Source organism: Vibrio sp. Vb339 (genome assembly GCF_902751245.1).
Lineage (GTDB): Bacteria > Pseudomonadota > Gammaproteobacteria > Enterobacterales > Vibrionaceae > Vibrio > Vibrio coralliirubri.
The window spans coordinates 1,899,083-1,956,753 of sequence record NZ_CADDIS010000001.1 but is presented as its reverse complement, the minus strand read 5'-3'; the positions used below and the strand labels follow the sequence as shown (position 1 = coordinate 1,956,753).

The 57,671-nt window shown below is 44.7% G+C and carries 49 protein-coding genes and 2 pseudogenes (2 of these 51 running past the window's edge); 22 read left to right on the top strand and 29 right to left on the bottom strand.

All coding sequences use genetic code 11. From position 1 onward, the window contains the following. Positions 1-350, top strand: the 3' portion of a protein-coding gene (locus HRQ85_RS08510) for a class II fructose-bisphosphate aldolase (RefSeq protein WP_048612821.1). 478 nt of this gene lie to the left of the window's left edge; 350 of the gene's 828 nt are visible here — the last part of the coding sequence; its start codon lies beyond the left edge, outside the window; it ends in the stop codon at positions 348-350. A 75-nt stretch (positions 351-425) separates the two neighbouring features. Beyond that, on the top strand, positions 426-1,271 hold the full coding sequence (locus tag HRQ85_RS08505) for a MurR/RpiR family transcriptional regulator (protein ID WP_017111576.1): 846 nt from the start codon (positions 426-428) through the stop codon (positions 1,269-1,271). A gap of 153 nt (positions 1,272-1,424) precedes the next feature. On the opposite strand, the gene HRQ85_RS08500 is transcribed toward HRQ85_RS08505, so the two are convergent. Then, positions 1,425-2,252 (bottom strand): sugar phosphate isomerase/epimerase family protein, encoded by an 828-nt coding sequence (locus tag HRQ85_RS08500; protein ID WP_048613000.1) that lies wholly within the window; start codon positions 2,250-2,252, stop codon positions 1,425-1,427. Between the two features lie 370 nt (positions 2,253-2,622). Here HRQ85_RS08500 and iolG point away from each other — a divergent pair, with 370 nt between their 5' ends. After that, on the top strand, positions 2,623-3,609 hold the full coding sequence (gene iolG, locus HRQ85_RS08495) for an inositol 2-dehydrogenase (RefSeq protein ID WP_048612822.1): 987 nt from the start codon (positions 2,623-2,625) through the stop codon (positions 3,607-3,609). A 65-nt stretch (positions 3,610-3,674) separates the two neighbouring features. Here iolG and HRQ85_RS08490 read toward each other — a convergent pair whose 3' ends face one another. The 4 genes from HRQ85_RS08490 to HRQ85_RS08475 all read right to left on the bottom strand — a co-directional run bounded on the left by HRQ85_RS08490 (position 3,675) and on the right by HRQ85_RS08475 (position 8,497). Then, the gene (locus HRQ85_RS08490) at positions 3,675-4,508 is read right to left on the bottom strand and encodes a MurR/RpiR family transcriptional regulator (RefSeq protein ID WP_050633227.1); all 834 of its coding nucleotides are present in this window, start codon (positions 4,506-4,508) and stop codon (positions 3,675-3,677) included. A gap of 345 nt (positions 4,509-4,853) precedes the next feature. After that, positions 4,854-5,870, bottom strand: coding sequence for an ABC transporter permease (locus HRQ85_RS08485; protein WP_048612824.1), 1,017 nt, complete (start codon positions 5,868-5,870; stop codon positions 4,854-4,856). Between the two features lie 38 nt (positions 5,871-5,908). Further along, positions 5,909-7,402 (bottom strand): sugar ABC transporter ATP-binding protein, encoded by a 1,494-nt coding sequence (locus HRQ85_RS08480; protein WP_172379294.1) that lies wholly within the window; start codon positions 7,400-7,402, stop codon positions 5,909-5,911. An 81-nt stretch (positions 7,403-7,483) separates the two neighbouring features. After that, complete coding sequence (locus tag HRQ85_RS08475) at positions 7,484-8,497, bottom strand: sugar ABC transporter substrate-binding protein (protein ID WP_048612826.1); 1,014 nt, start codon at positions 8,495-8,497, stop codon at positions 7,484-7,486. A 653-nt stretch (positions 8,498-9,150) separates the two neighbouring features. On the opposite strand from HRQ85_RS08475, the gene HRQ85_RS08470 reads away from it, so the two are divergent. After that, positions 9,151-11,130, top strand: coding sequence for a bifunctional 5-dehydro-2-deoxygluconokinase/5-dehydro-2-deoxyphosphogluconate aldolase (locus HRQ85_RS08470; RefSeq protein WP_172379293.1), 1,980 nt, complete (start codon positions 9,151-9,153; stop codon positions 11,128-11,130). Positions 11,131-11,141: 11 nt separating this feature from the next. Continuing rightward, positions 11,142-12,650, top strand: a complete 1,509-nt coding sequence (locus HRQ85_RS08465; RefSeq protein WP_172379292.1) for a CoA-acylating methylmalonate-semialdehyde dehydrogenase — start codon at positions 11,142-11,144, stop codon at positions 12,648-12,650. Positions 12,651-12,912: 262 nt separating this feature from the next. Here HRQ85_RS08465 and HRQ85_RS08460 read toward each other — a convergent pair whose 3' ends face one another. From HRQ85_RS08460 to HRQ85_RS08450, 3 genes are all read right to left on the bottom strand, one after another. Next, positions 12,913-13,644, bottom strand: a complete 732-nt coding sequence (locus HRQ85_RS08460) for a 3-oxoacid CoA-transferase subunit B (RefSeq protein ID WP_172379291.1) — start codon at positions 13,642-13,644, stop codon at positions 12,913-12,915. Continuing rightward, positions 13,644-14,300, bottom strand: a complete 657-nt coding sequence (locus HRQ85_RS08455) for a CoA transferase subunit A (protein ID WP_048612829.1) — start codon at positions 14,298-14,300, stop codon at positions 13,644-13,646. The genes HRQ85_RS08460 and HRQ85_RS08455 overlap by 1 nt, the downstream gene beginning before the upstream one ends. Positions 14,301-14,420: 120 nt before the next feature. Beyond that, positions 14,421-15,629, bottom strand: a complete 1,209-nt coding sequence (locus HRQ85_RS08450; RefSeq protein WP_050633221.1) for an acetyl-CoA C-acetyltransferase — start codon at positions 15,627-15,629, stop codon at positions 14,421-14,423. A 250-nt stretch (positions 15,630-15,879) separates the two neighbouring features. Here HRQ85_RS08450 and HRQ85_RS08445 point away from each other — a divergent pair, with 250 nt between their 5' ends. Beyond that, the gene (locus HRQ85_RS08445; RefSeq protein ID WP_172379290.1) at positions 15,880-16,770 is read left to right on the top strand and encodes a TIM barrel protein; all 891 of its coding nucleotides are present in this window, start codon (positions 15,880-15,882) and stop codon (positions 16,768-16,770) included. A gap of 52 nt (positions 16,771-16,822) precedes the next feature. Further along, positions 16,823-17,161 (top strand): annotated as a pseudogene (locus HRQ85_RS08440) (TSUP family transporter); the annotation flags it as partial. 29 nt (positions 17,162-17,190) lie between these two features. Here the strand turns inward: HRQ85_RS08440 and HRQ85_RS08435 are convergent. Continuing rightward, entirely contained in the window at positions 17,191-18,525 is a 1,335-nt protein-coding gene (locus HRQ85_RS08435) for an MATE family efflux transporter (protein ID WP_172379289.1), read from the bottom strand. Between the two features lie 322 nt (positions 18,526-18,847). Here HRQ85_RS08435 and HRQ85_RS08430 point away from each other — a divergent pair, with 322 nt between their 5' ends. After that, positions 18,848-19,963: a hypothetical protein gene (locus HRQ85_RS08430; RefSeq protein ID WP_048609044.1), complete on the top strand. Its 1,116-nt coding sequence runs from the start codon at positions 18,848-18,850 to the stop codon at positions 19,961-19,963. A 70-nt stretch (positions 19,964-20,033) separates the two neighbouring features. Here HRQ85_RS08430 and HRQ85_RS08425 read toward each other — a convergent pair whose 3' ends face one another. Beyond that, positions 20,034-21,011, bottom strand: coding sequence for a helix-turn-helix domain-containing protein (locus HRQ85_RS08425; RefSeq protein WP_061038533.1), 978 nt, complete (start codon positions 21,009-21,011; stop codon positions 20,034-20,036). Between the two features lie 92 nt (positions 21,012-21,103). On the opposite strand from HRQ85_RS08425, the gene HRQ85_RS08420 reads away from it, so the two are divergent. Further along, positions 21,104-22,459, top strand: a complete 1,356-nt coding sequence (locus tag HRQ85_RS08420; protein ID WP_172379288.1) for a serine hydrolase domain-containing protein — start codon at positions 21,104-21,106, stop codon at positions 22,457-22,459. A gap of 116 nt (positions 22,460-22,575) precedes the next feature. Here the strand turns inward: HRQ85_RS08420 and ppsA are convergent, their stop codons facing one another. Beyond that, a complete protein-coding gene (gene ppsA, locus HRQ85_RS08415; RefSeq protein WP_050645846.1) occupies positions 22,576-24,948 on the bottom strand; it encodes a phosphoenolpyruvate synthase in 2,373 nt (790 codons plus the stop codon). A 178-nt stretch (positions 24,949-25,126) separates the two neighbouring features. On the opposite strand from ppsA, the gene ppsR reads away from it, so the two are divergent. Both ppsR and HRQ85_RS08405 read left to right on the top strand, forming a co-directional pair. After that, positions 25,127-25,960 carry a posphoenolpyruvate synthetase regulatory kinase/phosphorylase PpsR gene (gene ppsR, locus HRQ85_RS08410; RefSeq protein ID WP_048612835.1) on the top strand — a complete coding sequence of 278 codons (834 nt, stop codon included), beginning with the start codon at positions 25,127-25,129 and terminating at the stop codon, positions 25,958-25,960. 267 nt (positions 25,961-26,227) lie between these two features. Further along, the gene (locus HRQ85_RS08405; protein ID WP_172379287.1) at positions 26,228-28,192 is read left to right on the top strand and encodes a CHASE3 domain-containing protein; all 1,965 of its coding nucleotides are present in this window, start codon (positions 26,228-26,230) and stop codon (positions 28,190-28,192) included. A gap of 280 nt (positions 28,193-28,472) precedes the next feature. Here the strand turns inward: HRQ85_RS08405 and grxB are convergent, their stop codons facing one another. From grxB to HRQ85_RS08390, 3 genes are all read right to left on the bottom strand, one after another. Next, positions 28,473-29,105: a glutaredoxin 2 gene (gene grxB, locus HRQ85_RS08400; protein ID WP_172379286.1), complete on the bottom strand. Its 633-nt coding sequence runs from the start codon at positions 29,103-29,105 to the stop codon at positions 28,473-28,475. Positions 29,106-29,452: 347 nt separating this feature from the next. Next, positions 29,453-29,611: a hypothetical protein gene (locus tag HRQ85_RS08395; protein WP_004733064.1), complete on the bottom strand. Its 159-nt coding sequence runs from the start codon at positions 29,609-29,611 to the stop codon at positions 29,453-29,455. Positions 29,612-29,775: 164 nt separating this feature from the next. Beyond that, positions 29,776-30,756, bottom strand: a complete 981-nt coding sequence (locus HRQ85_RS08390) for a Gfo/Idh/MocA family protein (RefSeq protein WP_172379285.1) — start codon at positions 30,754-30,756, stop codon at positions 29,776-29,778. Positions 30,757-30,975: 219 nt separating this feature from the next. On the opposite strand from HRQ85_RS08390, the gene HRQ85_RS08385 reads away from it, so the two are divergent. Together HRQ85_RS08385 and HRQ85_RS08380 are read left to right on the top strand one after the other, a co-directional pair. After that, positions 30,976-31,458 carry a GNAT family N-acetyltransferase gene (locus HRQ85_RS08385; RefSeq protein ID WP_172379284.1) on the top strand — a complete coding sequence of 161 codons (483 nt, stop codon included), beginning with the start codon at positions 30,976-30,978 and terminating at the stop codon, positions 31,456-31,458. Positions 31,459-31,460: 2 nt separating this feature from the next. Continuing rightward, the gene (locus HRQ85_RS08380) at positions 31,461-32,234 is read left to right on the top strand and encodes a L,D-transpeptidase family protein (protein ID WP_048609032.1); all 774 of its coding nucleotides are present in this window, start codon (positions 31,461-31,463) and stop codon (positions 32,232-32,234) included. 105 nt (positions 32,235-32,339) lie between these two features. On the opposite strand, the gene HRQ85_RS08375 is transcribed toward HRQ85_RS08380, so the two are convergent. The 7 genes from HRQ85_RS08375 to HRQ85_RS08345 form a co-directional block, all read right to left on the bottom strand. Continuing rightward, positions 32,340-33,077 carry a sulfite exporter TauE/SafE family protein gene (locus HRQ85_RS08375; protein ID WP_172379283.1) on the bottom strand — a complete coding sequence of 246 codons (738 nt, stop codon included), beginning with the start codon at positions 33,075-33,077 and terminating at the stop codon, positions 32,340-32,342. A gap of 160 nt (positions 33,078-33,237) precedes the next feature. Further along, complete coding sequence (locus tag HRQ85_RS08370; RefSeq protein WP_172379282.1) at positions 33,238-33,957, bottom strand: glycerophosphodiester phosphodiesterase family protein; 720 nt, start codon at positions 33,955-33,957, stop codon at positions 33,238-33,240. 56 nt (positions 33,958-34,013) lie between these two features. After that, entirely contained in the window at positions 34,014-35,324 is a 1,311-nt protein-coding gene (ugpC, locus tag HRQ85_RS08365) for a sn-glycerol-3-phosphate ABC transporter ATP-binding protein UgpC (RefSeq protein WP_172379281.1), read from the bottom strand. Continuing rightward, a complete protein-coding gene (gene ugpE / locus HRQ85_RS08360; RefSeq protein WP_048612843.1) occupies positions 35,314-36,156 on the bottom strand; it encodes a sn-glycerol-3-phosphate ABC transporter permease UgpE in 843 nt (280 codons plus the stop codon). The genes ugpC and ugpE overlap by 11 nt, the downstream gene beginning before the upstream one ends. Positions 36,157-36,194: 38 nt before the next feature. Beyond that, positions 36,195-37,076 carry an ABC transporter permease subunit gene (locus HRQ85_RS08355; protein WP_172379280.1) on the bottom strand — a complete coding sequence of 294 codons (882 nt, stop codon included), beginning with the start codon at positions 37,074-37,076 and terminating at the stop codon, positions 36,195-36,197. Between the two features lie 243 nt (positions 37,077-37,319). Beyond that, positions 37,320-38,612, bottom strand: coding sequence for an extracellular solute-binding protein (locus tag HRQ85_RS08350; RefSeq protein ID WP_048612845.1), 1,293 nt, complete (start codon positions 38,610-38,612; stop codon positions 37,320-37,322). A gap of 305 nt (positions 38,613-38,917) precedes the next feature. Further along, complete coding sequence (locus tag HRQ85_RS08345) at positions 38,918-39,520, bottom strand: 2OG-Fe(II) oxygenase (protein ID WP_017071587.1); 603 nt, start codon at positions 39,518-39,520, stop codon at positions 38,918-38,920. A gap of 387 nt (positions 39,521-39,907) precedes the next feature. Here HRQ85_RS08345 and HRQ85_RS08340 point away from each other — a divergent pair, with 387 nt between their 5' ends. Beyond that, on the top strand, positions 39,908-40,696 hold the full coding sequence (locus HRQ85_RS08340) for an MBL fold metallo-hydrolase (protein WP_172379279.1): 789 nt from the start codon (positions 39,908-39,910) through the stop codon (positions 40,694-40,696). Between the two features lie 130 nt (positions 40,697-40,826). Here HRQ85_RS08340 and HRQ85_RS08335 read toward each other — a convergent pair whose 3' ends face one another. Next, complete coding sequence (locus HRQ85_RS08335) at positions 40,827-41,255, bottom strand: ATP-dependent zinc protease family protein (RefSeq protein WP_019824668.1); 429 nt, start codon at positions 41,253-41,255, stop codon at positions 40,827-40,829. Positions 41,256-41,287: 32 nt separating this feature from the next. Then, complete coding sequence (gene rimK / locus HRQ85_RS08330) at positions 41,288-42,193, bottom strand: 30S ribosomal protein S6--L-glutamate ligase (RefSeq protein ID WP_019824669.1); 906 nt, start codon at positions 42,191-42,193, stop codon at positions 41,288-41,290. 602 nt (positions 42,194-42,795) lie between these two features. Here rimK and HRQ85_RS08325 point away from each other — a divergent pair. After that, positions 42,796-44,580, top strand: a complete 1,785-nt coding sequence (locus tag HRQ85_RS08325) for an SgrR family transcriptional regulator (RefSeq protein ID WP_172379278.1) — start codon at positions 42,796-42,798, stop codon at positions 44,578-44,580. Between the two features lie 42 nt (positions 44,581-44,622). On the opposite strand, the gene HRQ85_RS08320 is transcribed toward HRQ85_RS08325, so the two are convergent. Further along, positions 44,623-46,521: a methyl-accepting chemotaxis protein gene (locus HRQ85_RS08320; RefSeq protein WP_228013216.1), complete on the bottom strand. Its 1,899-nt coding sequence runs from the start codon at positions 46,519-46,521 to the stop codon at positions 44,623-44,625. 281 nt (positions 46,522-46,802) lie between these two features. Between HRQ85_RS08320 and HRQ85_RS08315 the strand changes: the two genes are divergently transcribed. After that, positions 46,803-47,864 (top strand): MBL fold metallo-hydrolase, encoded by a 1,062-nt coding sequence (locus HRQ85_RS08315; RefSeq protein ID WP_052879961.1) that lies wholly within the window; start codon positions 46,803-46,805, stop codon positions 47,862-47,864. Positions 47,865-47,975: 111 nt separating this feature from the next. Here the strand turns inward: HRQ85_RS08315 and HRQ85_RS08310 are convergent, their stop codons facing one another. Beyond that, complete coding sequence (locus HRQ85_RS08310; protein ID WP_017060573.1) at positions 47,976-48,401, bottom strand: MarR family winged helix-turn-helix transcriptional regulator; 426 nt, start codon at positions 48,399-48,401, stop codon at positions 47,976-47,978. A gap of 97 nt (positions 48,402-48,498) precedes the next feature. Here HRQ85_RS08310 and HRQ85_RS08305 point away from each other — a divergent pair, with 97 nt between their 5' ends. The 4 genes and pseudogenes from HRQ85_RS08305 to HRQ85_RS08290 all read left to right on the top strand — a co-directional run bounded on the left by HRQ85_RS08305 (position 48,499) and on the right by HRQ85_RS08290 (position 51,846). Then, positions 48,499-48,990, top strand: coding sequence for a DUF2798 domain-containing protein (locus tag HRQ85_RS08305; protein ID WP_108110928.1), 492 nt, complete (start codon positions 48,499-48,501; stop codon positions 48,988-48,990). Between the two features lie 33 nt (positions 48,991-49,023). Further along, positions 49,024-49,329, top strand: a complete 306-nt coding sequence (locus HRQ85_RS08300) for a DUF3861 domain-containing protein (RefSeq protein WP_050645833.1) — start codon at positions 49,024-49,026, stop codon at positions 49,327-49,329. Positions 49,330-49,535: 206 nt separating this feature from the next. After that, a pseudogene (locus HRQ85_RS26215) lies at positions 49,536-50,298 on the top strand (hydratase). A 189-nt stretch (positions 50,299-50,487) separates the two neighbouring features. After that, positions 50,488-51,846, top strand: coding sequence for a Na+/H+ antiporter NhaC family protein (locus HRQ85_RS08290; protein ID WP_048617068.1), 1,359 nt, complete (start codon positions 50,488-50,490; stop codon positions 51,844-51,846). A 143-nt stretch (positions 51,847-51,989) separates the two neighbouring features. Here the strand turns inward: HRQ85_RS08290 and HRQ85_RS08285 are convergent, their stop codons facing one another. Continuing rightward, a complete protein-coding gene (locus HRQ85_RS08285) occupies positions 51,990-52,550 on the bottom strand; it encodes a cysteine hydrolase family protein (RefSeq protein ID WP_172379277.1) in 561 nt (186 codons plus the stop codon). Positions 52,551-52,639: 89 nt separating this feature from the next. Here HRQ85_RS08285 and HRQ85_RS08280 point away from each other — a divergent pair, with 89 nt between their 5' ends. Both HRQ85_RS08280 and HRQ85_RS08275 read left to right on the top strand, forming a co-directional pair. Beyond that, positions 52,640-53,572: a GlxA family transcriptional regulator gene (locus HRQ85_RS08280; protein WP_102511764.1), complete on the top strand. Its 933-nt coding sequence runs from the start codon at positions 52,640-52,642 to the stop codon at positions 53,570-53,572. A gap of 110 nt (positions 53,573-53,682) precedes the next feature. Then, positions 53,683-54,750: a helix-turn-helix domain-containing protein gene (locus HRQ85_RS08275; protein WP_017091516.1), complete on the top strand. Its 1,068-nt coding sequence runs from the start codon at positions 53,683-53,685 to the stop codon at positions 54,748-54,750. A gap of 21 nt (positions 54,751-54,771) precedes the next feature. Here HRQ85_RS08275 and HRQ85_RS08270 read toward each other — a convergent pair whose 3' ends face one another. The 3 genes from HRQ85_RS08270 to HRQ85_RS08260 form a co-directional block, all read right to left on the bottom strand. Beyond that, the gene (locus tag HRQ85_RS08270) at positions 54,772-55,785 is read right to left on the bottom strand and encodes an alpha/beta hydrolase family protein (RefSeq protein ID WP_102511765.1); all 1,014 of its coding nucleotides are present in this window, start codon (positions 55,783-55,785) and stop codon (positions 54,772-54,774) included. A 124-nt stretch (positions 55,786-55,909) separates the two neighbouring features. Further along, on the bottom strand, positions 55,910-57,106 hold the full coding sequence (locus HRQ85_RS08265) for a multidrug effflux MFS transporter (protein WP_441351173.1): 1,197 nt from the start codon (positions 57,104-57,106) through the stop codon (positions 55,910-55,912). Positions 57,107-57,380: 274 nt separating this feature from the next. Then, positions 57,381-57,671: the 3' portion of a hypothetical protein gene (locus tag HRQ85_RS08260; RefSeq protein ID WP_004729929.1), read on the bottom strand. The gene runs 90 nt beyond the window's last position; 291 of the gene's 381 nt are visible here — the last part of the coding sequence; the start codon falls outside the window, past its right edge; it ends in the stop codon at positions 57,381-57,383.

The following is a 57,671-nucleotide window of genomic DNA, read 5'->3' as shown; positions in this document are numbered from 1 at the left end:
CTCGCGAAAGTGGTGCTGATTGCGTGGCGATTTCTGTCGGTAATGTCCACCGTCTAACCGAACCAACATGCACTATTGATTTTGGCTTACTTGACCGTATTTCAGCCGAAGTGACGATACCATTGGTGATACATGGGGCTAGTGGGATTCGAGACGAAGATATGGCGAGACTTAAGCAAAGTCGTGTCTCTAAGTTCAATATCGGCACCTGCTTACGTCAAGCCTTAGGTAACAATCTACGCGGCTATATGAATGATGAACCAGAGAAGTTTGATAGAATTTACTTTATGCAAAAAGCAATGCCGTACGTAAAAGATGAAGCTATTCGAAACTTCGAACTTTTATCTTAGAATTAATACCCCAAGTGTTAAAGCTTGGGGTATTATTGATTTATAAACCAATATTTAACGGGAAAGAAGTTAGGTATGGAAGTTGAAACTAACGAGATTGTACATGTGCCTAGTGATTTAGACTCTCTGAAAGAGTTAATCGTCAAACGCTATGACAATTTGAGTCAACGCTTACAGCAAGTCGCGGACTATGTGTTAGCCCAGCCTATGCTAGTTGCCGTTGAGACTATGGCGACCATTGCGGAACAAGCCAATGTCCCATTGTCGACCTTAAGTCGATTTTCAAATGCGATGGGCTTTAGTGGGTTTAGCCAAATGCAGGCTCTGTTTAGAGACCAATATCTAAATAGACCTCGGGATTATAAAGACCGAGTGCGCAAAGCAAGAGACCAAGAAACATATCAACCAGAATCGCCAACCGCTATTTTTAACGATTACGGTGTCGCTAACGTTGAAGCGATAGAAAAATTACAAGTATCAGTTTCACCACAGAAGCTTGAAAGAGCCGTGAGCCTGATGGATCAAGCCGAAACGATATATATACAAGGGATGCGCCGAGCTTATCCGGTTGCTTTTTACCTTTGGTATGCTCTTATGAAATCAGATAACAATGTTGTCTTGCTTGATGACCATGGAGGGATGCTGACCCCTATGATCCGTAATATGAACGATAAAGACGTATTGCTTACTGTGACTTTTGCCCCTTATGCAATGGAAACCAGCAATGTCATAGAGTGTGCTCATGACCGAGGTGTCCCTATCATCGCGATCGCAGATAACCAGATGATGGCGCATGGCAGTAAGATGGACGTGTGTTTTGAAGTGGAAGAAGGGGAGGTGATGGGCTTTCGATCGCTGAGTTCTTCGATGTACCTAGCTCAAACATTAGCTGTTAGTTTGATGTGTCGTGAGATTAAATAGCGTTTACCTCAGAATGTTCTAGATAACCCTAAAAAGCCGATAATTATCGGCTTTTTTAATGTTTGCGAAAAACCTAAATAAAGTGACTGCCGAGCATAGAAAAAGCTACCGTATTGGCAGCTTTTTTAGCTCAGGATGGTTGGAGTGTTCTGGTTATGAGAACAAACGCTTCATGCCTGAAAGCATGCTAGTGGCTGTCTCGTAATGATCGCCTTCCCAAAGTTGATCATTGAGAAACTCACCAGAATAGAACCCGTCATATCCTGTACTTTGAATGGCTGACGTCCATTCTTGTAGTGGAATTTCTCCTTGGCCTAGCAAGCAATTTCTAAGTTCTTTCTCATCGACCCAAGGCGCACCAACTTCAGGGCGGTGTCCATCGGAAAGATGAACATTGTAAATGAGCGATTTATCGATCTTTGCCATGTCTTCTGGTGTTGCCCCGCGGCATGCCCAGAAGTGCCAAGTGTCGAGCACAAAGCCAAAGTTATCTCGGTTGACTGCATCATGTAATTGATAATATTGCTCTAACGTAGCAATGGGGGTCCATGCTGCACCTTCGTATTGGAAGCGGATTCCATGCTCTCTTCCGATATCGGTTATATTGCGGATGTTTTGTGCAGTAATACGAATGTTATCTTCAACCGATAGGCCTGTCAGCGCCTCGAAAGCGTTTAATTGAATGGTTGGCGCACCAATGTCTTTGGCAAATTCACACAGAATTTCTGTATCTCTAAATAACTGGTTTTGTGCTTCTTTGGTCGTACTCTCCACACTACCTATAATATCAATCGCAGAAGGCGCAATATTAGCGTCGTTTAGCCTTGTTTTGAGGTCTTGGCTTGTTAAACCAGCATTGATATATCGCCACAACTTTTCCGTATGGATTTCTAACCCGTCATAGCCTGTTTCTTTTGCCAAACGGATATCGCTAACAATATTATTATGTAGTGAACACATTCCGTGTAGTGCATAGCGCATAAAGTAGTCCTTTGTCAGTCGCCAAAAAGCTTGTGCTGTTGGCGTAATTAATCGCGTTAAGATCATTATCCTCCTTGTGATAAATTTTTTCCATAATCGACCCTTCTATCTGTGATGTTAATTAAGTAAAAATAAAAATGGCTATTAACTGGTCGGTATTGCGTGGATTTGTGAGATTTTATCATGTAGTTTGGGTGATAATATTTTTTCATTGTATTGGTTTTTCTGTCAATTCTCTGTTCCGGAGTAACGGGTTCTGTTAATGAAAAATGGAATATAAATTGGAAATCAGAGGGTCACTAAGATGTGACCGTATTTAGCTATCGTTGTTTATTCACTTAAGCAGCCACTCTACGTCATGAGGGAAAGTATGTTTAACATCGCTTTATTTGGTGCGGGACGCATTGGCAAAGTTCACGCGGTTAATATTGATAACCACCCGAGAACAACCTTGTATTCTATTGTAGATCCATATGTGGAGGGCGCTAACCAACTAGCAAGCCAATACAATGCAAAAATCCAAACAATTGAAGAGGCTATGGCTGACCCCAATATCCATGGAGTGTGCATCGGTTCTGCAACCGACACACACGCTGATTTTATTGAGCTAGCGGCAAAGAATGGCAAGACGATCTTATGTGAAAAACCTATCGACTTAGAATTGAGCCGTGTTCGTGATTGCTTGGGCGTGATTGAACAATATCCAGTGCCAATGTTGGTTGGTTTTAATCGCCGCTTTGACCCTCAGTTTCGTAAGCTAAAAACTCAGTTAGGTTCTGGTGTGATCGGTAAGGCAGAATCGTTGCTGATCACGTCTCGTGACCCTTCGCCACCACCGGCACATTACGCTAAAGCTTCTGGTGGTATGTTTCGCGATATGAGTATCCATGATCTTGATATGGCACGCTTTATCCTTGGAGAAGATCCAATCTCAATTACTGCACACGGTAGTTGTATGGTTGATAAAGCTATTGGTGAAGCTGGAGATATTGATACTGCTGTTATCGTTATGAATTTTCCATCGGGCGCGATGGCCACTATTTCAAACAGCCGTCGTTCTGGTTATGGGTATGATCAGCGCCTTGAACTGCATGGCGAGAAAGGCTTACTACAAGCGGGCAATATGAAAGAGGATCTCGTTCAGTATTGGGGGGAAAGTGGTTGTGTTAGCGCGAAACCGCAGCATTTTTTCTTAGAGCGTTACGAACAAGCATACATCAATGAATGGGATCACTTCGTTGAGATTCTAGCAGGTGAAGCAGCGCCGCTTTGCAGTGGTAAAGATGGAGAGTTTGCTCTTGTGCTTGCTGAGGCTGCTTTAGAGTCCATGAACACTGGGGTAACGGTCAAACTCTAACCAAGAGGTTTGTAGCTTTAACCACTCGCAAGGTGTTACTGGCTTATGCAAGGCAGAACTTAGAATTAATCGAGGGTTCTGCCTTTTCTAAATGCGAGTGATACTGCCAAAGATTGTGCAAGGCATAATGAAGCCGACTGTGATCTAAAGGCATCGACACTGGCTTCTTTTACTGTAAAACACACGTCGCTGAATGCCGACAGTGGGCTGACTTGATTATCGGTAATCACGATTTGTTTAGCCCCCGCTTTAGACGCTATTTCACACAGTTTGATCGTTTCTTCCGCATATGGATTAAAACTAATTGAGACAACCACATCATTAGGCCCAACCATACTGACCTGTTCTTCAAACATCCCGCCTAAACCATCGATAAGGAATGCTCTACATTCGATATGACGTAGTGCATATGTGAGGTATGACGCCACGCTAAATGAGCGTCTTAGCCCAATTAGATAAATGTTATCAGCATTGGCTAGAACATCGACTGCTTGCTTGAGTTTCTCGGAAGAGGTGAGCTTGGCAAGTTGCATCATTGCATGTGAGTTGGCTTGAGCAAATTCGTATAAAATGTCTTCAGGCTCTTCTTGCAGGCTGCCATCATTGAGCTCCTTAACTAAACGCGTACGTTGAGTGTAGCTGGCGGTTTCTTCTACAAGGTTTTGACGGAATATTTGTTTCAACTCGTTAAAACCATTAAACCCAAAGGCATTTGCAAAGCGTATTAGTGTCGACGGTGGAACATCGGCCGCCTTGGCAATGACGGCAACCGTGTCAAAGGCAATGCTGTTTGAATTTTCGAGTACATAATGAGCGACTTGTTGTAGTCGTTTGCTCAACGTACTGTGTTGTAGACGAATTTGGTTCTCTAGTTCGTTGAGATTCGTAGCTGCATGCATAACAACATCCTAAGTTTAACGGCGAAGATGACCGGAATGTTTTCTATATATCAGAGTAGATAGATGATGTGAAGTCGAGTTGGCGAAAATGAAACATTTATTTCACTTTAGATGATATTTAAGAAAGAGACATAACAATCACGCTCTAAACAAAAAAATGCCACGAGAGTGATGAGCTTACGTGGCATGGAAAACCTCATTTGAGGACCCTACATTCAACTTGTTGTATGAGCGATTTATTTATGGTTAACATAAACGCTTAGCGCTTCTTGCGAATCACATCAGCATTCTTAATCAAGATGTTAAAGTCAGCGTAAAGTGCACAGCGACAACTCATCTACGTATTTATTTACTTTTCTTTTGGCGCTTCATATCAAAAATAACGGCTACGACAATCACTAAGCCTTTTACTACTTGTTGCCAATAGGCTGATACATTGAGTAGGTCGAGTCCGTTTTGTAGTACTCCCATAATCATGGTGCCTACGATAGTTCCTTGGATTGTTCCTATTCCGCCGGCATGCGATACCCCACCAACAGTGGCAGCAGCGATAGCATCTAGTTCATACATGTTACCTAGGCCGGGTTGACCTGAATTGATTCGAGCCGTCAAGATAAGCGCAGCAATACCAGCCAGAAGACCAGCGTAGACGTAGACAAGAATTTTGTACTTGGTGACGTTGATGCCTGATACGTAAGCTGCAGTTTCGTTGCCTCCGATTGCATAAGCATATTTACCAAACCTGGTGTAGTTGAGTAGCACATAGGTGAACAACGCCATAACGAGGAATATCACCACGGGCACGGGGATCCCCGCTATGTTTCCTTGTCCGATCCATTGGTATGAATCGATTAAGCTACTGATAGGGCGACCGTCTGAATAGAGTAATGCAGCCCCGCGAGCTATGATCATCATGCCTAATGTTGCAATGAACGGGGGGATACCTGTATAGGCGATGAGTGCGCCGTTAATCAAGCCACAGAGAGCCCCCACACCTAGTGCCACCAAAATAGGGACAATAACAGGCAGCTCAGGCAGGTTGGGGTACATTCTCATGCCCCAATCGAGGGTTTGAGCTGTGCTGGCTGAGACTACAGCTGCAACCGCAAGTACTGAGCCGGATGAAAGGTCAATACCGCGAGTGATGATGATGATTGTTACACCTAAGGCGAGCAGGCCGATACTGGCCATCTGAGTCATTACATTAAGTAAATTGGCAACGGTGAGAAACACCGGAGACAGAATACTCATGACAACACACATGCCGACAAAGACGACGTAGATCGCGTACTTGGATAAAAAACGTGTTTTTTTGCCAGTTTCGGGCTGTTCTGAAGTGGCTTGAAGAAGTTTAGCTATCATAACTACTTTCCTTGATATGTTGGATTAGCTTATTGTTTTTAGTTGAACGCCAATGACATGACTTGCTGTTGTGAGGCTTCGTGACCGTCGAGCTCACCTTTAAATTGCCCATCGTGCATGACGAGAATACGGTCGCTCATTCCAATCACCTCTGGTAACTCAGATGAGATCATGACCAAGCTTTTACCCATGCCGGTGAGCAGGCGCATCAATTTGTAGATTTCAGATTTGGCGCCAACATCAATGCCTCGAGTCGGTTCGTCGAGAAAGAGAATGTCTGGTTTAGTTAGCATCCAGCGCGCGAGTAATACTTTTTGTTGGTTACCACCACTCAAGTTATCGATGGCTTCAGACATACCTGGCGTTTTTACCTTGAGAGTTGAACATTGCGTTGAGCAGTCTTTTTGCATTTTTCTTACGTCAAGTAGGCTAACGACTTTGTTACGATAAGCATCAAGGTGGGCAATGGAGGTGTTGGCAAAAATATCCAACATTAAGTAAAGCCCGGAGTGACGTCGGTCTTCTGTTAGAAAGGCCATTTTGTGATTGATGGCATCGGTTGGCGTTTTGATTTCTACCTGATCGCCGTTGATCCAAATCTCACCAACATCTTTCTTTCTTACACCAAACAGAGTTTCAATTAATTCGGTACGCCCTGAGCCGACAAGACCTGCAATACCAAGGATCTCGCCTTCGTGTAGCTTGAAGCTAATGTCGTTGAATTGACCTTCAACAGAGAGGTTTCTAACATCCAACCTTACTTTTCCAGGTTTGGCGGTGATTGGTGGATAAACATCGCCAAGGTCGCGCCCTACCATCATGTGAACGAGTTCGTCATTATTAGTCGATGAAGCTTCTCTTTCACCAATAAAGTTGCCATCTCGAAAGATCGTGATGTCATCACAGATACGGAATATTTCATCCATTTTATGGCTAATATATACGACCGCCACTCCCTGAGATTTAAGTAGTTCTATGATCTCGAATAGGTGGTCAACTTCTTTACCTGTAAGGGCCGAAGTTGGTTCATCCATGATGATCACTTTGGAGTGATACGAAATAGCCTTCGAAATCTCGATCATCTGCATGGTAGCTACCGTTAGCTCACTCATGGGGGTGCGAGGGTCGAGGTGTAGGTCCAATTTTTCCAAGAGTTTGGTTGTGTCACTGTACATTTTGCGATGATCGATGAGGTTCAGTGGCCCCTTGGTTGGTTCTCTACCTAGCCAAATGTTTTCTGCGATACTTCGGTGAAGTACTGGGGACAACTCTTGGTGGATCATCGATATTCCGGCTTCAAGGGCATCTTTAGCACCACTGAAGTTAACTGGAAGACCTTGATAATGGATGGTGCCGCTATCTCTTTGGTAAATACCAAAAAGAACTTTCATTAGGGTGGACTTCCCTGCGCCATTTTCGCCCATTAAGGCCATGACACGACCTTCTTTTAATGTGAGTTGCACATTATCAAGGGCTTTCACTCCAGGAAATGACTTTGATATTCCACGCATTTCTAGTAAGGCTTGACTCATATTTACTGCTCCGATTGAAATGATCTATGTATCGAGCCTTGTTAGTGGGTTGGCACATAGATCATATGAGTGAAGAGGGCGTTAGCCTTGCTTAGCTTTGAATTCTTCGAGGTTGTCTTTGGTAACAAGCTCGGCAGGGATCCAAGTGATTTTCTCGCGAGGCTGATTTGTGATGCCACTGATTGCGGCGTCAATTGCGCCACGAGCTTGGCCGCCACCATCTTGGAATACAGTGGCATCAAGAGCGCCATTTTCAATTGCCATTAAGCCATCAGGAGTCGCATCAACGCCGACAACAATCGTGTCATCGAGTTTCCCTGCAGCACGCAGAGCTTGAATTGCACCTAGAGCCATATCATCGTTGTTGGCAATAATTACGTCGAGTTTGTCTCCTGAATTGATCCAGTTTTCCATTACGACCATTGCTTGCGAGCGTTGCCATAGAGCGGTTTGTTTGCGAGTGATGTTGAAATCAGGCTTATCTTGGAAGTAATCTTCGACGCCTTCTGTACGAAGAATTGCAGCTTCAATTGTCATCATCCCCATCAAAATTCCAATGTTTCCACCTTCACTTTTATCTGCGACGTACTTAGCTTGCTCTTTGCCAAATTGCAGCTCTTCAGAGCCAACGTACGCTACACCTTCGGGTAAGTAAGAAGGACGGCGGTTGAGGTAAACGAGCTCAATTCCTGCATCTAGAATCTTGTCCGTCATAGGTTGGGTCGCGTCAGTATTAACTGGCACTAAAATGATGCCGTCGACTTGTTGGATAATGAAATTTTGAACTTGGCCAAGCTGTTTCACTGTGTCTTCTTTGGCATCCACAAAAATGAGCTTAACGTTATCTTGCTTTTCAGCGTATGCCGTCATGGAATCTTTCATATTTACAAGAAATGTATCGTCGAAGTTGGGAATCGCGACACCTATTGTGACGACATCACTTTTTGTCTCTTCACCACCACAGGCAACGAGGCTGAGTAAACCTATTGCAATGACCCCTGTTTTTACTCGTCTTGCTGCCGAGCTTTGGAAGAGAGTGGTTTTGTGAGTAAAACGACGTATGAACTTTGAAAATGTGTTGGTTATCGATGACATGCTATGTCTCCTTGTTGTTATCACTGCTTCTGCCAATTACAAAATATTTTGTGATTGAATCTCTGAGAGTGCTTTCTTTCTCCTAGAGACTTGGCAACTTTCATTCCTTTACGTAGGCGTTTTAAATTTTAATTTTCGCGAAAAATATTTTTCATTTAAATCGTGGGTAACTATATATTCAGAATTTTTTTTTAGCCATTAGACATAATGCGCAATTGTTATAATTGTTACATAGATCTTGTGGTTGTTAAGTTTTGTGTTGAGTTTGTTTTTTATTAAGCCTTTGATTTTAATTGGTTTAAAATTATGAACTCTATTTTATTTATAGCTAAGTTATTGATTTTAATTGTTAAAAAAATATAGTGATTGAAGTCGCTTACATGAAAAAGTAAATGAAAAATATTTTCTGAATTTTTCTTTATTTCTGAGTTTGAAGTCTACTTTTGCGATTAAATGTAAACTGGATCACTTTAATGAACTGTATGTTTCGTTTTTCTTTGATTTTGGAATTTTTATTTCATATAAAGGGGCTGTCTACAGGAGAGATTTATTTATATGGCTGAGTGTTAGTTTGCAGAGGTGGCAGAGTTTGCTCTTCGTAAGCGATGAAAGCTGAATATAAGCGAACCAATTTGTCTACAAGGAATGGGATTATGCAGTTACAAGATAAAACACTGGATTTGATTTGTTTGGGGAGAGTGGCGGTTGACCTCTATGGGCAACAAATTGGTTCGCGATTAGAATCTATGGGGTCATTTTCGAAATATTTAGGAGGGTCGTCGGGCAATGTTGCTTATGGGACAGCAAGGCTTGGATTAAAGTCATCAATGCTTGCTCGTGTTGGTGATGAGCATATGGGGCGGTTTGTTCGCGAGGAGTTGCGATCTGTAGGGGTTGATACTCGCCATCTCATCACCGATCGTGATCGTTTAACAGCTTTAGTATTGTTAGGCATAAAAGATGAAGAGACGTTTCCATTAATTTTCTATCGTGATAATTGTGCCGATATGGCGCTCAGTGTGGATGATATTTCAGAATCTTACATAGCCTCTGCACGATGCTTAGCGATTACAGGTACTCACCTTTCCAACCCGCAGACCCGAGAGGCGGTATTACTTGCCTTAAAGTATGCTCGAGAGCACGGTGTTAAAACTGCGTTGGATATCGACTATCGGCCCGTTCTTTGGGGATTAACTAGCCTTGGCGATGGCGAAACTCGCTATATCGATTCTGCTGAAGTAACGCATCAACTTCAGCAAGTGTTACCCCTTTTCGACCTTATTGTTGGTACCGAAGAGGAGTTTCATATTGCGGGCGGCTCCACAAATACAGTTGTTGCTCTAAAGTCGGTTCGATCTGTGAGCCAGGCTGAACTCGTGTGCAAACGAGGTGCGTTGGGTAGTTCTGTTTTTTCGGGTGATGTGCCTGATTCGCTGGATGAGGGTATCACTGTAGAAGGCGTTAAAGTGGATGTTCTTAATGTACTTGGTGCGGGTGATGCCTTTATGTCTGGCCTGCTACGAGGTTACCTCAATGATGAAGGTTGGGAGAAAGCTTGCGCTTATGCCAACGCGTGTGGTGCATTAGTGGTATCACGCCATGGCTGTGCGCCAGCTATGCCTACTAAAGAAGAGTTAGATAACTATTTAGCTCGTGCCCAAGATGTTCTGCGACCGGATCAAGACAGTCAACTAAACCATTTACACCGAGTTACTACACGTCAAACTCAGTGGGATGAATTATGTGTTTTGGCATTCGATCACCGTAGCCAGTTCGAACAGATGGCGAAAGATGTTGGCGCAGATCTTGACCGTATTTCGATACTGAAGCAGTTGATCTATAAGGCATCGCTAGATGTCTGCCAAGAAGAGAATCTGTCTGGACAGTTTGGCTTGCTTTGTGATGGTACTTTTGGTCAGCCAGTCCTTAATACTGCAACCGGTACAGGTACTTGGATTGGCAGACCGGTAGAAGAACCTGGATCTAGACCTTTGCAATTAGAGCATGGCGACATCGGCAGTCAGTTGAGAACTTGGCCACTTGAACATGTTGTGAAGTGTTTGGTTTTTTGCCACCCAGACGATGACATTGCCTTGCGTCTATCACAAGAAAATACAGTTAAAGAAGTCTACGACGCGTGTTGCCAATCGGGGCACGAATTGTTGCTAGAGGTTATTTTACCTAAGGAAATGACTTTGGGGGATAAGCAGTATCTTACGTTGATGAATCAATTTTATTCCATTGGTGTTAAACCTGACTGGTGGAAATTACCGCCGCTTTCGGAGTCGTCCTGGAACCAAGTGGAGTTGTTGATACAAGACAATGACCCACATTGTAGAGGCATATTGATTCTTGGACTGGATGCGGAATTAGATGAGGTACAAGCAGGATTTAATGCCGCAGCAAATAGTTCTCTGGTAAAAGGCTTTGCGGTTGGGCGAACAATATTCGGATTGCCATCAAGTCTGTGGCTAGCGAATGACATAAATGATCAGGAGCTCATTGCCCAAATCAAATCGAACTATTCGAGCTTGGTGAGAGCGTGGCAACAGCGCAATGTATCTACATCTTGTCAGTCATCTTTACAGTCTCGTCTTAAATCACAAGGCACACCTTCATTGATTTCAAACTAAAGGACCCAGTTATGAAAACCGTATTTAATTTTATTAATGGTGAAATAAGCGACTATCAAACGGAACGCGTTGCTCCGATCTTTGACCCAGCAACAGGCCTGCAAACAAAGCAAGTTGTTTTAAGCAATGAAGAACAAACGGCACAAGCTATTGAGTCCGCTAAACATGCTCATCTGGGGTGGGCTAAAACATCACCATTGAAACGTGCCCGTGTGTTGTTTACATTTAAAGCCTTAGTCGAGGCTAATCTTGACCGTTTAGCACGCTTGATCTCTAGTGAGCATGGGAAGGTCTATTCAGATGCCGTTGGGGAGTTAGCTCGAGGGCTCGAAGTGGTAGAGTTTGCATGTGGCATCCCACATCTACAAAAAGGCGAGCACTCATCTAATGTTGGCACTGGAATAGATAGTCATTCATTAATGCAGCCATTGGGCGTGTGCGTTGGCATCACACCATTTAATTTCCCTGCAATGGTTCCTATGTGGATGTTTCCTGTAGCATTGGCTACAGGTAATACATTTGTTTTGAAACCTTCTGAAAAAGATCCGTCACTGGCCATAGAACTGGCTTTGTTACTTAAAGAAGCAGGGCTACCCGATGGCGTCTTCAATGTGGTAAATGGCGATAAACGAGCTGTGGATGTATTGCTTACCGATGAACGTGTACAAGCGGTCAGCTTTGTTGGTTCTACACCGATTGCGGAGTACATCTATACCACAGCTTCTGCTCATGGTAAGCGTTGCCAAGCATTGGGTGGTGCGAAAAACCACTGCTTAGTGATGCCAGATGCTGACCTAGATATGACCTCTCAAGCCATCATGGGAGCGGCATATGGCGCTGCGGGTGAACGTTGTATGGCATTATCTGTGGTAGTGGTTGTCGGGGATGAAACGGCCGATCGTTTAACCGATAAATTACAAACGCAGATACAGTCCATGCGAGTCGGGCCTGGGATTGTGGAAGGACGGGAAAACGATATGGGTCCTGTTATTTCAGCTGCTCATAAACAAAAAATTTGTGATTATATTTCTGAGGGAGAGCTGCAAGGTGCTTCACTTCTGGTTGATGGACGATCGCTTGAGGTTAAAGGCCACAAAGAGGGGTATTTTGTTGGGCCGACTTTGTTTGACCATGTCTCCCCTGAGATGACAATTTACAAAGATGAAATTTTTGGTCCAGTGTTGGTGATTGTGCGAGTGCCTAATTATGCAACGGGCTTAGACCTAATTAATCGACACGAATATGGTAATGGTACGGCTATTTTTACTCGAGATGGTGAGGCTGCGCGTCAGTTTCAAGAAGAGGTGTTAGCTGGGATGGTGGGTATCAATGTCCCTCTTCCTGTACCAATGGCATTTCATAGTTTTGGCGGGTGGAAACGCTCTATCTTTGGGCCTTTAAATATGCACGGTAATGATGGGGTTCGTTTTTATACAAGAATGAAAACGGTCACGAGTCGCTGGCCTGCCAGCGTGCGATTGGAAGAGCACACTAGCAGCTTTAACTTTCCGACGATGTAATCGGAGCTATTGTTTTAGGTAGTTTCACAATAAGCAGTAGCCATTTAGGTTACTGCTTTTTTGTACTAAAAAAGGAAGATACGCAGTTACTGCATTAGATGATGCGTTTAATTAATCGAAAGGATCGGTGCTTTTTAATCGACAACCTTGGTGCATCCGTGAACACAATAAAAAAGCCCATGCTGTAACAGCATGGGCGAATATGACGTGGAGCAGTCATAACAAATAAAAACGCAGTAACACGATTTACTATTTAGAAAATCTAATGTTTTGGAAGTGGCATAATGTTGAGAGGTGTCGGGATTATCAAGGTTGCTTCTGTTGCTTGTTGCACTTCTTCAGGGGTGTAGCCAGGGGCTATCTCCGTTAATATCATTTGGGACTTATGAATGGATATCACGCCCATATCTGTGATGACCATGTCGACCTGATTAAGCGCGGTTAATGGCAGAGAGCAGGTTTTAAGAAGCTTGTGTTTACCTTTCGCTGTATGCTCCATTGAGACGATGACTTTTTTCGCGCCTACGACTAGATCCATAGCACCTCCCATCCCTGGGACCATTTTCCCAGGGATAATCCAGTTAGCAAGATTACCTTGCTCATCGACTTGAAGTGCTCCAAGAACCGTTACATCAACATGACCACCGCGAATAATGGTGAAAGAGTCGGCGCTGTTAAAATAGCTTGCGCCTTTGGTTGCGGTAATCGGCTGTCCACCGGCATTGACTAAATCGGCGTCCGTATTACCGTCGCCAGCAATAGCATCAATACCGAGTAATCCATTTTCAGATTGCAGTATGAGCTCGACTTCCGAGTCAATTTCATTTGCAACCAAAGAGGGCATGCCGATCCCCAAATTCACGACGTCGCCGTCATGCAGTTCTTGAGCCACTCTCCAAGCAATATTTCGGCGTATTACTGCCTTATCGGTAATCTTGCTTGCCAAAGGCGCATCGCCATAAACAGGTTGAGGTTTACAAATAATATCCGTCATTATTTCGCTTCCTTTTGATAGACGTGATCTACATATAGACCTGGGGTATGTACTGACTCTGGTTCGATGTCGCCAACAGGAACAAGTGTTTCAGCTTCAACAATCACAAGGTCGGCAGCGGTCGCCATTAATGGATTGAAGTTTTGAGTGGTTTTCTTGTAAAACACATTTCCTTTGGTATCGACAACTGAACCGCGTATAAAAGCAAGGTCCGCGCGCAGAGGTTTTTCTAGTAAATAATCTTCCCCATCAATATTGATAACTTGTTTACCCTCAGCCACCATAGTGCCAAGGCCTGTTGGGGTGAGAATGCCGCCAAGTCCAGCGCCTCCTGCGCGAATACGCTCGGCTAATGTACCTTGTGGCACCAGTTCAACATCTAGCTCTTGATTGTTCATTTGGTGCCCCGTTTCTGGGTTGGTACCAATGTGAGAGGCATAGAGTTTTTTGATGAGTTTTGCTGCAATAAGTCGACCGGAGCCTGTGGTTTGAGTCCCTGTATCAGTCGAAATTAGTGTGATGTCTTGGATGTTGTGCTCGAGTAGTAGGTCGATAAGGCCCTCTGGTGCGCCATTTGCCATAAAGCCGCCAATCATGATGGTCATCCCATCATGCAATTTTTCCGCAATCTCGTTGGCACTAATTTTTTTTCTCATAATTCGCCCCTATACAGAGTTGGCTTATCGCCTTGTCTAACTTAATTTTTGGTATGACTGCTGATGATAATTTTTACGCAGTCATGCTATTTGTTTTTTACTTGGTCGTATAGTACTTAGCTACGAACAACGTTTGATGATTACGGCAGTACCCATGCCTCCACCGATACATAAAGATGCTAAGCCATAGTCTTGTTGCTTTCTCTCTAGTTGATACGCCAAGCTGACAAGAATACGGATCCCAGATGCACCAAGTGGATGACCTAAAGCAATAGCACCACCGTTATGGTTTGTGCGTTCTAGGATCCAACTTTGATCAACGTTGTGTTTCTCTGCGAGCTGCTTTGTAACGCCGATAGCTTGAGCTGCAAAGGCTTCATTAAGCTCAAAATACTCGATGTCTTGCAGTGAAAGATTGGACTTTTCCAGTGCATTAGCGATCGCGGGAACGGGACCTAGCCCCATAATTTCCGGAGATAAACCTGCTTGAGCGTAGCTAACGATTTCTGCCATCGGCTTTAGTTGGTATCGCTCCACGGCTGATTTGGATGCCAAGATGATCGCGGCTGCACCATCGTTGATACCCGAGGCATTTCCTGCTGTAACAGTGCCATCTTTTTTAAACGCTGGGCGTAAACGACTAAGACTCTCTGATGTACTATCGGTCTTTGGATATTCATCAAGCTCGACGGTGTATTGTTTTCGACGCAACGATACTTCTATTGGTTCTATTTCACTTCTAAAACCGTGGCTCTCCAGTGCACTTGCTGCGTTTAGCTGACTTTTGAGTGCAAACTCATCTTGCTCTTCACGCGAAATAGATAAGGATTCTGCAATGTTTTCTGCAGTGATACCCATGTGATACTGATTAAACGCATCGGTTAAACCATCGGTAATGATGGTGTCTTCTAACGAAATATTTCCCATACGAACGCCACTTCTAACTTTGTGCGTTTGTACAAATGGGGCTTGAGACATGCTCTCCATTCCGCAGGCAACAACGATCTCAGCATCACCCGCTTTGATATGACTTGCCGCATCCATGACCGTTTTCATCCCACTTCCACAAATCATATTGAGTGTGTATGCAGGGACCGTTTCTGGAATACCGGCTTGAATTGAGGCTTGGCGCCCCGGTCCCATACCAATACCAGCACTGAGTACATTACCGACTATCACTTCATCAATAAGCGTAGGGTCGATATGACATTGACTGATTGCACCTTTAATTGCAGCAGCGCCTAGTGTGGGTGCAGAAACTGAAGATAGTGCGCCGTTGAAGCTGCCAATCGGTGTACGTTTCGCTGCAACAATGTAGATAGGTTCCATCGTAATATCCTGTATCAAGGTAAAGCTGAGTTAACAGTTCAATGAGGTGCTGAGAGTTCGTAAATACACAAAACGCAGCGTGCGGTTATTCTTTGTTGATGAATTCATTCTAAAGGCACAGAGAAGGAGGTGTTATAGCCGTTCGTAGAAACGCGGTTTGCATAAATGCAACATGACGCTGCAAGTAATTGGCGTATATTACTTGAGCGTTATTTCTGCAAATTAACGCTAAATCGAATGGAGAATAGTCATGAATAGCTTAATTGCATGCGCACCTTGTTGTTGGGGCGTGGAGTCTGCCACTAACGTCCATAATCCATCATGGAATACCGTTGTCGTGGAAAGTAAAGCTGCTGGATATCAAGGAATAGAGCTTGGCCCATTTGGATATATGCCTCTAGAGGGAGAGTTTGTTAATACGGCGATCAAAGCTAATGGTTTGGTGATCTGTGCTGGTACACTTTTTGAACCGCTTTCATCTATAGAGCATAAAGAGGGCATCTTGAACCGAACACATGATTTATGCTCGATGCTTCAGCGTATTGGCAGCAAAAAGCTGGTCGTGATTGATTGTGTAAATGATGTGCGCAGTGCATGCGCTGGATTGAGTGACGAAGCTCCAAGATTAGGCAACCAGCTCTGGGACATAATGATGCAAACCATTCGTGATATTGCTGCTATCGCGAAACATTATGATATTCGTCCTGTCGTTCATCCTCATGCTGGTGGCTATATAGAGTACCGTGATGAAATTGACCGAATGTTGGTTGATTTATCGAGTGAAGAGGTTGGGCTCTGTTTAGATACTGGTCATCTGTATTATGCCGCCATGGATCCAGCGAAAAGCCTAATTGAGTACGCATCTCGATTAGAATATGTTCATTTCAAGGATATCAATGACGCAGTGTTTTCCGATGTTATCGAAAGCAAGGTAGGTTTCTGGGCTGCTTGCGCACAAGGAGTGATGTGTCCTATAGGTGAAGGTGCGATCAATTATGCCGAAGTACAGTTGGCTATCGATCAAATCGGTTATTCAGACTGGATCACTATAGAACAAGAGCGTGATCCCCAAAATTCTGATGGAACGTTAGCTGATATCAAACGCAGTCGATTGTTTTTGAGTCAAAAAGGGTTTGGTTAATGGTTAGGAATGGCATTGCTAAAAGAACCTTCTTCAACAAAGGGTACAGCACATGCTCATTGTGACTGAACCTTGGTTTTATGTGACTGCGATTCCCGCCGTGTTGATTTATGGAATTGGCAAGGGGGGATTAGGCGGTGCGCTAGGTATTATTGCTGTTCCCCTTATGGCAATAACCATTGCACCTACTCAAGCTGCTGCCATCTTATTGCCAATATTGTGTGTAATGGATGTGTTTGCGGTAAAACATCATTATCGTAATGCTGATTATTCAGTCATTAAGAACATGCTTCCAGGGGCGGTTCTTGGCGTCATCTTGGCTGGGTTGTTTTTGAGTATCACACCTGAGTCTGGATTGAAGTTACTCATTGGTCTTCTTTCCCTGCTTTTTCGTTCGTAACGCTCTAGCTGTTCAATTACCTATTTGGCTAGCTTGGCTTCGACTTGCCCAAGTGCTCGTTGGTACATAAACCATGCACAAGTGCCGGCAAGTACATTACCTACCATGGCACCCCAGAATAGGCCTTCAATGCCAGCAAGCTGCGAACCAACCCATAAACAAGGTAAGAAGAAAGCAAACAGGCGCAGTGCTGATATCGTCAAGGCAGTATAAGACTTGCCAAGCGCATTAGAGATAGAAACCATCAGCATACAGATGCCCAAAGGCCCTAAACTGATAGGAACGATAAGTAAGTGGTAGTTCAAAATGGTCGAGACTTCGTCTTCGCTGGTCATGAGATTTGCCAACCCGCCAGAGAACACCCAAGTTACTAGTGCGATCACCAATTGGAACCCTAATACGAACATCACGGCAATCTTGACGAGCTTGCGTATGTTTTCTAGGTTTTTTTCTCCCAACATGCGACCAATCATAGGTGGCATCGACATAGTCAGAGCAAGCACGGCAACAATCGAAAAGAACTCAAAACGTGAACCTAGCGCCCAAGCTGCAACGGCTGCAGTGCCGTAGCCAGCAAGCAGTTTGGTGGCGAGCATAGAAGAGACTGGTGGCAGCAGTTGACTGATCATCGCAGGCCCCATGATGTTTCCGATAGAGCGAACACTTTTGCCGATATCGAGATCGTGCCAGTCGAATGTCATCCAATGCTTCTTGGTCACCTTAGGAGCAACGATAAAGATACCTGCACCGAACGCCAAGATGGTCGCAATCGCGGCTCCGTTGATACCCATGTCGAGCGTGAAGATGAAAATCGGGTCCAATATCAAGTTGATAATACTGGTCGCGATCATCATCGAACCGGGCAGCATGGTATTGCCATAGGCACGACACACGCTGTAGAAAAAGTAGAGCAGTGCGCCTGTCCAAGAGCTTACCAGCCAATAGATCCAGTAAGAATCAATGATCGGCAATACCGTTGGTGGTGCATCGAGGAGTTGTAAAATTGGGCCGCGCAACAGATAGATGATGACGGAGAACAGTGCGACACTCACGCTGCCCATCGCAACCACTAACCCACCGAGTTGTTTGGCGTAGCGTATCTCGTTGGCACCAATCGCTCTCGCAATCACAGCCGTTGTCGCGATGCCTAGCCCGACCTGAATGCCGATAATGATCATCTGAATTGGCAGCGTGAAGCCTTGAACCGCGAGCGGGAGCACGCCTAGCTGCCCAATAAAAGCACTGTCTACAAGCTGGAAGCTCATTAGGGAAAGCACCCCAAACAGCATTGGCCATGTCATTGTATAGAGTTGTCGGCCAAGAGAAGGCGAGGGAGTTGCGGTCGTAGAATTCATAACACTCTTATCAGTCTTGAAGGTAGGTTTGTCGTAGTGACAATCCACTCAATGAAGAATTGCGTAAAGGATAACGTAACGTCAGCTCGATACCAATAAATGTTACCCGATCTAAACATATTACCTATGTGTGTTTTCTGTAGGTTCGGTGCATTCTGCACTGTGACTTTATGGAAGCACCTCTCAAACCTTATTTATTTTATAGACTTATCGAAGTTGGCTAATGTAATTATCAAACCCATAAACTAATATCGTTGGAGAGAAAAGGAATTGCGAGTCAGCAAGCACATTTTTAAATGCATATTGGAGAGGGAGCCAAAATATGCCAGGGACAGAAGAAATTCAGATCAGCCAAGAACAAGTGAGAAAGAATAAAGCCAAGGTTCTGGCGAAGATAAACCAGCAAGGGATTATGTCTCAGGGCTTTCGTTTGGTTAACGTCAAAGATTACCAACAGAAGTTACAAGCTCTAAAACAGAAAGTCGAAAACTTCGATTACATGAATGACGCCAATAAGCAGCAAGATCAGGTCATTCTCGACATCATGACTCAAAAAGAGAAAATTCATAATTACTTGGATGAATCGTCTAGCCAGAAGTTAGGGAGCGGTAACCTAGATTTTGGTTCTCGAAATCAGGTCGCGAATGCCACGCTTAAGAAAAAGCAGCTGTTCATGATGTTTATGGAAACGGTTGAGGCGCAAGAAGCGCTCAGAGAGTTTGCTGTTAAAGTCGCTTCAGTATGTAACGGCACACTCAAACAGCCTCCGGGTGCTTATCTAGGCGTAAAAGATTTTCACGGCGCGCTGGATAAAATTACCAATCGAAAACGTCACTACGATATTGGTGATCTCAAAGATGCCGCTCGTATGACCATCGTATTCGAGAATATGGACGATATGATCGTAGCCAAGGCGATGATCATTTTGACCAAAGAGTTTATTGAGCTAAAACACCACCAGTCTGCGATGAAAGATCGCTACGGTACAAGCCAAGGCGACAATGCAAAATTCAACTGCGGAGCAACAGACGCCGGCTACAAAGACATTAAGTTCTTCTTAAAAATGGCCAACGGACATATCGGTGAATTGCAGCTCAATACCAAGAATATGATGGTGGCGAAAAAGAACGGTCACATCATCTATGACATCCTTCGAGATGGAGGCAATCTTGATAAGGCATTCACCATTACCAATACTGAGGTGCTTGCCAAGATAAGTCGTAATATGAGTGAAAAATGGTTCAACTTTATGAACACTCGAGTACCTAAAGCGAGAGATGATTTGATGGCTGTACAGCAGTTGGTTGATCGCTTGAGAGCGAACCTTGGAAGGGGGCAGAACTCACTTCAAGTCAGCTTAGAAGAGATAACGATATTGTCTCGTGTCAGCCTCTATATCTATGAGCAAGGTGATAACGCCAGAGCTTTATTAGAGTAGTCAACTGGTATTGAGAGCTACTATGAGTCCGGTTACTTGACCGGACTTTTGGCTTTTTGAGCCTCGGTTTTTAATAACCTCTTTTATTGCTTCGATAGCTCGGTGCAGTGATTCCAACCCAACCTTTGAATGCGCGATTGAAATTACTTAAGTCGCTGTAACCCACTTGCCAACTGATGTCTTGAACAGAAAGGTCTGTCTGTTCGAGTAGCTGTTTTGCTTTGGCTTCTCGAACCTGTTCTTTGGCTTCTTTAAAGAGAATGTTTTTGCTCTTTAGGTTTCTCTGCAGCGTTCGTTTTGTCATACCGAGCATGGTCGCAAACCACTCAATATTGAACCAAGGTAGAGTCGCATAGGTGTCTATTAATATCTCGACGGCGTGATGCCAATCTTGGGTACTATTTCGTTCTGAAATGGCCCGATAATCATCGGGCAGCGGAATCGAGAACGCACCGTATTGCTGTTCAAACTGAATATCAGAATCAAAGAAATGCTTAGGTAATTTACGTGCGCTGTTGTGCTTAGAGACCAACTTGGCGTGTGATGGTTGCCAGCGACTGTCAATGAACTTACGACAGAGGCTAATCACGGTCAGGGCGCGAAACCATTCGGCTTGTTCAAAACCTGAGGTCGATGGGTGATAGCAACTTCGATGACACAGCCACCACAATCCATCGCTTTTTTCCGTCCATATGGTGACGTGATTACTTAAGGTCGATATTTCAGTAATCAAGCAACGTACCGCTTGCTCTAGTGACGTGCATTGATCAATTTTTCGGTCTAGCTCAGGTGACAATTGCTCTAGAGAAGCTCTACGTCCAACCTCAATCCCTATCGAATAACCAAACTTCCGCTCAAGGCCATGAATGAAGCGAATCACGTCTTGTGTAGGAAGCCATTGATTGGATTGTGTTAGCTCAATGGGTAGACCGCACGCATCGGCGACGGTGCGCCAATCCAGTCTATGTTTGTCACAATACTGAATATATGGAGCAATGTTACTGGTCGAAGTGAGCAATATGCTGGTGGTGTTCGATGATGCTTTCATTGTCTTGTGTCTACCATTAAATGTCACCAAGTGACCTAATTAAGTGTAGCGCATCTCCTTATACTTCTCCTAACCCAAACAGGAGACCAATTATGAAACTCAAACACATTGCCGTTCTAGTATCGTTAGCGACCGCATCATCATTTGCTCTTGCAGCAAACCCAGTTGAAGAAGCTCTGAAAGTTGAAGGTGCTCAAGTTACCTTGACCGTGAAGGAGGCGAGCAAAGCATTTACCCCAAGTTTTACTGACTCAGCTCGTGAGTTATTCAATAACTTTCATTGGCAGATGGGCGGCGACCACAGCGTTTACTACAACATGCATATGAGTGAGTTTCTACCAACGGCACTGGCGGCTCCAAACGAAGAGTACAAGCCTTTGGTCAAAAACATCGACCCACGACTCGCTGCACTCAAAGTTGATACTGAAAGCAAAGGTCAGTTGACAATGGATGAGTACTTGGCGGATGAACAGTTCCGTACCCAAGGCTTTATGTTGATTCACAAAGGGGAGATCGTTTACGAAGCTTACCCAGGTATGAAGCCGACAGATACGCACGTTTGGGCATCTACAGCGAAAACGACGGTTGGCACAGTGATCGCGATGTTAGTGGAAGAGGGCAAAGTCGACCCTGAAAAAGAGATCGCTGAGTATGTTTCTGAATTGAAAGGAACGAACTGGGATGGCATCACAGTACACCAAGTTCTGAACATGTCGACCGCGCTAGACAATGAAGAGACATTAGAATCTATCTTGAACCCAGATTCTGATGTGGTGCGTTTCTTTGCGGCATCGTTTAACTCACCAAGAGCAAAAACGGGTGAGATGGAAACTTGGATGGAAGTGGCTCAAGATGCACAGAAACTGGAAGGTGAACAAGCAGGTGACCATTTCCGTTACGCATCTATCAACACCATGGTGCTGACTAAGTTAGTTGAAAACGTTGAAAACAAAACTTGGACTCAAGTATTCGAAGATCGTGTTTGGTCAAAAGTGCACGCACGTCAACCAATGCAATTCAACTTGACGCCAGATGGCATGGCGATCGCGGTTGGCTTGGTTTCATCAACGGTAGAAGACATGGCTCGCTGGGGAACACTATTTACACCTAGCTGGAAAGCGGTGGCTGATGAGCCAGTGGTGTCACAAGCTGTGATTGATCGTATCCGCAACGGCGGTGATCCAAAAGCATTCGTAGGTACTAGCAAAGAGAGCAGTTCACTGCACGCGTACAACGAAAAAGCGGACTACAACGCATACCAGTTTGATTTCATCTTCAACGATGGTGCGATGTCGAAAAGCGGCAACCTAGGCCAATTTATTTACATCGACCCTGCGCGTGACTTTGTGGGTGTGATGTTCTCAACCAACCCATACCACTCAGGTTTTGGTGAGAACAAAGGCCCAGCACTAATGCGCTCTGCGGCTAAGTTGCTGAATGACAAGTAATGTCCGTGGCTGAGCAAGTTAGAAACTAGAAATAACAGCCAATAAAGAAAAAGCCAGTCACAATGACTGGCTTTGTTGATTTTACTTTTCGGTGTTTCTATTTGGGTGGCTAAGCGTTATTTATTCGCTACGTTACCTAGCTTCAACCATGTATCGATAACCGTATCCGGGTTTAGTGAAACTGAGCTGATGCCTTGCTCCATTAACCACTCTGCTAGGTCGTCATGGTCGGATGGGCCTTGGCCACAAATACCCACGTATTTACCCGCTTTGGTTGCTGCATCGATCGCCATTTTCAGCATTGCTTTCACGGCTGGGTTACGCTCATCGAAGAGGTGTGCTACATCGCCTGAATCTCGGTCGAGGCCAAGTGTCAGTTGTGTCATGTCGTTTGAACCAATAGAGAAGCCATCGAAGTACTTCAAGAACTCATCAGCCAAGATTGCATTCGATGGTAGCTCACACATCATGATGACTTTCAGACCTTGGTCGCCACGGCGTAGGTCAAACTTAGCCAGAATGTCGATAACCGATGCCGCTTCGCTTGGCGTGCGAACGAATGGAATCATGATTTCAACGTTCTTAAGACCCATCTCATTACGAACACGCTTGATCGCTTGAGTTTCTAGCTCGAAACAGTCTTCGAATACTGGTGAGATGTAACGAGATGCACCACGGAAGCCCAGCATTGGGTTCTCTTCATGTGGTTCAAACGTTTTGCCGCCTACAAGGTTGCTGTACTCATTCGACTTAAAGTCAGACATACGTACGATCACACGCTTAGGCCAGAATGCAGAAGCGATAGTCGCGATGCCTTCTGTTAGTTTGCTCACGTAGAAATCGATAGGATCTTTGTAGCCGCGAATACGTTCGTTGATTTCCGCTTTTAGCTCATCCGTTTGCGCATCGAAGTTAAGCAGTGCTTTAGGGTGAATACCGATCATCTTGTTGATGATGAATTCTAGACGAGCAAGGCCAACACCTTCGTTTGGAATCTGCGCGAAATCGAAGGCACGATCTGGGTTACCCACGTTCATCATTACCTTGGTTGGCAGCATTGGTAGCTCATCAACCTCAGAACGTTTGATTTCAAAGTCGAGTTCGCCGTTGTAAACGTAGCCTGTTTCGCCTTCTGAACATGACACTGTCACGGTATCGCCATCGTTTAGGCTGCTTGTTGCGGTACCACAACCAACAATCGCTGGGATACCAAGCTCACGAGCAATGATTGCAGCGTGGCAAGTACGGCCGCCACGGTTAGTGACAATCGCAGACGCTTTCTTCATAACAGGTTCCCAATCTGGGTCTGTCATGTCTGTTACCAGTACGTCGCCTTCTTGAACCAGTGACATTTGGTCTAGTGAATCAACCAAGCGAACTGGGCCTGAACCGATGCGTTGACCGATAGCACGACCTTCAACCAAGACATCCGCCTTGTTGTTTAGCTCGTAACGCTCGATAACGTTTTGGTCGCTTTGAGAACATACGGTTTCTGGGCGAGCCTGAACGATGTAAAGCTTGCCGTCGATGCCATCTTTCGCCCACTCAATGTCCATCGGACGTTGGTAGTGCTTCTCGATGATCATCGCTTGTTTTGCTAGCTCTTTGATCTCTTCATCGTTCAATGAAAACTCGTTACGCTCTTGAGTGTCGGTGTCGATGATATCAACTTGCTTACCGATCTCTTGATTGGTCGAGTAGATCATCTTGATCAACTTAGAACCAAACGTCTTTTTAACGATTGGGTAGTGACCCGCTTCTAGCATTGGCTTGTGAACGTAGAACTCGTCTGGGTTCACAGCGCCTTGTACAACCATTTCACCCAAGCCCCAAGAAGAGGTGATGAATACCACTTGGTCGAAGCCAGACTCAGTATCAAGCGTAAACATCACACCTGAAGAAGCTTTGTCTGAACGAACCATGCGTTGGATACCCGCAGACAGTGAAATGCCACGGTGGTCAAAGCCTTGGTGTACACGGTAAGAGATAGCGCGATCGTTAAACAGTGACGCGTAAACGTGCTTAGTTGCTTCGAGTACCGCATCGATACCTTTCACGTTAAGGAAGGTCTCTTGCTGGCCTGCGAAAGAAGCATCTGGAAGATCTTCTGCCGTTGCCGATGAACGAACCGCTACAGACAATTCTTCGTTGTCTTCAATTAGCTCGCGGTAGTTATCACGGATGTCTTGCTCTAGTGATTCTGGGAAGGGTGCATCTAGAACCCATTGTCGAATCGTTGCACCTGTCTTACGCAGTGCGTCAACGTCTTCAACATCAAGTTCATCAAGTAGTTGGTGAATACGCTCATCAAGACCTTTGTAATCAAGAAAGTCGTTAAACGCATAAGAGGTGGTAGCAAAACCATTAGGTACAGAAACACCAGCATTGGACAGGTTAGAAACCATCTCGCCCAGTGAGGCGTTCTTACCGCCGACTTTGTCGACATCTTCCATGGATAGGCCATTGAACCATAGGGTATTATTTTGCATTTATTTCTCCAGAAACATAGCAAGCATTGTAGGGATTTAAAGGCAAACGATTACGTGTCAGTTTAAAAAATTGTAAATTATTTTTTAAAGCTGTGGGGGACGTAATAGTCAGCAGGGTTTCGTTATATATATTATGGTTCCCATCCTACTCAAAATAATTTTAAACATTAAATAAAAAATGCAAATTGATATTCAAAGTCGTGATGTATTCTATGTTTCTGATGGAACGGCCATAACATGTGAGACTTTAGGGCATGTTGTTCTAGGTCAATTCCCTTTCAAAGCCAATGAAAAAACCTTCCCGTTTGTCGAAAGTGAGGACAAACTTTCTGATTTATTAAAAGAGATTGAAATTTCGTATCGTGATACCGGATTAGAACCGCTGGTGTTCTTTTCGATTGTGATACCTGATATCAAAACCAAATTGCTAGAAGCGCCCGCGCACTGCTATGACGTGTTAGAGAGTATCGTGCAGAAAGTACAGGATGATATTCAGATGGCGCCTGTTCCTAAATTGCAGCGCTCACGCAGCGTAAATAAGGATTCGGTGAAGTATTTCGACCGTATTGCTGCGATTGAGTACACGCTCGCGCATGATGATGGCATCACGCTAAAAGGGCTGGAAGAAGCCGACATCATCTTGTTGGGTGTTTCTCGAAGTGGCAAAACACCAACAAGTTTGTACATGGCGATGCAGTTTGGTTTACGCGTAGCAAACTACCCATTTATCCACGATGACTTGGCACGCTTAAAGCTGTTGCCCGAATTTGAGATCTACCGACATAAGCTGTTTGGTTTGACCATTGATGCAGAAAGGCTCACTGAAATTCGTGAGAACCGCTTAGCAGGCAGCGAATACGCCAGTGACTCACAATGTTTGTATGAATTACAAACGGTAGAGGCGATGTTCCGCAGAGAGGCTGTGCCGTACATCAACACCTCTTCGCTATCGGTTGAAGAAATTTCGACACGAATCTTGGAGCGAACGGGCTTAAGACGTCGCTTGCTATAGTGGGTGGTTGATCAAACCTATGTTTTGATTTCGTTGCTCCTGATATAAGGAGCAACGAGGTTAACTTTCCCGTATTCATACACTTCTGCATCCTATATTCCTCTCTCCTCGTTAGAGTTTTTACCTACAAAGCTTATGAAAAATGTCGCTTAATTCTTTGCCTGTTTGTCGGATGTATACCTATTGTTTAAGGAACGGTTAACTAAATAACCGATAATTATTAAAAATACATGTGTCAGTTCATCAACAGGTTAGGGAAAACAGTTTATGAAGATATCAGAGCTTACTATTCGCAGTAGGTTACTTTTTGGCAATTTCATTACGATCAGTATCTTAGTCGTACTATGTGTTGTGGTGTGGAACTCAATTAAAACTTTGAATAGTACCGATGCTATGGTTACGCATACCTACCAGGTGATTGATCAATCGAACCGCCTAGTTAATTCGATGGTCGACCAAGAGACGGGTTTACGAGGTTATGCGATCGGTGGCCAAGAAGAGTATCTAGAACCTTACCATGCAGGTAAACAAGCCTTTGAGCAAAGCTTATCCATAGTAAAGAACCTAACCAGTGATAACCCTGCTCAACAGCAACGATTTGATGAAGTCAATCGAGCTGCTAAGGAATGGCAGGTGTATGCTCAAGAGGTTATTGTTTTACGTAAGAGCATTCATGACGGGGAAGCATACGTGAATGAACTCAAAGCACTGATCGCGAGTGGTATTGGTAAAGAGAAGGTGGATAACCTACGAGCTGAAATTGCTACAGGGCGCTATCTTAATGGCGAGTCTCTTATCAACAACATGGTGAATATGGAAACGGGCTTGCGCGGTTTTATGCTAAATCGCGAAGAAGCTTTTTTAGAGCCTTATCACGAAGGGAAATCGAAGGTAGATAAGCAGTTAGCTTCGATGGGAGACAGTCAATTATCGCGCGACATTCAATCTTGGATTGATGATTACGCATCAACCGCGATTGCATTAGTACGTGAATCCAACCGCTTTAGCTCCATTGACGACCTTTACACAAAGCTTGCTCAAAAGCAGGGTAAACAATACATGGATGGCTTGCGTAATAAAGTTGCTGAAATTATTAACGTCGAGCAAGTGCTTATGGTCGAAAGAAAAGAGGCAGCAAACTCAGCCTCTGATTTGGCACTAATGGCACTTGCAGTTGGTGGCGTCTCTTCGGTCGTTTTCTGTTTTGGTTTTGGTGCGTTCATTTCTCGAAGTATCACTTCACAGATCAATTACGTTATTGGCATCGCTAAGCAATTAGCTAAAGGTGATTTGACGGTCAATATTGAAGAAGGTGCTAAGAACGAAATTGGAGAGTTAACCAACTCGTTGAAAGCAACGGCAGAAAGCTTGAAAACCATCATTGGTAACATGATGGTGGCAAGTGAACGATTGAGCAGCTCATCGACTCAGTTAACGAATATTACGGTGAGTACGAACAACGGTGCGAATGAACAGATGTTGATGACAGATCAAGTCGCTGTTGCGATGAACCAGATGTCTATCTCTGTTCAAGAAGTTGCGAGAAATGCAGTCGATACCGCTCAATCTGCAAGTGAAGCGAGTGATGAAGCGATGCAAGGTTTGACAGTAGTACAAGAGACAACCACGAGTATTAACTCCCTAGAATCTGAGATCGAGAGTACAATGGCTCGCCTCGAAGATCTTTCCCGTGAAGCTACCAATATAGGCGGTATTCTTGATGTGATATTAGACATTGCGGCTCAAACTAACTTGCTAGCATTGAATGCGGCTATTGAAGCTGCAAGAGCGGGAGAACAAGGAAAAGGTTTTGCTGTGGTGGCTGATGAAGTGCGGAGCCTCGCTCAACGAACACAAGATTCGACCTCGGAGATTCAAGGTTTAATTGAACGTTTGCAGCTCGGGACGAAAGATGTGGTGAGTAGCATGCAGAAAAGCAGTGATATTGCCAAGAGGAGCGTAGAAAATGCCGAGAAATCAGGGCAAGCTTTTGATGTTATTACTCGTTCAATCAACAATATCTCTGATATGAGTACACAAAGTGCGAGCGCCTCTGAAGAGCAAAGTGTGACGGTTGAGCAGATCAATCAAAATGTGGTGAGCGTTAATCGTATTACCAAAGAGAGCGTTGCAGGGGCTGAACAAACAGTAGAATCAAGCCAAGAGTTGGTGAGTTTAGCGGAACAACTACAGAAAATTGTTGGTCAGTTTAAAGTGAAAAATGTTAGCTGAGAAAGTACGGAGTCGTTTGGCAATTTAAACAAAGGCTACAGCTGTCATGCCGAGCCTCTATTGAAATAGTGGAACTCTATTTTTATTGCTCAAAAAATTAAAGCAGCCTCGATGCAGATTAGTATCGAGGCTGCTTTGTTTATACAGTGCGTGGTTCGTTGTGCCTTAAATGGCCATAATCCAGTAAGTAGTTATAGTCCAATAAGTAGCTATAGTTCAGTAAATCAGCATAGTTCAGCAAGCAAACTTAGCTCAGTCAACGCTTCACGCAATAATTAGTTTAGCGCAGTAAACTGATACCAAGTTCTTGGCTTTTTGTTTCCATCCAGCGGTTCAAATCATTTGGCCACTCAATTGTTGCCTCTGCGCAAAAGCCACGAAGCATTGAGAAATACACCGCTTGGTCAATAAGAGGCAGCGATGACTCACCATTCTCTAGACTCAGTAAAAGTTCGGCATCTTTCAGTAATGGATTAATTAGTTGAACGAACTGAGGCGTCTTTTCTAACAGTTCTTCAAAGTTAAAACCTTCAGTCTCTTTACTGGCACGCCAAGCTTCTTTAGCTCCAGCAGAGCGATATTCAGCCAAGTCGAGGTTCCACCAACGTGGGCGTCCAATCTGTTGAGTAAGAGGGAAAGCGCGACTTTGGAATGCAGTCACTTGCTCTGATGGCACACGCTGTTCATCGCTTGATTTCAAATCCAGGAAGTACGCGATGATATCTAGGCTCTCTGCCATGATAGAGCCATCGTCTTTTTGTAAGACGGGTACCATCTTCTTACCGATCAGATCGATAAGGGTTTGGGCATCATCATAATCGACAGAAACAAGCTCAATGTTCAAGCCTAGCGATTGAGCAATGTAGGAGACTCTTGCACAGAAAGGGCAGTGGTCGTAAATGTAAAGCTTCATAGCTTCCCTCGTTCGGGTCTTTCTTAGTATAAGATGATGCTAATGTACCAGAAACTTTCGCAGACAATAAGCCTTTGTTAACAAGAACTATTCACTGCGATTAAGTGCTCGGGGATATCAAGAAAACGATGGGAATAAGTACTGAATGTAGAAACTCATTGCCTAATTCTATTGTCAGTTGGATGCCGTTTTATCGTAACGAGTAAGCGAATGAGAAAGCTGGTGGGTAAATGACGGGCATAAAAAAGGCTCTGGCTGCTCACTCTAATGCAGAAGAGTGAAGTCAGCCAAAGCCTCAATTTTGTTACCTTTAGTAGAGTGACTACCAAAAGGGCAGAGTGGTTAAACTATGCTTTTTTAAGATCTTGCGCTGGGTAAGTAAGCGTCATTGCGCCTTCTACCGTTGTAACGTGAACGTAGCCGCCACCAGCACTTAGGCCAGTTACTACCATTTCACCTAGTTCAACACCTTTTGTTGCTACAACGCGATCATCAACTGAAAACACTTTACACACCTTCAATAAATTAAATAAATACGATAGATATCGAACGCGGATTTAAACAGATGGCACCCCAATCAACTAATCCAGTTATTTGTCGTAAAGATTAAATTTAGTTATGTATAAATCAGTATGTCTTAAAAATCAGTTTGTTAACTTAAGCAGTGACATTATTTATCCGCTGGATAAACGACACCAACTTGTTGGCGCATCTCTGTAATTAACTTAGCAACCGATAAAGCGCGCAGTTGAGCCTGTGCTTGTGTTGTGTTGTCGCCAGCAATGCAGCTAGCAAAGGCCTGCGCTTCGTAACTCATCGAGTTTTCGCTTTGTGCTTGAGTAAGGTTTTCTACTGCGCCATCGCGGTAGCGGATCTTAACGTCGGTACATTCAGCGATGTGATCGATGATGATCGCCCCTAATTCACCTTGGATCTCGCTTGGCGCATAAGAGTCGCTGACTTTTGAGTGAGCAAGCGTTACGTCAAACTCAGGATACTGGAAGATCGCACAGCCATGAGCATCGACACCTGAATCAAGTAGCTTTGCAGAAGCCTGTGCATTTTCAGGTTTGCCAAATAGCGCGACTGTCGCGGCAACACAGTAAAAGCCAATATCGACCAATGAGCCGTTAGAAAAAGCTGGGTTGAAGGTGTTTGGGTTCTCGCCGTTTAGGTACTTTTGGTAGCGCGATGAATACTGGCAGTAGTTGATGTGTGCTTTATGTACCTTGCCAATCTTTTCTAGCCCAAGTTGAACTTGCTTAAAGTTCGGTAGGAATTGAGATTTATACGCCTCAAACAGCACCACACCGTTCTTCTGAGCGACCTCAAACATTCGTGTTGCTTCTTCAATATTCGATGCGACAGGCTTTTCACAGATGACATGCTTACCGTGTTCCATCATGAAGATAGATTGCTCGCAATGCAGTGAGTTTGGTGAAGCGATGTACACGGCCTCAACAGTGTTGTCATTGGCCAATGCGTCGAGTGAGTCATACGTCGTTTCAACGTTAAATTCTTGGGCGAACTGTACCGCGCTGTCTAGATTTCGAGAGTAAACCGCAGCAAGTTGCATCGATTGAGATTCGTGAGCAGCTTGAACAAACTTTTGTGTAATCCAATTGGTTCCAATTACAGCAAACTTAATCATATGGGTATCCAGTCGTTAGTCGTCGTTAGTATATTGATTCTGCAGAGATAGTAGCACTCAACGGCTGGCAATGTGCCTGAGATTTGCGGAACAATTTCCCTAAACATAGTGCCTAATATTAATAATCAGCCTTCACAGAGCGTCTGAGTTGACCAGTGTAACGGTGCACAACTAAGCCATTTTTGCTAAGGTGTTATTGAATTCAAATAAGGTGATGATATGCAAATCCGGACGGCCAGGGTAACTGATATTAACGCGATCTTAGCGCTCTCTGAGCAGATAAACCGTCAACATCATCTTGGTGCACCTATGGTATTTGCGCCTGCGTCACAAGGCTTGGCCGACAGTGAAGAGTATTGGTTAGGCTTGATGCTTGACCCACTTGGCGCTTTCTTGGTTGCAGTCGATGACAAGCAAGTCGTTGGCTTTTTAGCGGGTAAGGTAACGCAGAACAAAGGCGTCAGTTTTATTCAGCCGCACAAGGTGGCAAGGGTGAATACGATTGTGGTGAACGATCAGGTTCAGAGCAAAGGTGCTGGTCGAGCGTTAATGAAGTCGTTTAATCAATGGGCGCAGGCGAGAGGAGCGATAGAACTTAGGTTGGAGGTAATGGAGTTTAACCAACAAGCTCAGGGTTTCTATGAGTCGTTAGGAATGGAAACTCAGTCACGAACCATGTCCATGCGTTTTGAGGAGATCTAAAGGTGCGTCTGTTTCTGCCTTTATCACTGTGTTTACTGTTTATGGCTTCGAACGTGAATGCTGAGCAGGTCGTGGTCGAGAAAATAGTCTCAGACGCGACCGCTATCGAAACCATCGTATTCGAGTCGGCACCGGCTCATTCTCAACGTGTCTCAACATCTTCATCTAACTCAACCTCTTCCACCAGCTCAAACTCCAAGCATGTGATTATTGTCGATGATGTTCTTAACAGTCGCTCTGATGAAAAGGTGGCTCAGCTTTCTCAAGGGTCATCGAAACGTCCGCCTCAAAGTTCCTCTCGACAGTTTTACAACGTACCGGATAGCGCATCTGAGATAGATTCGCTGTCGCAAGTGGTTACTTTAGTAAAAGTCGATAAATCGAAACGTAGGATGTATCTGCTTAAAGGTGAGGAGGTGATTCAGGAGTTTCGTATTGCGCTAGGCAAACAACCGAAAGGGCATAAACGCTTTGAAGGGGACAACCGAACGCCTGAAGGGGAATATCAGCTCGATTATGTGATGGAAGAGTCGGACTTTTATCGCTCAGTACATATTAACTATCCGCAACCTTCGGATATGCAATGGGCAGAGCAAAATGACGTAGACCCCGGAGGAAACATCAAAATCCATGGCATCAAAAATGGTGAGCGTCGTTCGCCGAGCTTTATCCAAAGCTTTGATTGGACGGATGGCTGTATCGCATTAACCAATCAAGATATGGATGAGTTCCTCCAACTTGTAAAAATGGGTACCCCTATCCATATCGAATGGTAGTCATTGGTACCCACTTTTCTTAATCACTTTCCGCAGTCAATTAGCGCAATCAATTCGCGAAACCAACTTCTGAAAGCAACTTCCAAAATTAATCGCTAAATCCAGTTACAGTAAGACTCGACCTGCACTGAATATTGCAATCACAATCAGCAATGCAATGGTGACTGGCTTAAACTTCGCTCCACCAAATCTCTCGAACAGTTTAGAACCCACATAACCGCCAAGCATGCTGCTTGGTAGAAGCGCGAGAGTCAGCCAAACGACATCACGGTCGACTAACCCAGCGATAGATGCCGAAACAAATGCAGTAGAATCTGCCAATACAAAGAAGGCTATCAGGCCGGCTCTGGCAATGTGCGGAGCGACTGGGCTTGCCAATGCATGAGTGCCAATTGGAGGCCCTGACATCGAAGCAGCGCCGTTCATTACACCCGCAAGGCTGCCTAGAATATAGGGAGCAAATCTAGGTTCGCTTTTGTACTGGAAACCTTTGTAGATCATAAGTGCAGACGCAAAAATGAAGGCACTGATGATCAAGATGATCGTGTCTTGGCTAACGGATTTAAGCAGAAGTAAGCCGACTGGTGTGAAGGCAAAACAAGGGATAAATACCTTTAAAACCCAGCGCCAGTTAACGTGTTTTCGAACTTTAGGCAGCAATTGAACATTGCCTAGGAGATCGATCAACATGAAGACAGGAACCAGTTCGATAACAGGCACGAATAACGCACTTAATGGCAATGCCACTAAGGTGAAACCGAAACCTGAGAAGCCACGAACAATAGCGGCGAAAATGAAGATTGCACCCAAAATTGGGAAGGTTGGACTAAAAATGAGATCCATAAATTAAGTAACCAATGAAGCTGTCTAAATAGAGCAAGCTAATGAAACCAAGTGAGTAGCGGAATGTACTCCTACTCACTTGTGTTTGCTACCTAATTTTAAGGTTTCCCGAGAGTTAATTTTAAAGTCTCTCGGGGTTGTTTTTGCATTATTCGTTTGGTCAATTTATAGAGGTAAATTGATTCGGAAAATCAGTGAATACGGCATCTACTTTTGAGATGAATTTGAAGTGAGACGGATTGTTTACGGTGTAGCACCAAGTTTGAATGTTTGCTTCACTGAGTGTATCAAGATCGCTCTGATTCACATGCTCGTAGTTCATGTGACAGCTGAACGCTTTAACCTCGTCAATCAACATCAAGTCGGCTTGAGTCAGTTGCTCTGTGATCACACCAACTCGGTATCTCGGCAGGTGACGGGCCATTTCAGAAACCACTTGATGGCTGAAACTTGAAAGCAGCACTCTGTCGGTGTCTAGATTTGAACGAATCAACTCGGTATGCAGCAAATCAACGACATGAGGCGCTTGATGTCGACTGTCGACTTTGATTTCTAAGTTCACGCTGAGATCATGCTGCTCAACAAGCGCGAGCAACTCTTCCAACGTCAATATTCTTTCACCAGCGAACTGCTCAGATTTCCAACTGCCAAAATCGAGCTGACGCAGTTCTGCAAGGGTATGTTCGTCGATACGACCCTTGCCATCGCTGCAGCGCTCAAGGGTGTGGTCGTGACAAACCACAAGTTGATCATCCTGAGTTGGCTGAATATCTACTTCTATCCATTTCAAGCCGAGTTTAGCGGCTTGTTCAATGCTTGCTTTGGTATTTTCTGGGTGAGTACCTGCTACACCCCGATGACCTACGATGATAGACGACATAATTAATCCTTCTTAAAGACGCACCGTAAAAACGCATTAAATATCAGTGTACTCGATTAAGCGAGAGCCGTCGTTATGCTTGTCGCCTCTTCGCGTGACTCTTGTGAAGTAAAGTTATTCGGCTGAATACGCTTCCCACGACTGTCAAAAATATGCAGGTTGGATTTATCAATGCTTAATCCGAGCGGCAGTACTTGGCATAGTGTCGTTTCTGGCGTGACGGCGATAAAGGGTTGGTCGTTTACAAGGCCATGAACCAATTGATTCGGCCCCAACGGCTCAACCACACTGATACGCAGTTCGAGAGGCAAGGTGTTCATCTTTAATTCGGAACAAACCTCAGAATGTTCAGGGCGAATGCCAAGCGTGATAGTCGCGTCCTTAACATGCGCGTACTCTGGCAGATACATTTGTTGATCACCGATTTCAAGATAGCCATCATCGAGCGTGGCAGTTAAGAAGTTCATCGCGGGGCTGCCAATAAAGCTTGCCACAAAGGTGCTGGCAGGCTGGTGGTAGACCTCTCTTGGTGTGCCGACTTGTTCAATTTGGCCTTTGTTGAGAACCACAATTCTATCAGCCAGTGTCATGGCTTCGACTTGGTCATGAGTCACGTAAACACTGGTTACGCCTAGCTCGCGTTGTAGCTTTTTGATTTCTAATCTCATGTGAGCGCGCAATGAGGCATCTAGGTTAGACAAAGGCTCATCAAACAAGAACAGTTGAGGGTCGCGTACAATCGCTCGTCCCATAGCAACGCGCTGGCGCTGACCACCTGAAAGCTTGGCTGGTTTGCGGTCTAGGTACTCTTCGATTTTCAGTGTCTTGGCGACTTTCTCAATCTTCTCTTCAATCACGTGTTGGCTGACACCTCGGTTCTTTAAACCATAAGCGAGGTTTTTGTATACCGTCATGTGAGGGTAGAGTGCGTAATTTTGAAAGACCATTGCGATATCTCGTTGAGCTGGCTTTTCGTTATCAACACGACGCCCACCTAAGTGAATCTCACCGCCAGAGATACTTTCTAGCCCCGCTATTGAACGCAGAATAGAAGACTTGCCGCAGCCCGATGGGCCAACCAACACAAGAAATTCACCCTTTTCGATATCAAGCGAGACATCTTTCACTGCACGATGACCATTCTCATAAGTCTTTACCAAGTTTTTGATGCCTAACATGGTAGGTGCTTTGTGCGTATGGTTGTGAGTGGCTTGGGTGTGCCCTAACGTTTGTTTTAACTTTGGCATCGGGGTGTCCTCTGTATTTTTGTGGATAGCTTGGTGAGAAGGCAGGTGAGACATCTTGTACTCATCGAGTGATTGAACGCGGTTATCGTTCATTTGATTTGTGTCGTTATTATTTTTCACTTTCTACTAGCCCTTTTACAAACCAACGCTGAAATACAACCACCACTAAAACGGGTGGCAACATAGCTAAAATCACCATGGCAAAAACATAGTCGTAGCGCGGTAAACTGGTTTCATTGATGTTGTTGAGTACTTGTTTGATGCCCATCACGATAGTGTTGTAGCCTTCGTCCGTGGTCATCATGATTGGCCACAGATATTGGTTCCAACCCACCACAAACATGATGATGAAGATCGCGGCGATCATGGTTTTAGACAGTGGCAATAAGATGTCGACAAAGAATCGAAACGGACCTGCGTTATCTAGCTGAGCGGCTTCTAACAATTCATCGGGGATGGTTTTGAAGAACTGCCTAAAAAAGAACGTCGCGGTGGCTGAGGCGATCAAAGGCAGAATTAAACCTGTGTAGCTATTAAGAAGCCCAAGCCCAGCGACAACCTCATAGGAAGGGATAATGCGCACTTCTAATGGCAGTAAAAGCGTCACGAAGATCAACCAGAACCAAGCTGTAGCATAAGGCAGTCTGAAGTAGACCAAAGCATACGCGGCCATCATCGAAATGATGATCTTACCGATCGCAAAACCTAGCCCCATAATCATTGAGTTGGCGATCATTTTGCTGGCGGTGACTTCGCCACTGAAGCCCATGCTTTTGTTCCAAGCTTCGCTATAAATGGCCGTAAAGTTATCGCCTGGAAGCCATTGCAGGCCTTCGCTGACAATGGTGTTTGGGTTATGCGTCGAGCTGGCGAAGATTAGCCAAATAGGGACCAACATGAACAGCATCCCAGTAATTAAAATTAGGTGGTCAGAGACCTTATTACTTTTCATAAATAACTCCTGTCGCGTTAAAACCTAGCTGTAGTGGGCTAGTAGTGAACACGCTTTTCTATAACGCGAAACTGGATAAATGTAAGAGTGAGTACCAGTAGCAACAACACAACTGATTGCGCAGAGCTGCCGCCTAAATCTGCGCCAACAAACCCGTCTCGATACACCTTGTACACCAACGACGTTGTGCCGCCACCCGGGCCGCCATTGGTCATGGTGTCGATCACGCCAAAGGTTTCAAAGAACGAGTAGGTGAGGTTGATGACCAAAAGAAAGAAGCCTGTAGGTGCGAGTAGCGGGAAAGTAATGGTCCAGAAACGTTTTGAGTCGCTGACACAATCCAGCATCGCCGCTTCTTTTACGGCGTAAGAGATCGATTGAAGCCCAGCCAGAAAGTAGATGAAATTCACCGAAACCTGTTTCCACACTGAAACCAGAATCAGAGCAAACGTGGCATCTAAAGGGTCGGTTTGGAAGCTAAAGTCCCAACCTAAAACCGCAAATATCTCGGTAAACACGCCAATATGTGGGTTAAACAAGAAAGCACCGATTACGCCTGCAATCGCAGGAGCAACCGCGTAAACCCAAGTGAGAGTGACCTTGTAAGCGCCTTGTCCGTGAATGATGTTGTCGGCTTTAACCGCGAGCAGCAGCGCTAAGGCAAGCGATAAGAAAGAGACCACGATTGCGAACATTAAGGTGAAGCCAATCGAGTTCAGATACTCGCTCGATTCGAATAGCATTTGATAGTTCTCGAACCAAACGAATATCGATGAGGTGCCCCAAGGGTCTTCTAGCATGAAGGACAGGTAAACCGCCTTTGTTGCTGGGTAGATAAAGAAAACCGCAATGATGAGTATCTGAGGCGCCAAAAATAGGTAAGGCAGCGGAGAGTGAAAGAATTGCTGACGTCGTTCCACAGGGTAATCCCCAAAAATTAGTGACTGTTATCACTGTTAGTTACGGTGAGCACTAGCGCTATAGCAAAGGAGTGCATCCAGTTGAGTTGTAGTTTTTGGAGCAAGAAATGGCGCTAGTGAAGAATCTCCTCACTCCTTGCTATTGCGTTTTTAAATGACGCAGTGACAAGTGGTGAGGAGCAATGAACAGCTTTCGGTTGTTAAGCCTTTAGCTCAGTAATCTGCTTTGGTTAAAAAGCTAAATTAGTTCATCGTACGAGCGAAGCGTTTCAGCAGTTTGCTGCTCTCATCTTCGACTTTATCTAGGCTGTTCTCGACGCTAGAGCGGTCGGCGAAGATATTGTCGAATTCACGATGCATCACTTCACGAATTTGAGGGTAGTAACCTAAGCGGTAGCCCTTAGTCCACTCGCCCGATTTTAGGCTTAGCTGCTTTACGCCCACTTCTGCGTCTGGTTGTTCGTTGTAGTAGCCAGACTCTTTCGCTAGCTCATAGGCAGCCGTTGTTACAGGTACATAGCCAGTGGTTTTGTGCCAGTAAACCTGAGTTTCAGGCTTAGTCAGGTAATCAAAGAACGCTGCGACACCTTTGTCTTGTTGCTGGTCATGACCATTGAGTGCAAACAGAGCTGCGCCGCCAATGAAGGTTAAGCCTGCGTCTGGGTTAACCGATTTCCAGTATGGAAGGTATGTGGTGCCGAGTTCGAAAGGTACGCGGTTACGTAAGCCACCGAATGAGCCTGAAGAACCCATCCACATCGCCACTTCTTGGCGCTCGAAAGGGGTTTGGTTTGCATCCCAGTCGCTGCCGTAATACTTGTAGTAACCGAGATCTGACCACTCTTTCATCTTGCTAACGTGCATCATCATGTCTTTGGTGTTGAACATGATTTTAGTGGACAAGCCATCGTAGCCGTTGTTTTGGTCCGCGACCGGTAGATTGTGGCGAGACTTAAAGTTCTCGAACATGATCCACGGTGTCAGAGATTGAGAAAACGCGATGTGCCCTTCTGCCTTCAGCTTCTTAGCAACCACTTCTAGTTCTTCATAAGTTTTAGGCGCGTCTGCGCCCACTTCCGCGAGAAGATCTTTGTTGTAGTAAAGAACCGGTGTTGAACTGTTGAAAGGCATACCAACCATCTTGCCTTGGTTGTCGGCATAGAAGTTACGAACGCCAGCTAGGTAGTCGTTTGAATTAAAGTTGTAGCCCGACTCAACCAGAATATCCTGTACCGGTTTGGCAACGCCTTTCGCGTTCATGATGGTTGCTGCGCCTGCATCGAAGACTTGTAGAATATTGGGTGCTTCACCTGCTCGGTATGCCGCGATACCGGCTGTTAAGGTCTCTGTGTATGAACCCTTGTAGATTGGCGTGATCTGGTAATCATCTTGTGACGCATTAAAGTCGGTCGCAATTTTGTTTACTGTTTCTCCAAGCTGGCCGCCCATTGCGTGCCACCAAGTGACTTGAGTCGTTGCGAACGCTGGCATTGCCGCTGTCGCAGAAAGAACGCCTGCCAAAATTAGCTTATTCATCTTCGTTTCCTTTTGGATGAAATCGATGTCGAGGTATTGGATTAGAGTGTTAACGAGACGGTAGGGGTGTCGTTTGAAGCTATCTTGAACAGGGCGTATTTCACTTAAGTGGCTAAACCGTTTCACTGATATGAAAGATTCATTTCGATTTCATTTAAGAGAAAAGTTATTGATGGTTTTGATATTTACTACGTGCGGTTTTTGAGAGGTTTGTTGACCGATATTTGATCGGCATTTGTTCAACAAAAAAGCCTCTCGAATGAGAGGCTTTGAATAAGTTAGAGCTTGTAACAATCGGCTTTGTTCTAGTGTGCGATATCGAGTTGGTTGTCTTTCACGCCGTTAATACGGAACCAACCTGCAATACTGAATCGCTCTGTGTTGGTCGGCAGTACCTCGTGTGGGAACTGCTCAGATAAGAACACAAACAAACGGCCTGACTTTGGTGGAATGGTCGCGATGTGGTTGTCTTTTAGATCGTAAACCACAAGCTCACCTGCGTCTTCTTCTGTCCACTCGTCGTTCATGTAGAACACGGTAGTCAGACGGCGGTTCTCATTGCCCTTGAAGCAGTCTAAGTGCTTCTGGTAGAAGTCGCCTTTTTCGTATTTAGCAAAGTGCGCTTCGTACTCGAACAGACCCAAAAAGAACGCTTGGTTTGCCGCTAAACGAATTTGTTCCATTTTGTCTAAAAACAGAGATGCTGGCTGACCCATATCGCGGCGCACCCATTGAATCTTGTCGCTACGGATGGTCGACTCTCGCGTTACTTCATCGTTACGGCCAATCCTAGCCTTTTTCCAGTTCTCTGGAATGCAATCCCTCAATGCCACCACTTCTTCTTGAGTTAAGAAGTCATCCCAAACGAAATAACCTTGGGTAGAAAGAGCATCGATTAATTGGTTCATGTATAGCACTCAGACAATAAATTAGAGGCGCATATATAGTCCTAATAACTCAGGTCAACAAATCACATGTTTTGTCGTTACGACAAATGGTGCTGGAGGCTTGAATCGCAAGGCCTATAGAGCAAGGTTTACGGCAATGTGGGCATTCGATAATGCTGAAAAATATCGGATGAAATTGATGGCAATCTTTGGAACCTGTTCCCATTGCTCTGAGTTGAATTGGATTTGAGTAACATTCGATTTGAGTAATTTAGTGGATACCAATAGAAATCTTGATTCGGGTTCTCTATCCGGTTTTAGATTGTTGCTTTTAACAAAATGATCACAATTGAAGTTGAATTTGCTATTGTATAGGTCTGACCAGTTGTTTTATCACAAGGAGCGGTTTTGCAACTGCATACCATCAAAGGCTATATCCAAGACATGTATCTCGTAGAGTATCCCGATAGGTTGCTGTTACTTGATGGCGCGTGCCGTGCGGATATACCTCATCTTAAAGCTTTCATTGAAGATGAGCTTGGCCGTGATTTTTCTGATCTACACACGGTTGTGGTTACACACATGCATCCCGATCATGCAGGCGCTGCGCATACGCTCAGAAAGCTGACGAACTGCAACTTGGTGGCAGCAAACCGAGACAAGGATTGGTATTACGGCATTGATGGCATTTTGATGCACCTGACCGACTTAGCGCTGGCTAGGTGGATGGCGAACCGTTTGGGAAAACCGAAAGCGAACTTGTGGTATTCAAGGAAATTAAAGCCTGATTACAAGCTCTCTGATGGGGATAGCATTCCGGGATTTGATGATTGGTTAGTTCTAGAAACCCCGGGCCATACCGACCGTGATCTCTCCGTTTATTGCCCATCACACAGCGTGGCTTATGTGGCAGACCTAATGGTCGAGGTTAAGAAGAAGCTGATTCCGCCGTTTCCTATCTTTCACCCTAATAAGTATCGAGCGTCTGTATCGCGCATTTATGACATGCAGCTCGATACCTTGCTGGTGGCACATGGTGGGCAAGTCGATTTCAGTCAGAAAGCTTTTGAACATCTGTTGATGAGTGCACCAAGAAGACCTGTGACACATTGGCGGGTAACCAAAATCAAAACCAAGAAATTACTGTTATCGATTTGGCGATTTGGTTTTCAATCTCATGGTAAATCGAAGAAATAGATCAGAAGTCTGAATGCAAAGCCGTGTATTCAGAGCTGAAAGTAGAAATAGAAAAATAGATAGCAATAAGGCCAGTCATGAGACTGGCCTTATTTAGGTATAACCTGTGGAGCGGTTACGATGACTCTGATTAGTGGGTCAGCAGGAATTCACCCGCTGGATCAACAATCACTTTGTCACTCATGCCTTGACGACCAAGCAGCATCATATAAGTCATATCTTGACGGTTGCTTAGCGTGATATCGATAGGCCATTCCTGACCGCCGATTTTTAGCATGGTTTCAATCACACAACGGTGTTCAACTTCGCCGTTCGATGATTTGATTCTTTTACTTGTTTTCAGCTTCGCTTTGCAGCGCACTGTCTCTTCTAGGTGGTAAACGTCTGGGTGAAGATCGAATTCAACGAAGTTCTCACCGTCTGTTTTTACACATAGTAGATTGTCTACGTGTAGAGAAGAGGTTTTAGCCCCTGTATCAACACGTGTATGTAGTCCAGTTATCCCTAACTCTGGTAAGCAAAGTGCTTCTGTATTCCCTATGATCATTTTATTGTTCATGTCATTTCCAATCATGAGTTAACGGCGTTAAATCAGCCTTTGCCACGAGTACGGTTAGCGTTTGGTTTTGCATTTTTTTCGATGAATTCGAAAATCATGTCTGCTACATCTTTACCTGTCGCTTTCTCAATACCTTCTAGGCCAGGAGAAGAGTTCACTTCCATTACAACAGGGCCATTCTTAGATTGTAGAATATCAACACCACATAGGTTTAAACCCATGATTTTCGCAGCATTGATTGCTGTAGCGCGCTCTTCTTTGGTTAGTTTAACCAGTTGAGCTGTACCGCCACGGTGCAGGTTAGAGCGGAATTCGCCCTCACCAGCTTGACGCTTCATCGCTGCAATTACTTTGTTGCCAACAACAAAACAACGGATGTCTGCGCCATTTGCTTCTTCAATGAACTCTTGAACCAAGATGTTCGCTTTTAGGCCCATGAATGCTTCGATAACGCTTTCTGCTGCTTTGTTTGTTTCAGCTAGAACCACACCGATACCTTGAGTACCTTCAAGAAGCTTGATAACCAGTGGCGCGCCACCTACGTTTTTGATCAAGTCTTGAATCTTGTCTGGGCGGCTAGCGAAACCTGTTTTTGGTAAGCCAATACCTTTGCGAGACAACAGTTGTAGTGAGCGCAGTTTGTCGCGAGAACGACTGATTGCAACTGACTCATTGATACAAAAAGTTCCCATCATTTCGAATTGGCGAACAACCGCAGTTCCGTAAAAGGTAATGGAAGCGCCAATACGTGGAATAACAGCATCGTATTGAGGTAGCTCTTCACCCATGTAGCGAATCTTCGGATTGTTACTCGCGATATCTATATCACAGTGCAGCGTGTCGATAACATCGACCTGGTGACCACGTGCTTCTCCAGCCGCTTTTAAGCGAGAAGTAGAGTATAGATTTTCGTTGCGAGAAAGAATTGCGATACGCATGGCGTTTCCTTAGTTAATACCTGATTGGTAACTGCAAATAAATTAGTTGTTAGCTGAGCTTTCAGTTTTTCTGAGGCTCCTTGCTTGATTCGGGGCGAACCTTAAGGCTTTTCGTTTAACTAAGAAAACGAATTAAATTTGTCGAGTCGACAACAGAAATTTATCGAATGCGTGAGCGATTGGTACAACTGGGTTGAGAGGGGATTTGGAATGGAAAAGCGAGTTGAGACCTAACTCATATTGGGGGTAGGAGCATATTAGGTTGTACTCAACTCGCGTTAACTCGGTGCTTAAAAGTGTACTAATAACGCCAGTTACATAGCTCTATAAGTGTTCGTAGTGCTTCTCTTTCGAGCTTGCTACAGGTGCTTTTTAGCTTATTAAGATAGTATCTTCTCATGATGATTACTTCTCTTGTATTAGGCTTTGGTGGGAACTCAAAGTTCCTTGCTGACCTATTAATTATGGCCATTTAATAGGAAGTAATAAACAGACGGTTTTTTAGTAAGTTGTTCCTGTTTTAGCCTTTTATCGTCACTTAAAGACAAATGTGTTTTATAATCGGATTTATGAGGAAGGGTTGTTTCTAAAAGGTTCATTATTTGTCTGATCTAAACATGATGCGTTACTACACTCGGCTGGATTCGTTCGAGCCAAACATCTCACATTCGGTCACTTTGACTGAGGTGGCAGACAAGCTGTTTACCAGTTTGCGCCATGCACGAACCTTACTCGGCAAGATGCACCAAGCTGAATGGGTGGTGTGGGAGCTAAAAGTCGGCAGGAATCAACGTTCTAACCTGACATTGCGCTTTAGCAATCAACAACTGACTCAACATGTTGCCAGCAAACTGATAGAGCAGGGTAAGTACGAAAAAGCGCTCTCTATTTTGGATAATGACCGCGCAGTGTTTGGTTCTCTTCTCCAAGAAACATCCGGTGCGACGATGCGCGAAGGGTTACTGCACGTCCAATTAACCTACAAACGTAAGTTCGAAGATCTGTTCCCGCATCATATTCATCGTAGTAGTGAACGATTTTTGATCAGACAAGTGTTCAGTTGTTTAGTGACTTGTAATGGCAAAGGTGAGTTAAAGCCTGAACTGGCGCATCATTGGCAATATGATGCTGAAAAGCTCGTTTGGACTTTTTATCTGCGCCCGGGACTTACTTTCCATGACGGGCAACCTGTGGATGCTAAGCAATTAGTTTCGATGTTTTCTGCTTTGCAAACCTTACCTTTCTATCAGACAGAGCTCGCCCATGTCGCTTCAGTTTACAGTGAGCAGCCATTGAGGATCAGCTTTCAACTCACCAAAGCAGATACCGGCTTTGCTGGTTTACTTGCTGGCGTTAAATATTCGATTCAACCCGCAGCGCAAGTCACCCGTGAACCGTCTCCATTAAGTTCTGTGTCCCATGCTGTTATTGGTACTGGTCCATTTAAAGTGGTTGAGACCAACAATGAACGAATCAAGCTCGCCGCATTTGAACACTATTATGGTTGTCGCTCGTTAACCGATGAGGTGACCATCTGGCAGTTTGAGGAATCAATGACAGGCACTGCTCGTTTCGATGATAGCCAAATGCACGTATCGCCTTATGAAGATTCATCGTGCTTCCATCAATTAGGGAAAAGCGATGCGGAACTTGTTTCAGCAGACACAGACGACTTTCGTAGCCGAGTCGAGGATGGGTGTCTGTTTATCCTATTCAATCAGAACTCAGCGGCTAGCCCACTAAATAATGAGCAGCGAAAATACCTTTCAGAACTGACCAACCCACAAGCGATTTTGTCTCAGCTGGAACACAACAAGGGTTTATTTAGTGTCTCTTTAGCTCAAAATATACTGCCAAGTTGGCAGAAATTGTATCGAACGCCTTCGAAAGAGACACAACTGCCGAAAAAGATGAGTATTGCGGTTTACGACTATTACGCGTTGTATCGATGTGCGATTTGCGTATCCGATATACTCAAACGATATGACGTGGACGTTGAGGTGAACACCTACAGTTTTCGAGAGTTGGCGCAGCTCTCTCAGAGTGGCGAGTTAAAGGAGGACTTGGTGCTGTGTAACCTCAACCTCGATGACAATGCTCCGTCTTCGCTGTTCTCGTGGATGATGAACGATCCTGTTTTGCACTCTGCTTTAGGAGAGGTGAACAGTGACTGGCTCAAGCAGCGCTTGGATAGTCATAAAGCATCCGTGGAACTGCCTAATTACTTGGCAGAGCTAGAACCTATCGCGTCTACTCTGATCTCAGATTATTGGTTAGTGCCTATGTTCCACCACTTACAGACCGTTCGTTTCCAAGGGATTCTGAAAAACGTGGCCATCACCAACTGGGGATGGCCAGATTTCAAGAATGTATGGTCTGCTGATTAAAATGAGTGCTATTGGTTAAGCTTATTTAGTGTGCCTTTGAAGTTAGCATTTGAATTGAGAAACCAAACTCGTTAAATGCATGGCTTTGGCCCGTAGGTGCTGACACTCTTGCGCCGTTTTCTCTATCATATTGTCGCTCTCTCGGGCTATTTCAGAAATGCCTGAGATGTGTGGCGATATCTCGTTGATGACATTAGATTGCTGGCCCGTCGCCGAGGCGATCTGGATGTTCATCGCATTCATCTCATTGACACTCTGAGAAATGCTTGAGAGCTGCAGTTCTGAATTAGAAGCTTCAACTTGACAGTTGCTCCCTAGAGTAGTGCTAGTTTCAATCGCAGCAACCGCTTGTTGTGTTCGGTGCTGTAGCTTCTCGATAATAGCGCGTATCTCTTCTGTTGATGCTTGGCTGCGTGAAGCGAGGGTTCTTACTTCGTCAGCAACCACCGCAAAACCTCGGCCTTGTTCTCCTGCTCGAGCAGCTTCAATCGCGGCATTCAACGCCAGTAAATTCGTTTGTTCAGAAACACCGCTGATCACGTCCAACACGGTGTCGATAGAGCTCGCATCTTGAGCTAGTTGATTAACGATTGCGGTCGTGTCATCGAGTTGCTGGTTCATGTGTTCAATGCTTTCTGACGTGATGGTCACCGATTTTTGTCCGATGTTAATCGCACTTGCTGCGTGTTTTGCACTGTCAGCCGCACCATTCGCGTTTTGGGCGATTTCGTCTGAGCTCGCTCCCATCTCGTGAATCGCGGTTGCGACTTGTTCTATCTGGCTGGTTTGTTGTTTGATGTCTTGCTCCATCGACTGCGCCATTCGGTCGACGCTTTGAATCGACTCTGATATTTGTAAACCGCTATTCGACACATCTTTAAGCAGGTCGCTAAGGTATTGAACAAATTGGTTGTATCCTTTTGCTATCTGACCAATTTCATCATGACGGGAATCATCTAAGCGAAGCGTCAGATCGCCTCCGCCTTTTCCTATCTGTTGTAATAGCTCAGCTACTTCCACGAAGGGTAACAGCAGTTTGTTGGTCGCCCACGCTGCAATTGGGGTGTAGATAGCAGCAATGAGCAGCGCCATAAAGATTATGGTTTGACTGAAGCCGTTTAATTCACTCAACACTTCTTGTTTAGGGATCTGAGTAATTAGAGTCCAACCGATGCCCGGCATGGCTTTGGACCCTAGAATCTGAGGATGCCTGTCAACAACACCCTCATGAACAATGGTTTGCTGGCTTCCAAGCAACTGGCTACTGTCAATTCCAACAGAATCGAGTGACTGACCAATTAAGTTTTTGTTTGGGTGAACCTTGATGATGCCTTGGTGATCGACAAGGAAAACAATGCCGCTTTCACCAATACTGTAGTTGCTGATCAATTGGGTGATGCTTTCCAAGGTTAAACCGATCCCTGTGACGCCAATTCGTTTTCCATTGCGAGTGACTACATAATTAACAAATAGCGCAGGAATGCCTGTTGCAGCATCAATATCCAAAGAGAGCTCAAAGGCTTGATCTGACTGAATGAAACGGTAGAACCATTGATCGCTTTGTTCATTTGTAGAGATGGTTTTTAGGGCACCGTTATGGGTGTAGTAAGTGCTTGCTTCGTTGGAGACGTAATAGGCACTGATGGCGTTGAATTCGTTTTTGACGGAATCAAGATAGGCGCGAAGATCTTCCTCAGATAGTGAGTTTTTTTTCATCAAAGGAGACAGCGTCATCATCTTTGAAGCGAGAATAGGAGTTTCTAGCTTGAGATTGATTTCATTGCTTACCTCGCCAAGTGACGCAGGTAGCTCTCTTTCAAAGGTTCTGTCAATCAAGATGGCTCGGCTTGATTGAAATGAATATATCCCCATCACGCTAATAATGGCCAGAGCAGCGATGATCGTCGCCAATATTGCTTTAGTTCGTATCGTAAAGTGCAATTTAGATTCCCTTCTAAAAACATTTAACATCCATTTGTAAATGCAATGTTAAATAAAACCTGACTAAATGGTCAAGAAACGAATCTTAGAAGTGAGCGCTGTGCGATATTTGTACAGCTTTAAGACGGTAGACGGTCAGTACGATCTGGGATGAAGGTTCTGTATGCTTTATCGTCGATAAACTTAAAATTACACTCATTGGTTTACTTTTTGGTTTTGGTATGTAAACTAGTCGGTGTAGTTTATGTGTTGGGCCTATCCCAACCGATGAAGAGATACCAATGAAAAAATATCTATTACCGATTTTAGGAGTACTTGCCGTGGTCGCTATCGTAAGCACAGGTTCACAATCAAACGACAATCTAGATAAGCTTCCAAAGAAGTTTGCTAACAGTGAGTTGGAATACAAATCGGGTATGTCTGATATTTTTTCAATCTTAAAAGCATACGTGACTGTGGAAAGAAACGAGCCAGTGCCGCGCGCTGCATTGCCTTTGATTCCAATGACAGCTGAGCAATTGATCGAAGAACAAGACGACGTTGCTTACCGCTTAGGTCACTCCAGTGTGATGATGAAGCTGGATGGCAAGTTAGTGATGACCGATCCTGTGTTCAGTGATCGTGCATCACCCGTGCAATGGATGGGGCCAAAACGTTTTCATCCGACACCAATCACACTGCAAGACCTACCTGATATCGACGTGGTGGTGATCAGCCACGATCACTACGACCATTTAGACAAAGGTGCCGTTAAGGTGCTCGCTGACAAAGTTGGTACGTTCCTAGTGCCATTAAGAGTGGGCGCACTATTGGAAAAGTGGGGCGTGGATAAAGAGAAGATCATCGAATTGAACTGGTGGGAATCGGCAACGGCCTCAGATATTGAGTTCACGTTGACACCGACACAGCATTTCTCTGGGCGTGGCTTGCTTGATCGTGACCAAACACTGTGGGGCAGTTGGGTTATTAACGCTTCAGACAAGAAAGTCTTCTTTAGCGGTGATTCTGGTTACTTCAGCGGCTTTAAAGAGATTGGCGACCGTTTCGGGCCGTTTGATTTAACCATGGTTGAAACGGGCGCGTATAACTCACTTTGGGCGGATATTCATATGTTCCCAGAACAGAGTGTTCAGGCGCACATTGATCTGCAAGGTAAGGTGATGATGCCAATCCACAACAGTACCTTCGACCTTTCTATGCATGATTGGCAAGACCCAATGGAACAAGCACTGGCGATAAGCAAAGAGCGAGATGTACAAATGGTAAGCCCTGTGATGGGTGAACGTTTGGTGATCTCAGAGCCGGTACCTGTTCAGGCATGGTGGAAACTGGCATCGAATTAGAGCTGTCATCCAAATAGACATAGCTAAACCACTAAGCTGTACAACCCAACTTATACACAAAACGCCACCGATCTTATGATTCGGTGACGTTTTTTCGTTTTATTTTGAAGATCAGCTTTCTAAGTTCTGCGCCATTTTCTTCGCAATTTTTCTGAATTGTTCTAACTCATCTTCGGCCATGCCTTTGGTCATTCTCTTCAGCATATCTCGATCGATATCCGAGACCTTACTCATGATCTCTTGACCCTTATCGGTCAGAACCAATAACTGGCTGCGCTTGTCTTCCGGGTTCGGAGACTTCTTCACAAGTTCCTGATTGATCAAGGCATTAATAAGCCGAGTGACCTGTGCTTTATCACGATCTAGGAAGTGTGCGATATCGATAGCGGTACATGGAGACTTCTTAGTAATGATCTTCATGACACGAATGTTCATAGGTGCGATCTCTGAGTCTAAGCTCTCAATCTGTTCGCTCATTTGACGTTTCAAAGAGTGCACTAAACGAAAGATAGACTCTAGCGATGTGTTATCAGACATAAACGATCCTTAGAAATGTAGTTGACATTGTCAACTATCGTATTTATAGTTGACATTATCAACTTAATTGTTCGTAAATTCAAGACAGGAAATAGATATGACGATTCAAGCAACACTTACGCCAACTCTTCCTGAGCAAAAAGGCACACCCGTTTTATACAAAATTTTGGTCATGATGAGCTTAATGCTGACGATTGGCGGCAGCTTAACGGCCGTGATGACTTACATGAATGTCGGATTCGGCGAGGCATTTATTGGCAACTGGCTTTCTTCGTTAGCCCTTGTTGTCGTGATCATGATGCCAATGGGCGCGGTGATGATGGCTTTAGTCACCAAAGCCGTTGCTAGAGTGTTCACAACTTATGGCGAGAAAGTTCGCAACCTGATCGTGGGACTGATCATGGCATTCATAATGGAGTCCATTATGGCGTTTGTAACAGCGGCAAATAATATTGGATTTTCGGATACATCGGCGTTTACCAGTGGATGGTTTAATGGATTTATTGCCGCGCTTCCTATTGGCCTTACGATCATGGTCGTAATGTCGATGACGGTTAAACCCAAGCTAGAACGATTCATGAAGAGCTAGCCAAAACATTTCACAGCATTCTAGGAGATCCGCATGAAAGCATTGACAGGCAAACACAATAACTACCGCATCACTATTGAAGAAGTGAGCGTTAAAGAAGACCGCGAACTTCAAACCATGCAGTTTGAAATTGAAGACAGAGAAAACATGTTCGCGATTGTTGAGAAGATCAAACAAGACAGCGGCTTAGATGAGCAATCAGCAGCACGACTGGGTGTGAGTATCCGCTTACTCGGTCCATTGATGATGCAAGATCGCAAGCATCCTCTGTTTGTGAATTTTATGCCTCACTTCAGAGACTTCATGCAAAACCTTAAGAAGACCTTAAAAGGGCAGTAAAGCCTAACCATCAGCAACACATCGAAAAGCCAGTAACGAACTTACTGGCTTTTGTTGTCTTTAAATCAAAATAATTTCAGTTGTTTGCGTCTAGAATATGCGAAAATTGATGGCTGAATTTTCAGTGTAGCACCGTTGTTGAATTGTCTATTCAAGCTTTAAAAAATCCGATATTATACTGGTCATAAAACTAAAGGTGGTATTATATGACAAATGTATTTAAACAAGCAGCTGAAGAACTGTTGAGTCGTCGCGTTGCTGGCACCAAAGCACCAAGATTGGACGAACAGTACCGTCCGAATAACTTGGAAGATGCGCTAAAGATCCAATCTTCAATGATCGATTTGAAAAGCGATAAAGTCGGCGGTTGGAAGTGCTTACTTCCTCTGTCTGAAGACAAGTTTGTTGTTGCGCCAATCTTCTCGGGCAGCGTTCAACAAGGCGAAGTTTGTGAACTATTTGCAGACAACGACGTGGTACGCGTTGAGCCTGAAATTGCATTTACGCTTGCTAAGACTGCCTGCAAGCCAAGAAGGCTACAGCGAAGAGCAAATCAACGAAGCGATTGGTTCTTGCCACATGGCACTTGAGTTGATGCAATCTCGTTTTGCGGATGACAGCGGCGCTGAGTTCTATGAAAAGCTGGCCGATGGCCTAGTAAACCAAGGTCTATTTATTGGCCCTGAGATTGATCGCGAAAAAGCGTTCACTTCTGCAGAGATCAGTATTGAAGTGACTCAAGGCGAGCAAGTTCAAGCATTCGACGGTAAGCACCCGAATACACTGCCGCCAAGCCCAATTTACTGGTTGATTAACTACATGACGCGTCGTGGTGTTGATTTCCAAGCGGGTGAAGCAATTATCACGGGCTCTTACTGCGGTATCGTGGAAATGGAATTCGATAAACCAACGACCTTCCACTACGAAGGTATTGGCGAATACCAAGTAACGTTCAAGCAGAAACGCTAACTTCTAGCGGCGCACTATCTGTTATCGAAAGGCTGTTTACTGATGAGTAAATAGCCTTTTTTATTACGTGATGCTCAATAGGGTTCTTATTACTTTGCGTTAAATTAGGCGTTTAGACGTCTAGACGTTGACAAGTTCTAAGTGTGACATTAGTCTGCTCTCCTTCCTGTTCTATTGTGTTGTCGTTCCATGTCCAATTCAAAAAATTCTAACGCGGTAATTGCCCCTTCGGCAGTGGCGCTTATCCCTCTGATCGTTTTCCTTGCGCTGTTTATTGGCGTGGGTACATACCTGTCGCTACAAGGCGTCGATTTTGCTTTCTATCAACTTCCAGCTCCGATTGCGGCTCTGCCTGCCGTGATGTTAGCGCTGCTATTGAGCAAAGATAAATTGAACCGTGCTATTGAGCAGTTCTTAGGTGGTGTGGGTCACAAAGACATTATTGCAATGTGTATGATCTACCTATTGGCGGGTGCTTTTGCTGCTGTGGCTAAAGCTTCTGGTGGCGTGGACGCGACGGTAAACCTTGGTCTATCGGCTATCCCAACGAGCATGATCCTACCGGGTATCTTCCTTATTTCGGCGTTCATTGCGACCGCAATGGGCACCTCTATGGGTACTATCGCTGCGGTTGCACCTGTTGCACTAGGCATTGCTGACTCAGCTGGCATGAGTATTCCTCTAACCGCTGGCGTAGTGCTAAGTGGCGCTATGTTTGGTGATAATCTTTCAATCATCTCTGATACCACGATTGCTGCGACACGCTCGCAAGGCTGTGAGATGAGAGACAAATTTAAAGAGAACATCCGTATTGCACTGCCTGCTGCACTTATCGCGATTGTTATCTTTGCTTTCAACAGCACGGCAACTCAAGTTCCTGAAACAGGCCCAATTGAATGGCTGAAGGTCCTTCCGTACATCACTATCCTCATTCTTGCGGTATCGGGTATGAACGTGTTCGTTGTATTGACGATAGGTATCTTGTTAGCGGGTGGTGTAAGTCTAGGTTCTGTTGAGAACTACGGTATGACGGATTACGCTCAAGACATCTACGCAGGCTTTGGCAACATGCAAGAGATCTTCTTACTGTCGATGCTGATTGGTGGTTTGAGCGAGCTGATGCGTCGCCAAGGTGGATTAGCGTTTCTGACAAACTTAGTGAGCGGTTTAATTCGTGCATTTGGTTCTTCTCACTCTAAGCAAGCAAATGGCCGTGCAAGTGAGCTAGGTATTGCTGGCTTGGTATCAATGGTGAACCTATGTACGGCAAACAACACGGTAGCAATCATTGTGTCTGGTAGCGTGGCTCGCCAATTAGCTGAAGAGAACGATGTATCCCCACGTCGCTCTGCAAGCTTATTGGATATTTTCTCGTGTGTGATTCAAGGCGTATTGCCTTACGGTGCTCAGGTATTGCTATTGGGCTCTGTGTTTAACCTATCGCCTCTAGAGATCGTGTCTAACTCTTACTACTGTTTCGCGCTTGCAATCGTGGCTGTGGTCGCTGTGTTTATTAAACACCCAGCACGTCAAGTGGCTCAAGCTTAGTAGCAATTGACCAAATTGAGTGATCACTGACTCTGATAAAAAGGCTCCGAAAGGGGCCTTTTTTGCGCCTGAAAGAATTGTTTGGAAGCTAATTTTGATTTGAATATAGACAAAACCGCCCATGTGGACGGTTTTGAGTTTTACTAAAGTTGGCTTTCAAGTTCGCTGGCTGTCGCGACATTGCCGTAGCCAAAGCTCAATGCGGCCATGAATGCCGCATGGACATGCGCAGCGGGAACTTTAACACCGTTGAATTCCATGTCTAAGGTAGTGCAAGCATCATGCGCTACGTGGCATTCATAGCCTAAATCGGTTGCTGCACGAGTCACAGCATCGATACACATGTGGCTCATTGCCCCAACGATGATCAGTTTCTCAATGCCTTGATTCTTTAGCACCTTGTTCAGTTCCGTATCTCTAAAGCTATTGATTTGATGCTTTACGATAACAGGTTCACCCTCTAGCGGAGTCACGCTGTTGTGGATTTGAGCACCGTCTGAATCTGGCAAGAAGAAGGGTGCTTCATTGGTTGGAAATTCATGGCGCACATGAACCACAGGAAGTTGCTTGTCTCTGAAAGCGGATAATAACTGTGCACCTTTTTCGGCTGCTTTTTCTGTTTCAGACAGCGCCCATTTTGCACCTTCGTATGAAGGGAAATAGTCATTTTGAAAGTCGATAAGTAGCAGGGCTGTGTTCTTCATAGTCTATACCTTTGTATTTGGTGTGTTGCGGTGTAGGGATATTATGAATACTCTGTAGTTTTTATCGCACGTCAAAAATGACAGACTCTATGGCAATAGTGACAAAATCAGTAATGGTCGAAATCATCGACTATCCAGGCTCTCTGCAAAGTGCCGTGTTTGGCGTGAAAGAGTTTCTGCAGATGGCAAATTCTCTTGAACCTTCGGCTGAGAAGACTCAATTCAACGTTCAGATCCAAGCGCATGACAATGTTAGCGTGTCGAACGCCGATATCATCATACTCCCACCGAATTTAGATGGTTGTTACTATCTAGAGCCGAGTGACACCTTGCTTGAGTACCTGATTGAGTCTCACCAAAGGGGGGCGATACTTTGCTCAGCTTGTGCGGGCGTGTTCATTTTGGCAAAAACAGGTTTGTTAGAAGGGCGAACCGTGACCACGCACTGGCAAGCGCAGCAGAAGTTTACGGAGCTTTATCCACAGATCGCAGTCGATATCGACAAAATCTTGATTGATGATGCGGATGTGATGACCGCTGGTGGTTTGATGTCGTGGATGGATCTCGCTTTGTTTATCTTGACCAAATACACAACGCCGACCAATACTCGTAATCTAGGTAAATACCTAGTACTCGATACGGGCTTGAGAGAGCAGCGCTACTATCAGAGTTTTGTGCCGAACTATGCTCACGGCAATGACAAGATTGTGTCGGTGCAGCGTTTTATTCAGAAGCATCATCATCTCCCTTTGTCGCTCGATCAATTGGCAGAAGAAGCCTTCATGACACGAAGAACCTTTATCCGACAATTTACTAAAGCGACCAGTTTTACGCCTATCAATTATATCCAACACGTACGTATTCAAAGCGCATGCGAGTTATTGGAAAGCTCTCATAAACCGGTAGAGCAGATCAGCTATTTGGTTGGTTATGAGGACGTAAACAGCTTCCGAAAAGTCTTCATGAAAATCATCGGGTTAACACCATCAAGATTTCGTTCTAGATTTCTTTCTGAGGAATGATTTACCATAGATTGATATTCAATACTTATCACTCGCACTGATTCAATGGTTCACTTACTGAATATGTGACGTGATATTGAAATGATCTTTTCTCGAACATAAATGGAATTTTGATGCTCGCTATTCCCTTGCCATTTGTTGCTGCTCTTTTGTTATTTATCACGGCCGTTTTGCTTCGATATCGTTACCCACAAACAAGTCAAAAACCATTTTGGTTTATCATGTTGTGCGCTTTGATGATCACCGTTGTAGGGCTACGTTGGACGTTTGATATTGCACTGTTCCGTTTCTTACAACCGGTTCTAGGGGCAAGTGTACCGGTGGCTGCGTGGCTCTGCTTTGCGGGAGCTCATCGAAGTAAACCTTTGTCTCTTTTGCATTGCTTAGGCCCAGTCGTTGTTCTGGTTGGCTCCTTTTCTTATTCGTATATTTGGGATGGAACGATTGATCTATTGTTGATCTCGCTATATCTCAGCTATGGCTGCTTGTTGTTGAAATCATCGTTTAACTTCCCAGAGCACGTCAGGCTGAGTGATGTATCGAATGTTTTGTATGCTGAGCGTACGGCAGGTATAGCCTTACTGTTTTCGGCTCTCGTGGATAGCATTATTTCGTATGATATTTTGCTGCTTAACGCACAACACACCGACTTAATTCTGTCTATTGGTTACCTAGTTCTTATTCCCGCAATTGTTGGGGCTGTAGTCGTTGTGAGTACTAGCACGGCACCAATTCAGGAACAAAACCAACAGCAGAGTGAACTGACAACGTCAAACCATTATCCTGAAGCAATTGATGTATCTCCGGCATCGTCGACAAGCTTAAAAGTGGATGAAGAAGTCACGCAGATCGTCGCTAAGTTTGATGCGTTAATGAAGGATCATCAGGTGTTCAAAGATCCAGATTTGTCCCTGAATCGAGTGGCGAGAAAGCTAGGTATCCCAGCTCGAAAAATATCGTCTGCGGTTAATCAAACTCACCACCAGAACATTTCAAAGGTGATTAACGCCTATCGAATTGAGCACGCTAAGACTCTCCTGATGCAAAGTGATGAAGCGATAACTGACATCTTCCTTAGTTCAGGCTTTCAGACCAAGTCCAATTTCAATCGCGAGTTTTCAAGGATAACTGGGCAAACTCCGAGTGAGTATCGAAGTTCGCCGCAAGTGTTAGATTGAGTGTGTTTACTTTTCAGTTTATCAATTCAGAAAGCTAATGATGTCGTTTAAGATCAATTGATGTAGCTGGTCGCGTGATGTACCAACGCCATCTTTACAAATAATGCCATCGCCTGGCACTTCTTCTTCAAGCATCGGTACTGCCCCAGGTTTGCAGGTTTGAATGAAGCTGAAATGGGTAGCGCTTTCATAGACCTTATAACGTCTTAAATTAAGAGGCATGTGCTCAGCAATGTAGCCAGACTCTAATGCTTGAGGTAGGTCCCCAATATCAATCCCAGCCGCCAATATTAAGGTTGGCACTGTAATGTCATTTAAGCTTTGTAGCGAAAAGCTTCGGGCAAGTCCTAAATCAAGGCTGACAATGCGCTGAATTCTAGGGTCTGATAAGTCTTTATTGCTTGGTTCTGAGGGTTGGACTTGTGATAGCCCTAACTCATCAGATAGCCCACAAGTTCGTGGGTTCGGGTATACCAAACAATTAGCTTCAAAGGTTGGTCTATCCAATTTAGCGCCAGCTAATTGCATTACGGTCCAGCCACCTAGAGAGTGCCCGATTGCGGTAACATTTTCAGCGTTAGCAAATTGCTTCCACGGGGTTTCGGATAACAAGTAGTCCAGAATGCGTGACATATCTTGTGGTCTCTCCCACCATTTAGCGGCTTGCTCTGGAGATTGGTCGAAAGAAGTGGTTCCCGGATGGTCAGTGGCCGCTACGATGTAGCCACGACTCGCAAGTTCGGTCGCCAACCAGTTTTGGTTTCGCCAGTTTCCTCGGTATCCGTGTGATAGAAGTACTACTGGAAAAGTGCCTGATTGAATCTCAGCATCTTTGATGACTCTCGTGCCTCTAAAGGCTGGGTTATCACCAATCAAGGACGTGTTTGATTCATCTTGTGTGGGATACCAAATGGCAGTGTTTAGCGGGCGATTAGGATCGTCAGTTAAGGTGACTTGAGTGAATCCGACATCGGAAGCGATGGATGAAGCGCAAAGGAAAAGTAGGGATGTGAACAGTAAATGTATCCATTTCATGGCTTAACTCCAATTGAGGTGATTGGAGCCAATATGCGCTAAAGCCAGTGAGGGCGAGACCTCAAACACGATCGAGGACGCCCTAAATCGTGTTTGAGTACAAACTTAGCTATTTTGGATGTGCCTAATTCAGCTTATTAGTCACGAACTCTTTGTTTCTGACCATCAGCCACATCAGGCCGCCTAGCGTACCGACGGATAATTGGATAAAGCCTAGGTTTTCAATCAGTGACTCTGGGCGTATTGAAACTAATACCATGCCAAGCGAACCACAAATCATGCTGAAGAACTGTATCAGTGCGACGGCAGAGCCCGTGTCATGATCTTGTTGATTCAACATCAAGTTGGTACCCGGTACTCGCATGATGATCGCCATTAATGTCGCTGGTGCAGCGATGAACATGAAGAACCAAGGGGACAGGTCGCCAATGGTTAGGGTGAAGATTCCCGCAAGCGCTAATAAAGCAAAACATCCTGAGATGACCTTTTGAACCGGCATTCGGTAGGACAATTTCATGTAAATTGTTGGACCAAATGAGGCGCACAGTGCATTGAATGCGAACGCGTAACTAAACTGTTGTTCGGTCAATCCAAAGTGATCGATGTAGATATAAGAACCCGCCGCAAGAAAGCCCATCAATGCCATCGGTATGATAGAGAAAATGACCAGTAGCTTGAGGAACGAGCGGTTTTTCATGACCACGCCCATTCTTCCCCATGAGCGGAATATAGAACCTTGGTATTTGTTTTCGAGTGTTTCTCGGTAGCAGCAAGCTAATACTGACGCAAATGCACCAAAAACGGCGAGGGTGACAAACATCATTCGCCAAGACGCAATTTTCAGTAGAAAGGCACCAAATACAGGCGCAACCATTGGTGCGATGATCACCAGTGACATGATAGTCGCCATGATCTTTTCACGTTCTCGGCCGTCGTAAAGATCTTTTACAATGGCAGTCGCGATAACGGTGATGGCACTGCCCGCAAAGGCTTGGAATACACGAGCACCAATCAACTGTTCGATGCTATTGGTCATCGCGCACAATATGCTCGCGACCATATAACCCGCTAATCCAATTAATAGGATCGGCTTACGACCAAATTTTTCGCTGAGCGGCCCCCAGAACAAAAGACCGATGGCGTAAGTAACGAAGTAGCTGCTCAGGGTTAGGTTGACCATTGATCGGTCAGTATTAAACACCTCGACCATCTGCGGAAGCGCAGGTAAGTAAAGGTCGATGGTCAATGGAGGGAAAGCACTTATTATGACGAGAAAAAATAGCATACCGGTCTTTCCCAGTACTGGTTGTGGTCTCTTCAAGGTGGCTCTCCGTTGTCCAAGGTAGGTTTCTAATTGATGTGATATTGATATACAGCAGGTTAAGGCACGTCAGACAAGAAGGATAGAGTCGTTCAAGAATATGGTGAAAGTATCGATGAACTTATCTCTATGAGTCCGAATCTACGAAGTCGGTCTGCGCACTGAATTATATTACAAAACATTATTACTTTTATAGCTAACGAGTTCAATCAGTTAGTAGCAGGGTGGCTTGTGATCGCCAACGACACATTGTAATGATTATCGAGTTGGCTTGTTATCTTTTCTTTGGTCGTTTTTCGACTAAACCGTTACGCTCTAAACCGCGTCTAACACTGCTGCATAGCTTACCAAAACGGCGCAGTTCTTCGAAGTTGGGGCCTTGGCCAATTGAAATACTGTGCTCCCAGTACATCAACTCACTGTCGACCATCTCTAGTAGCTTTTTAGAGCAACCCGAGCAGTTTCCTTTTGGCCCACAGATAAACGTCTCCGATTCGTAAAGTGGGAGTTCGTTTTTAACTTCTTCAATTAAGCTTAGCATTGCCAAATTTAGATTAGGCTTTTT

Coding starts and splice junctions, on each gene's coding strand:
- HRQ85_RS08505 (WP_017111576.1), top strand. CDS start 426: ATGGAAGTTGAAACTAACGAGATTGTACATGTGCCTAGTGATTTAGAC.
- HRQ85_RS08500 (WP_048613000.1), bottom strand. CDS start 2,252: ATGCGCTATGCACTACACGGAATGTGTTCACTACATAATAATATTGTT.
- iolG (WP_048612822.1), top strand. CDS start 2,623: ATGTTTAACATCGCTTTATTTGGTGCGGGACGCATTGGCAAAGTTCAC.
- HRQ85_RS08490 (WP_050633227.1), bottom strand. CDS start 4,508: ATGCATGCAGCTACGAATCTCAACGAACTAGAGAACCAAATTCGTCTA.
- HRQ85_RS08485 (WP_048612824.1), bottom strand. CDS start 5,870: ATGATAGCTAAACTTCTTCAAGCCACTTCAGAACAGCCCGAAACTGGC.
- HRQ85_RS08480 (WP_172379294.1), bottom strand. CDS start 7,402: ATGAGTCAAGCCTTACTAGAAATGCGTGGAATATCAAAGTCATTTCCT.
- HRQ85_RS08475 (WP_048612826.1), bottom strand. CDS start 8,497: ATGTCATCGATAACCAACACATTTTCAAAGTTCATACGTCGTTTTACT.
- HRQ85_RS08470 (WP_172379293.1), top strand. CDS start 9,151: ATGCAGTTACAAGATAAAACACTGGATTTGATTTGTTTGGGGAGAGTG.
- HRQ85_RS08465 (WP_172379292.1), top strand. CDS start 11,142: ATGAAAACCGTATTTAATTTTATTAATGGTGAAATAAGCGACTATCAA.
- HRQ85_RS08460 (WP_172379291.1), bottom strand. CDS start 13,644: ATGACGGATATTATTTGTAAACCTCAACCTGTTTATGGCGATGCGCCT.
- HRQ85_RS08455 (WP_048612829.1), bottom strand. CDS start 14,300: ATGAGAAAAAAAATTAGTGCCAACGAGATTGCGGAAAAATTGCATGAT.
- HRQ85_RS08450 (WP_050633221.1), bottom strand. CDS start 15,629: ATGGAACCTATCTACATTGTTGCAGCGAAACGTACACCGATTGGCAGC.
- HRQ85_RS08445 (WP_172379290.1), top strand. CDS start 15,880: ATGAATAGCTTAATTGCATGCGCACCTTGTTGTTGGGGCGTGGAGTCT.
- HRQ85_RS08435 (WP_172379289.1), bottom strand. CDS start 18,525: ATGAATTCTACGACCGCAACTCCCTCGCCTTCTCTTGGCCGACAACTC.
- HRQ85_RS08430 (WP_048609044.1), top strand. CDS start 18,848: ATGCCAGGGACAGAAGAAATTCAGATCAGCCAAGAACAAGTGAGAAAG.
- HRQ85_RS08425 (WP_061038533.1), bottom strand. CDS start 21,011: ATGAAAGCATCATCGAACACCACCAGCATATTGCTCACTTCGACCAGT.
- HRQ85_RS08420 (WP_172379288.1), top strand. CDS start 21,104: ATGAAACTCAAACACATTGCCGTTCTAGTATCGTTAGCGACCGCATCA.
- ppsA (WP_050645846.1), bottom strand. CDS start 24,948: ATGCAAAATAATACCCTATGGTTCAATGGCCTATCCATGGAAGATGTC.
- ppsR (WP_048612835.1), top strand. CDS start 25,127: ATGCAAATTGATATTCAAAGTCGTGATGTATTCTATGTTTCTGATGGA.
- HRQ85_RS08405 (WP_172379287.1), top strand. CDS start 26,228: ATGAAGATATCAGAGCTTACTATTCGCAGTAGGTTACTTTTTGGCAAT.
- grxB (WP_172379286.1), bottom strand. CDS start 29,105: ATGAAGCTTTACATTTACGACCACTGCCCTTTCTGTGCAAGAGTCTCC.
- HRQ85_RS08390 (WP_172379285.1), bottom strand. CDS start 30,756: ATGATTAAGTTTGCTGTAATTGGAACCAATTGGATTACACAAAAGTTT.
- HRQ85_RS08385 (WP_172379284.1), top strand. CDS start 30,976: ATGCAAATCCGGACGGCCAGGGTAACTGATATTAACGCGATCTTAGCG.
- HRQ85_RS08375 (WP_172379283.1), bottom strand. CDS start 33,077: ATGGATCTCATTTTTAGTCCAACCTTCCCAATTTTGGGTGCAATCTTC.
- HRQ85_RS08370 (WP_172379282.1), bottom strand. CDS start 33,957: ATGTCGTCTATCATCGTAGGTCATCGGGGTGTAGCAGGTACTCACCCA.
- ugpE (WP_048612843.1), bottom strand. CDS start 36,156: ATGAAAAGTAATAAGGTCTCTGACCACCTAATTTTAATTACTGGGATG.
- HRQ85_RS08350 (WP_048612845.1), bottom strand. CDS start 38,612: ATGAATAAGCTAATTTTGGCAGGCGTTCTTTCTGCGACAGCGGCAATG.
- HRQ85_RS08345 (WP_017071587.1), bottom strand. CDS start 39,520: ATGAACCAATTAATCGATGCTCTTTCTACCCAAGGTTATTTCGTTTGG.
- HRQ85_RS08335 (WP_019824668.1), bottom strand. CDS start 41,255: ATGAACAATAAAATGATCATAGGGAATACAGAAGCACTTTGCTTACCA.
- rimK (WP_019824669.1), bottom strand. CDS start 42,193: ATGCGTATCGCAATTCTTTCTCGCAACGAAAATCTATACTCTACTTCT.
- HRQ85_RS08315 (WP_052879961.1), top strand. CDS start 46,803: ATGAAAAAATATCTATTACCGATTTTAGGAGTACTTGCCGTGGTCGCT.
- HRQ85_RS08310 (WP_017060573.1), bottom strand. CDS start 48,401: ATGTCTGATAACACATCGCTAGAGTCTATCTTTCGTTTAGTGCACTCT.
- HRQ85_RS08305 (WP_108110928.1), top strand. CDS start 48,499: ATGACGATTCAAGCAACACTTACGCCAACTCTTCCTGAGCAAAAAGGC.
- HRQ85_RS08300 (WP_050645833.1), top strand. CDS start 49,024: ATGAAAGCATTGACAGGCAAACACAATAACTACCGCATCACTATTGAA.
- HRQ85_RS08290 (WP_048617068.1), top strand. CDS start 50,488: ATGTCCAATTCAAAAAATTCTAACGCGGTAATTGCCCCTTCGGCAGTG.
- HRQ85_RS08285 (WP_172379277.1), bottom strand. CDS start 52,550: ATGAAGAACACAGCCCTGCTACTTATCGACTTTCAAAATGACTATTTC.
- HRQ85_RS08280 (WP_102511764.1), top strand. CDS start 52,640: ATGGCAATAGTGACAAAATCAGTAATGGTCGAAATCATCGACTATCCA.
- HRQ85_RS08270 (WP_102511765.1), bottom strand. CDS start 55,785: ATGAAATGGATACATTTACTGTTCACATCCCTACTTTTCCTTTGCGCT.